This is a genomic window from Paraglaciecola arctica, assembly GCF_018861065.1.
Lineage (GTDB): Bacteria > Pseudomonadota > Gammaproteobacteria > Enterobacterales > Alteromonadaceae > Paraglaciecola > Paraglaciecola arctica_B.
On record NZ_JAHKQO010000023.1, the window covers coordinates 1 to 57,671 of the forward strand.

49 protein-coding genes (1 of these 49 running past the window's edge) are annotated in these 57,671 nt (G+C 40.6%); 28 read left to right on the plus strand and 21 right to left on the minus strand.

The window, feature by feature from the left end:
• The first annotated feature begins 564 nt into the window (after positions 1-564).
• From KO534_RS09260 to KO534_RS09295, 8 genes are all read left to right on the plus strand, one after another.
• Positions 565-1,059, plus strand: coding sequence for a copper chaperone PCu(A)C (locus tag KO534_RS09260; RefSeq protein WP_215929371.1), 495 nt, complete (start codon positions 565-567; stop codon positions 1,057-1,059).
• Positions 1,060-1,083: 24 nt separating this feature from the next.
• A complete protein-coding gene (locus tag KO534_RS09265; RefSeq protein ID WP_215929372.1) occupies positions 1,084-2,052 on the plus strand; it encodes an MbnP family copper-binding protein in 969 nt (322 codons plus the stop codon).
• Between the two features lie 53 nt (positions 2,053-2,105).
• Positions 2,106-3,269: an MbnH family di-heme enzyme gene (locus tag KO534_RS09270; RefSeq protein WP_215929373.1), complete on the plus strand. Its 1,164-nt coding sequence runs from the start codon at positions 2,106-2,108 to the stop codon at positions 3,267-3,269.
• Between the two features lie 2 nt (positions 3,270-3,271).
• Entirely contained in the window at positions 3,272-4,450 is a 1,179-nt protein-coding gene (locus tag KO534_RS09275) for a hypothetical protein (RefSeq protein WP_215929374.1), read from the plus strand.
• 37 nt (positions 4,451-4,487) lie between these two features.
• Entirely contained in the window at positions 4,488-5,720 is a 1,233-nt protein-coding gene (locus KO534_RS09280) for an ATP-binding protein (protein ID WP_215929375.1), read from the plus strand.
• The gene (locus KO534_RS09285; RefSeq protein ID WP_215929376.1) at positions 5,717-6,241 is read left to right on the plus strand and encodes a response regulator transcription factor; all 525 of its coding nucleotides are present in this window, start codon (positions 5,717-5,719) and stop codon (positions 6,239-6,241) included. The genes KO534_RS09280 and KO534_RS09285 overlap by 4 nt, the downstream gene beginning before the upstream one ends.
• A 92-nt stretch (positions 6,242-6,333) precedes the next feature.
• Positions 6,334-6,720, plus strand: coding sequence for an MmcQ/YjbR family DNA-binding protein (locus tag KO534_RS09290; protein ID WP_215929377.1), 387 nt, complete (start codon positions 6,334-6,336; stop codon positions 6,718-6,720).
• Between the two features lie 40 nt (positions 6,721-6,760).
• Positions 6,761-7,501 carry an NUDIX domain-containing protein gene (locus KO534_RS09295; protein WP_215929378.1) on the plus strand — a complete coding sequence of 247 codons (741 nt, stop codon included), beginning with the start codon at positions 6,761-6,763 and terminating at the stop codon, positions 7,499-7,501.
• A gap of 75 nt (positions 7,502-7,576) precedes the next feature.
• Here KO534_RS09295 and KO534_RS09300 read toward each other — a convergent pair whose 3' ends face one another.
• From KO534_RS09300 to KO534_RS09310, 3 genes are all read right to left on the minus strand, one after another.
• On the minus strand, positions 7,577-8,770 hold the full coding sequence (locus KO534_RS09300; protein ID WP_215929379.1) for an MFS transporter: 1,194 nt from the start codon (positions 8,768-8,770) through the stop codon (positions 7,577-7,579).
• A 335-nt stretch (positions 8,771-9,105) separates the two neighbouring features.
• On the minus strand, positions 9,106-10,563 hold the full coding sequence (locus KO534_RS09305; protein WP_215929380.1) for a flavin-containing monooxygenase: 1,458 nt from the start codon (positions 10,561-10,563) through the stop codon (positions 9,106-9,108).
• Positions 10,564-10,595: 32 nt separating this feature from the next.
• Entirely contained in the window at positions 10,596-11,414 is an 819-nt protein-coding gene (locus tag KO534_RS09310; protein ID WP_215929381.1) for an HAD family hydrolase, read from the minus strand.
• 206 nt (positions 11,415-11,620) lie between these two features.
• Between KO534_RS09310 and modF the strand changes: the two genes are divergently transcribed.
• Positions 11,621-13,066 (plus strand): molybdate ABC transporter ATP-binding protein ModF, encoded by a 1,446-nt coding sequence (gene modF / locus KO534_RS09315; protein WP_215929382.1) that lies wholly within the window; start codon positions 11,621-11,623, stop codon positions 13,064-13,066.
• A gap of 160 nt (positions 13,067-13,226) precedes the next feature.
• Here the strand turns inward: modF and KO534_RS09320 are convergent, their stop codons facing one another.
• Positions 13,227-14,051, minus strand: a complete 825-nt coding sequence (locus tag KO534_RS09320; RefSeq protein WP_215929383.1) for a hypothetical protein — start codon at positions 14,049-14,051, stop codon at positions 13,227-13,229.
• Between the two features lie 278 nt (positions 14,052-14,329).
• On the opposite strand from KO534_RS09320, the gene KO534_RS09325 reads away from it, so the two are divergent.
• Together KO534_RS09325 and KO534_RS09330 are read left to right on the plus strand one after the other, a co-directional pair.
• Complete coding sequence (locus tag KO534_RS09325) at positions 14,330-15,079, plus strand: flagellar basal body L-ring protein FlgH (RefSeq protein ID WP_215929384.1); 750 nt, start codon at positions 14,330-14,332, stop codon at positions 15,077-15,079.
• Positions 15,079-16,263, plus strand: coding sequence for a flagellar assembly protein T N-terminal domain-containing protein (locus KO534_RS09330; RefSeq protein ID WP_215929385.1), 1,185 nt, complete (start codon positions 15,079-15,081; stop codon positions 16,261-16,263). Before KO534_RS09325 ends, KO534_RS09330 begins: the two co-directional genes overlap by 1 nt.
• A gap of 104 nt (positions 16,264-16,367) precedes the next feature.
• Here KO534_RS09330 and KO534_RS09335 read toward each other — a convergent pair whose 3' ends face one another.
• Positions 16,368-16,943 carry an XRE family transcriptional regulator gene (locus tag KO534_RS09335; RefSeq protein ID WP_215929386.1) on the minus strand — a complete coding sequence of 192 codons (576 nt, stop codon included), beginning with the start codon at positions 16,941-16,943 and terminating at the stop codon, positions 16,368-16,370.
• A gap of 127 nt (positions 16,944-17,070) precedes the next feature.
• Between KO534_RS09335 and KO534_RS09340 the strand changes: the two genes are divergently transcribed.
• Entirely contained in the window at positions 17,071-17,817 is a 747-nt protein-coding gene (locus KO534_RS09340) for an SDR family NAD(P)-dependent oxidoreductase (protein ID WP_252732048.1), read from the plus strand.
• A 174-nt stretch (positions 17,818-17,991) separates the two neighbouring features.
• Here KO534_RS09340 and KO534_RS09345 read toward each other — a convergent pair whose 3' ends face one another.
• Positions 17,992-19,569, minus strand: a complete 1,578-nt coding sequence (locus KO534_RS09345; protein WP_215929387.1) for a serine hydrolase domain-containing protein — start codon at positions 19,567-19,569, stop codon at positions 17,992-17,994.
• Positions 19,570-19,972: 403 nt separating this feature from the next.
• On the opposite strand from KO534_RS09345, the gene KO534_RS09350 reads away from it, so the two are divergent.
• Both KO534_RS09350 and KO534_RS09355 read left to right on the plus strand, forming a co-directional pair.
• Positions 19,973-21,658 (plus strand): SufS family cysteine desulfurase, encoded by a 1,686-nt coding sequence (locus KO534_RS09350; RefSeq protein ID WP_215929388.1) that lies wholly within the window; start codon positions 19,973-19,975, stop codon positions 21,656-21,658.
• A gap of 70 nt (positions 21,659-21,728) precedes the next feature.
• Positions 21,729-22,733, plus strand: coding sequence for a purine-nucleoside phosphorylase (locus KO534_RS09355; RefSeq protein ID WP_215929389.1), 1,005 nt, complete (start codon positions 21,729-21,731; stop codon positions 22,731-22,733).
• A gap of 8 nt (positions 22,734-22,741) precedes the next feature.
• Here KO534_RS09355 and KO534_RS09360 read toward each other — a convergent pair whose 3' ends face one another.
• Genes KO534_RS09360 through KO534_RS09370 form a run of 3 tightly spaced genes read right to left on the minus strand, consistent with a single transcriptional unit; the run spans position 22,742 to position 25,829 of the window.
• Positions 22,742-23,233: a hypothetical protein gene (locus KO534_RS09360; protein ID WP_215929390.1), complete on the minus strand. Its 492-nt coding sequence runs from the start codon at positions 23,231-23,233 to the stop codon at positions 22,742-22,744.
• A 30-nt stretch (positions 23,234-23,263) separates the two neighbouring features.
• Positions 23,264-24,556 (minus strand): glycosyltransferase family 4 protein, encoded by a 1,293-nt coding sequence (locus KO534_RS09365; RefSeq protein ID WP_215929391.1) that lies wholly within the window; start codon positions 24,554-24,556, stop codon positions 23,264-23,266.
• Positions 24,557-24,566: 10 nt separating this feature from the next.
• Positions 24,567-25,829 carry a GGDEF domain-containing protein gene (locus KO534_RS09370; RefSeq protein ID WP_252732049.1) on the minus strand — a complete coding sequence of 421 codons (1,263 nt, stop codon included), beginning with the start codon at positions 25,827-25,829 and terminating at the stop codon, positions 24,567-24,569.
• A 140-nt stretch (positions 25,830-25,969) separates the two neighbouring features.
• Between KO534_RS09370 and KO534_RS09375 the strand changes: the two genes are divergently transcribed.
• Both KO534_RS09375 and KO534_RS09380 read left to right on the plus strand, forming a co-directional pair.
• A complete protein-coding gene (locus tag KO534_RS09375; protein ID WP_215929393.1) occupies positions 25,970-27,034 on the plus strand; it encodes a 2-dehydropantoate 2-reductase in 1,065 nt (354 codons plus the stop codon).
• Positions 27,031-27,543: a hypothetical protein gene (locus tag KO534_RS09380; protein WP_215929394.1), complete on the plus strand. Its 513-nt coding sequence runs from the start codon at positions 27,031-27,033 to the stop codon at positions 27,541-27,543. Before KO534_RS09375 ends, KO534_RS09380 begins: the two co-directional genes overlap by 4 nt.
• 171 nt (positions 27,544-27,714) lie before the next feature.
• Here KO534_RS09380 and KO534_RS09385 read toward each other — a convergent pair whose 3' ends face one another.
• Together KO534_RS09385 and cysZ are read right to left on the minus strand one after the other, a co-directional pair.
• Entirely contained in the window at positions 27,715-29,046 is a 1,332-nt protein-coding gene (locus KO534_RS09385) for a diguanylate cyclase (RefSeq protein ID WP_215929395.1), read from the minus strand.
• A gap of 142 nt (positions 29,047-29,188) precedes the next feature.
• Positions 29,189-29,911 carry a sulfate transporter CysZ gene (gene cysZ, locus KO534_RS09390; protein ID WP_215929396.1) on the minus strand — a complete coding sequence of 241 codons (723 nt, stop codon included), beginning with the start codon at positions 29,909-29,911 and terminating at the stop codon, positions 29,189-29,191.
• Between the two features lie 196 nt (positions 29,912-30,107).
• On the opposite strand from cysZ, the gene smc reads away from it, so the two are divergent.
• From smc to KO534_RS09415, 5 genes are all read left to right on the plus strand, one after another.
• Positions 30,108-33,596, plus strand: coding sequence for a chromosome segregation protein SMC (gene smc / locus KO534_RS09395; protein WP_215929397.1), 3,489 nt, complete (start codon positions 30,108-30,110; stop codon positions 33,594-33,596).
• Between the two features lie 54 nt (positions 33,597-33,650).
• Positions 33,651-35,090 (plus strand): cell division protein ZipA, encoded by a 1,440-nt coding sequence (zipA, locus tag KO534_RS09400; RefSeq protein WP_215929398.1) that lies wholly within the window; start codon positions 33,651-33,653, stop codon positions 35,088-35,090.
• 92 nt (positions 35,091-35,182) lie between these two features.
• Positions 35,183-37,222 (plus strand): NAD-dependent DNA ligase LigA, encoded by a 2,040-nt coding sequence (gene ligA / locus KO534_RS09405; RefSeq protein WP_215929399.1) that lies wholly within the window; start codon positions 35,183-35,185, stop codon positions 37,220-37,222.
• Entirely contained in the window at positions 37,223-37,555 is a 333-nt protein-coding gene (locus KO534_RS09410; RefSeq protein WP_215929400.1) for a DUF3392 domain-containing protein, read from the plus strand.
• Positions 37,556-37,795: 240 nt separating this feature from the next.
• Complete coding sequence (locus tag KO534_RS09415) at positions 37,796-38,518, plus strand: helix-turn-helix domain-containing protein (protein WP_215929401.1); 723 nt, start codon at positions 37,796-37,798, stop codon at positions 38,516-38,518.
• Here the strand turns inward: KO534_RS09415 and KO534_RS09420 are convergent.
• Together KO534_RS09420 and KO534_RS09425 are read right to left on the minus strand one after the other, a co-directional pair.
• Positions 38,511-39,260 (minus strand): RES family NAD+ phosphorylase, encoded by a 750-nt coding sequence (locus KO534_RS09420; protein WP_215929402.1) that lies wholly within the window; start codon positions 39,258-39,260, stop codon positions 38,511-38,513. The two genes, KO534_RS09415 and KO534_RS09420, sit on opposite strands and share 8 nt — an antisense overlap.
• On the minus strand, positions 39,257-39,622 hold the full coding sequence (locus KO534_RS09425; protein WP_215929403.1) for an MbcA/ParS/Xre antitoxin family protein: 366 nt from the start codon (positions 39,620-39,622) through the stop codon (positions 39,257-39,259). The genes KO534_RS09420 and KO534_RS09425 overlap by 4 nt, the downstream gene beginning before the upstream one ends.
• Before the next feature lie 301 nt (positions 39,623-39,923).
• On the opposite strand from KO534_RS09425, the gene KO534_RS09430 reads away from it, so the two are divergent.
• The 4 genes from KO534_RS09430 to KO534_RS09445 all read left to right on the plus strand — a co-directional run bounded on the left by KO534_RS09430 (position 39,924) and on the right by KO534_RS09445 (position 45,293).
• A complete protein-coding gene (locus tag KO534_RS09430; protein WP_215929404.1) occupies positions 39,924-40,352 on the plus strand; it encodes a GntR family transcriptional regulator in 429 nt (142 codons plus the stop codon).
• Positions 40,345-41,247 (plus strand): ABC transporter ATP-binding protein, encoded by a 903-nt coding sequence (locus KO534_RS09435; protein WP_215929405.1) that lies wholly within the window; start codon positions 40,345-40,347, stop codon positions 41,245-41,247. Before KO534_RS09430 ends, KO534_RS09435 begins: the two co-directional genes overlap by 8 nt.
• A 36-nt stretch (positions 41,248-41,283) precedes the next feature.
• Complete coding sequence (locus KO534_RS09440; protein WP_215929406.1) at positions 41,284-43,152, plus strand: hypothetical protein; 1,869 nt, start codon at positions 41,284-41,286, stop codon at positions 43,150-43,152.
• 77 nt (positions 43,153-43,229) lie between these two features.
• Positions 43,230-45,293: a S9 family peptidase gene (locus tag KO534_RS09445; protein ID WP_215929407.1), complete on the plus strand. Its 2,064-nt coding sequence runs from the start codon at positions 43,230-43,232 to the stop codon at positions 45,291-45,293.
• An 8-nt stretch (positions 45,294-45,301) separates the two neighbouring features.
• On the opposite strand, the gene glpT is transcribed toward KO534_RS09445, so the two are convergent.
• Entirely contained in the window at positions 45,302-46,651 is a 1,350-nt protein-coding gene (gene glpT, locus KO534_RS09450; RefSeq protein WP_215929408.1) for a glycerol-3-phosphate transporter, read from the minus strand.
• 301 nt (positions 46,652-46,952) lie between these two features.
• Here glpT and KO534_RS09455 point away from each other — a divergent pair, with 301 nt between their 5' ends.
• Complete coding sequence (locus tag KO534_RS09455) at positions 46,953-47,783, plus strand: methionyl-tRNA formyltransferase (protein WP_215929409.1); 831 nt, start codon at positions 46,953-46,955, stop codon at positions 47,781-47,783.
• On the opposite strand, the gene KO534_RS09460 is transcribed toward KO534_RS09455, so the two are convergent.
• The 7 genes from KO534_RS09460 to xdhA are packed head-to-tail and all read right to left on the minus strand — an operon-like array spanning position 47,769 to position 55,860.
• A complete protein-coding gene (locus KO534_RS09460; protein ID WP_215929410.1) occupies positions 47,769-48,983 on the minus strand; it encodes a urate hydroxylase PuuD in 1,215 nt (404 codons plus the stop codon). The two genes, KO534_RS09455 and KO534_RS09460, sit on opposite strands and share 15 nt — an antisense overlap.
• Positions 48,983-50,302: a guanine deaminase gene (gene guaD / locus KO534_RS09465; RefSeq protein ID WP_215929411.1), complete on the minus strand. Its 1,320-nt coding sequence runs from the start codon at positions 50,300-50,302 to the stop codon at positions 48,983-48,985. Before guaD ends, KO534_RS09460 begins: the two co-directional genes overlap by 1 nt.
• Before the next feature lie 13 nt (positions 50,303-50,315).
• Positions 50,316-50,642: a hydroxyisourate hydrolase gene (gene uraH, locus KO534_RS09470; RefSeq protein ID WP_215929412.1), complete on the minus strand. Its 327-nt coding sequence runs from the start codon at positions 50,640-50,642 to the stop codon at positions 50,316-50,318.
• Positions 50,639-51,178, minus strand: coding sequence for a 2-oxo-4-hydroxy-4-carboxy-5-ureidoimidazoline decarboxylase (uraD, locus tag KO534_RS09475; protein ID WP_215929413.1), 540 nt, complete (start codon positions 51,176-51,178; stop codon positions 50,639-50,641). The genes uraH and uraD overlap by 4 nt, the downstream gene beginning before the upstream one ends.
• On the minus strand, positions 51,175-52,050 hold the full coding sequence (gene xdhC / locus KO534_RS09480; protein ID WP_215929414.1) for a xanthine dehydrogenase accessory protein XdhC: 876 nt from the start codon (positions 52,048-52,050) through the stop codon (positions 51,175-51,177). Before xdhC ends, uraD begins: the two co-directional genes overlap by 4 nt.
• Positions 52,047-54,389, minus strand: a complete 2,343-nt coding sequence (xdhB, locus tag KO534_RS09485; RefSeq protein ID WP_215929415.1) for a xanthine dehydrogenase molybdopterin binding subunit — start codon at positions 54,387-54,389, stop codon at positions 52,047-52,049. Before xdhB ends, xdhC begins: the two co-directional genes overlap by 4 nt.
• Positions 54,382-55,860 (minus strand): xanthine dehydrogenase small subunit, encoded by a 1,479-nt coding sequence (xdhA, locus tag KO534_RS09490; protein WP_215929416.1) that lies wholly within the window; start codon positions 55,858-55,860, stop codon positions 54,382-54,384. Before xdhA ends, xdhB begins: the two co-directional genes overlap by 8 nt.
• Before the next feature lie 312 nt (positions 55,861-56,172).
• Between xdhA and KO534_RS09495 the strand changes: the two genes are divergently transcribed.
• Both KO534_RS09495 and puuE read left to right on the plus strand, forming a co-directional pair.
• Complete coding sequence (locus tag KO534_RS09495; protein ID WP_215929417.1) at positions 56,173-56,817, plus strand: TetR/AcrR family transcriptional regulator; 645 nt, start codon at positions 56,173-56,175, stop codon at positions 56,815-56,817.
• An 8-nt stretch (positions 56,818-56,825) separates the two neighbouring features.
• Positions 56,826-57,671, plus strand: partial view of an allantoinase PuuE gene (puuE, locus tag KO534_RS09500; RefSeq protein ID WP_215929418.1) — the 5' portion only. The gene runs 57 nt beyond the window's last position; the window shows 846 of its 903 coding nt (coding positions 1-846); it begins with the start codon at positions 56,826-56,828; its stop codon lies off the right edge, out of view.

Sequence of the window (57,671 nt, forward strand, 5' to 3'; positions counted from 1 at the left end):
CTGTTCACTTAAGGTGAACAGCAGATTTTTTTGATGGAACGCCAGCCAGTCTATTTAACATTGGATTCCCGATAAAAGCATTCGGGAATGACAAGGGGGATTACCGTCATGGCTCATTACGAAGCCGTTAGAAAGCGGGTGGGTCCATACCATTATTCCGGCGCCCTCATCTTCTTCTTTACGGCGGCCTTTACTGCCATCCCTCATCTTCGTCTTTACGGCAGTCTTTACTGCCATTCCTCACCATCGTCTTTCCGGCAGTCTTTTGGCCGGAATCCACTTTTATTGTTTTTATACCAATAATTTATCAATCGAGTATTAAACGTTTTCTTAACTGAATCGGCATTAGACAGGTAACTGTCTTTTTTTATGTGTGTTGTTTTAGCCTAGCAAGGTTCATTTTACTTTCGGTCAACGGACATTAACGTTTCAGGTTAATGTTAATTCACAGTTAAATTTTGTCACGAGTAATTTACATTGGTGCGACAATATGTCGCATTGTCCCACCCTAATAAGTTTCTATAATGGCTCAAAAAAACGAGTTAATTTATTTTGCAAGTCGTTATGAATTCCATATTAAAGCCATTTGGTGCGTTATTTTTAGTTTCAGCTTTTTCTTTAAGCACTTTTGCTCATGATTTTAGCGCCGGAAAAATTGAAGTTAATCATCCTTGGGCGAGGCCAACAGCTCCGGTTGTAAAAACTGCAGCTGTTTATTTGGTTATCAACAATTCTAGCCAGAAAACAGAGCGTTTGTTGTCGGTTGAAGTACCTCCCACTATAGCGCAGCAAGCTCAAATACATCACACCCAGTACTTAGAAGATATGGCTAAAATGCGTGAAGTATTCGACGGTTTGTTGATCTCATCCAAAAACAAAATCGAATTTACGCCAGGGGGAACCCACATCATGTTATTGGGATTAAAAGCACCTTTAACCAAAGGTGACAAGTTTCCGCTGTTATTGCGCTTCGAACACAGCGGTGAGATTACGGTTGAAGTTTGGGTAGAAGACAAACCATTCTCTGATGCCACTCAATCTCATCACTCCCATCATTAAAATAGAACTAAAAGAGAAATGAATATGCAATTAAATATGAATTTTAAACCCTCTCGTATAGCCGGCCTTTTAGCTGCGGCCTTTTTAACGGCTTGCGGAAGTAGCGATTCTAGTAATGATCCCACTGGTGGTGATGACCAAAATAATCCAGTTGCAAGTGCTTTTAGTCTTAGTTTTAAAGCGATGAGTGGGGTAGAAGAAGTTAACTGCGATACTATGTATACAGGTTTTGGTAATGACCAAAGTTACAGTGTGGGTGTCAGTGACTTACGTTTCTACGTCAGCAATATTAAGTTCTACGATCAATATGATGTGGAAATCGAAGCTACTTTAGACGAAAACGAATTTCAATACCAAAATGAGCAAGGTTTTGTAGCCTTGATAGATTTGACCTCAAGTGACTCAGGCTCTTGTGCATTAGATTCGTTATCTGGCACATCTCGCGTTAATAGTGTGATTTCGGGTAGTTATCTTGATACTGGCGTAGCTAAAGTGACATTTGATGTGGGACTGCCCCAAGCTATGATGAAGGAGGTGATTAATAGCACTTCGGCTGAAGATGCGCCTTCTCCGTTAAATGAAATGTATTGGTCATGGGCCAGTGGGTACCGTCATTTTCTAATGAACTTTGCCATAGAAGATACCAATGGTATTGCCGGTGATGGTTTTTTACATATAGGCAGTAAAAACTGTACGGGTGATGGCTTGCTGGCACTTGAAACGCAAGACGAGTGCGAATTCATTAATACACCTAAAGTTGAGTTGAGTAACTTTGATCCTGCTGTTAACACAGTAACCATTGATATCCAAAATGTGCTAGCTGGCCTAGCATTTGCGCCAACCGCCGAAGGATCTGACGCACCTGCGGTACGTTGTCACTCTGCTCCTGTTGCCATGCAAGCCGATTGTGGTCCCGTGTTTTCAAATTTTGGTATCTCAACTGAAACCGGTGCTACAGTCGCCGCAGACAATGCTACCATCACAGTAGAATAATAAAATGGGGTTAACTTTGGATGAGTTAGCCCCTTTATTGTAAAAGAGACTATATGAAGTTTATTGTTGTAAGTTGTTGTCTGGCTTTATTGATGGGATGTAATCAATCCTCTGTGACGACAGTTGAAGAAAGTTCAGAACAAAAAAACATCAGAGATTTACTTGAGTTACCCGCACATATCTCAACACCTGCAATACCCGAGTATAATCCGTTAACTGAACAAAAAATTAAGCTAGGCAGATTCTTATTTTATGAAAAAGACTTATCTGCCAATCAAACTCAATCGTGTTCGTCTTGTCACTTCCAAGAGCTTGCCTTTAGTGATGGGGTAGCTACTCCCTTTGGTTCTACAGGCCACCAACTTACCCGAAATAGCCAGGGGCTGGCTAACGTGGTGTATCATTCAACGTTCACTTGGAGTAACAATGGGTTCTTAGAATTAGAAGACCAGCTGAATGTTCCAATTCGAGCCGACAACCCAATAGAATTAGGAGTCACTGATTCCAATATAGAGGAAGTATTGGCTAGGTTTGATAACGATCCTGATTATGTAGCAATGTTCGCAGAGGCTTTCCCTGATAGTGATTCGGGTGCAAGTATTAATAAAATTATATTTTCCTTGGCCAGTTTTTTGCGCACTATGATCAGCGCCAATAGTGCTTATGATCAGTATTTGTTAGGTGATACTGCGGCGTTAACCGAACAACAAAAATTGGGCTTTAGTTTGTTTAATGGCGAGAAATTTGAATGTTTCCACTGCCATACGGGTAATAATTTTTCGGTGTCCTATCGTGATTCAAATACTACTGAGGATACGATTCAATACCCATTTTTTAACAATGGATTGTATAACGTAGATGGGCAGGGTAGTTATCCATCAGAAGACCAAGGGTTATACGATTTAACTTTAGACCCGGCTGACCGCGGCATGTTTCGCCCGCAAAGTTTACGAAATATAGAATTGACCGCACCTTATATGCATGACGGCAGCATTGCGACCTTACGTGAAGTCATTGAGCACTACGCTCGAGGAGGGCGCTTGATTGAAAATGGCCCTAATGCCGGAGATGGCAATTTAAGTCCTTTGAAGTCTGGGCTTATCTTGCCTTTTGAAACGACCGACGAAGAAATTGATGCTGTTATCGCGTTTCTTGAATCCCTTACCGATTACGAGTTTATCAATAACCCTAAATTTTCTGATCCTTTTGAAGAATAATAATGAAACAGTACTTATTACCTATTTTGTGTAGTGTATTTTCTTGGTCAGTTGTTGCTCATGACAATCCAACTAATAATATTCAGCCCGATTCATTGGAGGTTAAAACAACGATTACGTTTCGCAGTGATGAATCCTTTCCTGTCGATCAAGTGTGGCAAATTCCAGGTTTATTAATGGGGGGAGAAGCCCTACCAGTTGAAAAGGGAACGAGTTTAGATGATGTTCAGTTATTGGGGCATTTAAATGTTGGTGACAACTATTTTGTTAATTCAAAATTAGGGGCACATAGCCACGATGGTTCAACAGAAGTCGAGTTAGAAAACCTCTGGTTTGGTGCCAATACCCAATTGGGAGGGCAAGTAATAATGTTTGAAGCGGGAAAAATGGCGACACAAGTAACACCTACTGCAAATTTTCATGCTTCTAGCGGTGCTTTCAGTGAATCTCCTTTGTTAGCAGATATATTCTTAGGTGGTCATTTTGTTGATATAGGTGCCAGAGCCAGTAGTCGTTTATACGGTATTAATTTAGGCCTTGAAGTCTGGAATGGCGATAACTGGCCCTCTACTTCTGGTGAGGGAGCAGCGGCATTATACATTCATTACCCTTATCAGAACGCAGGCTTTAACGCTCAATTAGGCTCTTGGATAATGTCCAGTCGTGCAGAAACTCGTAAAGACCAACGTTATGAAGGGGGGCATAGTCACGGTAACGAGCAACTGAGTGCATCTGATTTAGAGTTTAGTGGTGATACTTTAACCATGGGAATATTTGCAAGTTTACAATGGCAACTTAACCCCATCGTTGTTAATGGTGAATTTGAATGGATCCGCGCTGATATTGATGCGCAACTAGTCGATACTACCCAAAGTGCTGACTTATTGGCTACTCACGATGGCTATAAGATTCAATTTGGTTTGTCGTTAGACGAGCACCGCTTACAAGTTAAATACGAGCGGTTGGTGATAGACAATAGTTTTACCAAGACCTCGCAACTATTCATTCAATCTAGCGGTTTATATAATATGGGGTTTGAACCCGAAAAATTAGCGGTTTCTTGGACATGGAACTTTTACCAAAACTTTAAGTTTCGTAGCGAATGGTATCAAGACGATACTCAAGAGCAAGGCAGAAGTCGTTGGTCTTTAGGTTTAGTTTGGCAGTATAAACTGTTATAAATGCTGGCAGTCTTTGTTATTACTATCTAGCAGTCGTATGTCAACTTCACACATGCAAACTAATCGTCAATTATTGCAATTAGTCAAGCTGCGCAATGGCTTTATTGCGTTGCAGCTAATGGTGGTTTTATTGGCCGAATTTTGGTTTGAATATTCTCTGCCTTATACTTCGCTAAAACTAATTATTGCAGCAGAATTAGTGATTAACCTAGGTCTGTTTTATTACTATAGGGGTAATAGAAACGCACAATCTATCGAATTTTTATTGCAAGTTTCCCTTGATATATTAACTCTTACGTTGTTACTTTATTTTGCTAATGGCGCGACTAATCCTTTTGTTTCTTTGTTGTTATTACCAGTTGCTATTGCGGCTGTAACCTTACCTAAACCTTGGTTATTGTTCGTTACTTTTATGGCCCTTGCTGCCTATTCGACTTTGTTATTTACTCTCGACCACCATCAGATGCATGTAGTTGATATGCAACAGCATTTTATTGGAATGTGGTTGACATTTGTACTGTCGGCTTTAGTGGTTGTACTGATAGTGGCGTCACTTGCGCAAGCCATGCGTCAGCAAGAGCGTTTAGTCAGTCAATTACGAGAGGAACAATTACGTCAAGAACAATTGGTTGCGCTGGGTACTACAGCAGCACAATTTGCCCATCAAATGGCAACACCATTGGCGACAGCGAACCTGTTAACTGAAGAGTTAGAATTGGAATACAAGGGTACATACTTAACTCAATTGCAAGAACAACTAGGGTTATGTAATAAACGTTTGCAAGATTTTCGTGTGATGTCTGAGGAGCTTAAACAAAATAGTAAACGACAGATCCCCTTGAACCAGCTATTTTCGCAGATTCAACAAGAGATCCAATTAAATTTTGCCGATGTACAGGTCGGTTATCACCTGGACGCTAGTGAGCAACTCGCCGTCTATTCCGACACCACTTTGTTTCCAGCATTGTTAAATTTAGTGCAAAACGCGGTACAAGCTTCTAAGCAAAATAACAGTCAAAAGATTGAAGTATCGAGTCAAATAGAAAAACAGCAACTAACTCTCACAATAAGAGATTTCGGTAGTGGTTTATCTGAGCAAACGCTGCTTGATTTGGGATCTACGGTGGTTAAAAGTGAGCAAGGCTTTGGTATGGGAGTATTACTCAGTCATGCAACACTAGAAAGGTTAGGCGCACAATTTCGCTTATACAATCATTCTGAAGTTGGGGCAGTAGTTGAAGTGATTATGAAATTGGTGAAGCTCACTTGAAGACTTTATTACTGATTGAAGACGAGCAAAGTTTTGCGGATATATTACTTAGGCGTTTGTCCCACTATGGTTATCGATGTTTACACGGCATGAGCAATGAACAAGGCTTAGCCCTCGCCCAAGAACACCAACCAACTCACATGATTTTGGATTTGAAAGTTGGAAGCGAAAATAGCTTAGTTATCTTACCGCAACTTAGAGCTCTACTACCCCAATCGAGAATTATTCTACTTACTGGTTATGCCAGTATCGCCACTGCCGTAGAAGCCATTAAATTGGGTGCCGATGATTACTTATCAAAACCGGTTGATACAAAAACCTTGCTGGCAATGTTAGTCGGTGAAACTAAAGATATGGAAGTAAGCGACACCAATATTATGTCTCCCTCTCGACTTGAATGGGAGCATATTCAGCAAGTGTTAAAATCAAATGATGGCAACATATCAGTTACTGCTAGGCAACTAGGTATGCATCGTAGAACGTTACAACGGAAATTATTAAAAAAACCCACCAGTGAGTGATACTTCAATATTTCATTAAAAAATGTCAACAAAGTTATCGATAAGATTATAATTACCCAAGGACCTTTATTTAAGTATTTAAGGAAAATGGAATGAATCAACAACAAGCTCGAGACTATTTAGTCAATAAACCTTTTGCGGTGGAAACTTTCCCTTTTGGTGCAGACGTTGCGGTGTTTAAAGTTAAGCATAAGATGTTTGCGACATTATCTAGAGGAAAATTGGGTAAGGGCGATGGTGAAGATCACGATGTGTTTTGGATGAATCTTAAATGCGATCCTCAAGAAGCCGTTATGCTCAGAGATATGTTTCCGTCTGTTATTCCTGGTTACCATATGAGTAAAGTCCATTGGAATACTATCAAACTTGATGGCACGATCCCGCAAGGTGAAATAGAACGAATGATAGACAATTCTTTTGACTTGGTTGTTGCTAATATGGTGAAAAAAGATCAGCAAGCAATTAAGCTGCATCTATAAAGACGAGCCTTTCAGTATTAATCTAGATAAGTGGTAGATTTTGTTAGCATTTGAGTACAATAAATTTAACGGTATTATTATCGACAACAGCGCCATTCCAACTGACGAAACGCTGTTTTTACAACAATTGAGTGCCTTATTAGAGCATGCCAGAATACAAAATAAATCGGTGATTTGGTTAACGTTATCTATTGATTTAGCGCATTTAATCAAGATTGCCACTGAACAGGGTTTTACCTTTCATAATTGTTTGCCTACTGAAATTACCCTGACGTTTAAATCTTTGGAAGAAGACTATGTTCCTTTTGTACCCACTCATTCATTGGGTGGTGGAGGATTCGTGCAAAACTCCTTGGGTGAATTATTGGTGATCCGAGAGCGGGGAGCTTCGACTTATAAATTACCCGGTGGCCATATAGAGTTAGGAGAAAAAATAGAAGATGCAGTATACAGAGAAGTATTAGAAGAAACTGGGATTGCCACTAGTTTTGATTCTGTATTAGGAATGGCCAGTACCCACCCTTATCGTTTCGGAAAATCAAACATTTATATAGTCTGTAAATTAACTCCATTGTCGACCCAGATTGATATTCAAGATACCCATGAAATTGCAGATGCGAAATGGATATTACCCCAAGACTTTTTAGCGGACAGCAATAATAGCCCTTTTAATAAGTACCTTGTGAAATCCCTCGTTAATGCAACAGGCTTGGGCAAGTCGACTTTAGACTTGAGTCAATTTTCGAATCTCAAACATGAAGTTTTTTTAGCCAATGACTAACCTAAAATGGGGTTAGAAATAAGGTCAAAAGTAATGTAAAAAGTGAAGCTGAGATTAGGCTTTCAAAGAATGAATTTAGCGTTTTTTATCACTAAATTTAAGTGTGAAGAAAAACAATAACAAATAACTACCAAAAGCAAACCAGTAGGGAAGGGCTCCGTTTATTGAGTATAAATAGGTGCCCAACAGCGGACCAACCGTAAAACCTAACGGTCCGCAGGCAACGGCTACACCTGCCACTGCACCTTGTTCTTCAGAGGAAACAGCCACTGAGGCGCCTGCCATAAACCCGGGGCCGGCAAGTCCCATTCCTAGTCCTAATATACACATTGACGCAACATACATACTCTCGGTTTGACTCAAGGCCATAATGGCAAAGGCCAACATCATGATGGGCATGGATATTCTCAGTAATACAAATGGCCTGACATGTAATCTAGGAATAACCAATAATTGCACCAACAGTGCTGAGGCTGCTGAAAACATCAGACTCACACCTACAATTTTGGCCGTTTGAGTGCCATCTAGTCCTAATACGTCTTGAAACCTAAATGCGATAGTTTGTTGCACAATCGCAAAACCCATAAACAAAAATACGCCAGCAATCACCAAAGGAAAGATCCTAGGATCGGTGTACTTAAGTCGTTGAGGTTTTTCAATGACTTCTGGTTTGGGTAATTCTGGCAACGCATAAAATGTTAATGCCGCCGCCGCTAGGGTTAAAAATACCGAAAAATACAGGGGCGTAAGTAAACTAATAGTGGCAAGTAAGCCTCCTACTGCAGGGCCGAGAATAGAGCCAATATTTCCGGCGGCGCCAATGGCTCCCATGCCTTTTATTCTATCTTTTACAGTTGTGATGTCAGCCATGTAAGCGTTAGCCGAAGGTGCAACCGCTGCCATCACAGTAGCGTTGGCTACTCGAGTCACAATTAATAGTATTAAGGCTGTTACAGGAATTAGATACCCCAATAACGCAGCCTGAAATACACTAGCAAAGAGTATGGTTCCGAAGGAGTAACCAAACAAACCAATCAATAATATTTTTCTTCTACCCCATATGTCGCTGGCACGCCCCCATAAAGGACTAACCAGAAATAGGGTTAATGAAGAGGATGAGATAATTGCACCAATTTGCACTTCCACTAATCCCACTTCTCTACCTAGCGGTGCTAATATGGCAAATAACACGGTTTGTGCAAATCCCATCGCTCCCGCAGCTAACAATAGGGTGCGTTTGGCTAATGCATTGGTTTGTGGATGGTTCATGATGCGGGAAAATACCATAATGGCCGAGTAGCCAATCTAGTGTTCAGAGCGTAATTATTGGTCTCTTCATAATTAGTCAGAACGTTAGCCTTAGTCACATAATCCTCGATGCGTAAACCTGAAAGGGCGATTTAAGTTGTCAGTTGATTTAGAACGAAATCATTAACTCACGTGGATGTTAACGATAACTGCTAATTTAACCAATAGTATTTATCAATACACCCATCTTATTTACAGTTATTTGATAGCCGAGCTAGATTTGAAACCGTGACTGAGTTCCACTGTTGGGTCACTAACCTTTGTACTGAAGCAGTGAGACAGTGTTCAAAACTCCATCATGAAAAATTCATGCTGTTATCAACCACTGATGAATAATTTAGACTTAGCCTATCAAGAATATAATTTTGATTCAGTCTCCATGGTTTTTCGCGACCTTGCTTAGGCATTTCATGTAATGCTCTAATGATGTACCCAGAGGTAAAGTCTATGATGGGCTCTTCTTCAATGTCGTCAGCGGGCAACAGTGGCACACAATATTTGTGATGGTGTTTGTCCATATGATTCAGTAAGCGACAAACATATTGACTCACCAAATCTGATTTAAGGGTCCAAGAAGCATTGGTATATCCCATTGAAAAAGCAAAGTTGGGCAAGCCGCTTAACATCATGCCTTTGTAACAATAACTCTCGGCTACATTGAACACCTTGTGATCAATACTTATTTGGTATGAACTGAGTATGTCTAATTTAAGTCCGGTGGCGGTGACAATAATATCTGCAGCTAATTCATCACCGTTTTTTAATTGAATTCCGGTTGCTGTGAAAGTGTCTATGTGTTCGGTTACTACACTGGCTGAACCACTTTTAATTGCTTTAAAAAAGTCCCCGTCTGGTACTAAACAGGCTCGTTGATCCCAAGGTTGATAGTGAGGTTTAAAGTGTTTATCGACCGGGTAATCCTCTCCCAACTCGTCAATAATGGCTTTTCGTATGAGTTTTTTGACTTTCTCTGGTCGCCTTCTTGCAAGGGAATACATAAACATTCCCAGCAGTATTTTTCGCCAGCGACTTAAACTGTAGGCGAGTTTTGCAGGTAAAAGTCGGCGCATTAGGTTGGCAAATATATCCTGCTCAGGTAGCGAAGCAATATAGGTCGGAGAGCGCTGCAACATAGTGACATGACTTGCCGATTTCGCCAACGCTGGAACCAGCGTTATAGCCGTAGCGCCACTTCCAATTACCACGATTTTTTTACCTGAGTAATCGAGATTTTGTGGCCAATGTTGTGGGTGAATGATTCTCCCTGAAAATAGCTCTGTTCCTTTAAAATCGGGAGTGTAACCCTTCTCGTAATTATAGTAGCCGGCACCTGAAAAAAAGAAACGACTGATGTATTGGCAATATTCTCCCGTTTGCAGATTTTGTACTTTGGTATGCCACCTAGACTGCGAGCTATCCCAGTTTGTTGATATCACTTTGTGTTGAAAAACAATGTGTGGATGAATCGCATTTTCCGTTGCAGCCTCGGCAATATATTTTTTGATATCTGCACCGGGAGAGATAGCTTTAGGTGAGCGCCAAGGCTTAAAATTAAAGCCGAATGTAAACATGTCAGAATCGGACCGGACTCCTGGATAACGAAATAAATCCCAAGTGCCACCTAAAGCACTGCGGGTTTCGATAATGGCATATGACTTATCAGGGCATTGGTTTTGAAGGTGGTACGCACTGCCAATGCCTGATATTCCTGCGCCAACAATTAATACGTCTACTTGTTTGGTTTGGGTGTTCACCTAACGGGTACTCCTATTTTATACCGAGGCGGTTACAGCGAAAAACGTTCCCGCAAAAATCGAGCAATGCCATCTTCATGGTTATGCCCAATTACCGCTGTCGCTGACTCTTTAATAGCAACTTTGGCATTCTCAGGTGCATAACTTTCATCAGCAAGGGCGAACATACTCAGATCATTGTCACCATCGCCAAAACAAATTACATTGCTGGCCCCAAGTTGTTTTTTCAAACTGGTGACGGCTGCCCCTTTACTGGCTTGACGATGATGAACGTCCAACCACCAATAGTCATCACCTTCTAGCGCCATGCCTGAATAAGCCACTAAACTTTTGTGGGAATTCAACTCGCGCCACATTGGATGAATGGCTTCAGCCTTACCAATCATACTAATATTAGTGATTTGGCTATTTGAAGGCAGAGCTTCGATATCAAATAGTTTGGCTTTGGTGTGAGAAAAATGTGAATTGATGAGTTCTTTTTCTATTTCATGCTGAGGTGGTGCATGAAAAATATGCTGGTGGTTGTTTTCAATGACGTTAACAAATGGGGTGATCCCTTGTTTAATCGCCACATCAAAGATAACGGCAATTTCTGATTGGCTAAGCAGATTTTCAAGAGTCAGTAGTTGAGTTTGTGGATCCCAAATAGTCACGCCATTATTGAATATTTGCGGCAAATGAAAATCATGCCCCTCTACAACACTCTGCGCCGAATGCATTGTGCGGCCCGTTGCGAGGGTATAGGCTATTTTTTTCTTACTCAACAAATTAAGAGTTTGTTTGGTAAAAGGTGAAATTTCAGAGGCGTCGTTTAATAGGGTGCCATCTAAATCAAAAAAGATTAAATCCATAAATAATTTTACAACTCATGCTCATGGGCTAGGAGACTAGCGCAAATAGTAAAGTAAATGTTAACGAATTTAAGTACTCGAAGCACCCTGTTTTGGATTGATGGATGTATCAATTAGTTTTCGAGGATTTTTACAAAGAGCTATCAAAACGATGAACCGTTGCCATTTTCTGATAGGATACGCAAAATTCTTTTGCATTTTGATTTATGTCCTTAGTCACACTACAACACTGTCACGCGGTATTCGACGAACATTACAATTTACACATTAGCTCTCTAATAATTAAACCTTTACAACACACAGTTGTACTAGGGGCAAACGGTAGTGGAAAGTCTGCACTGGCTGCGTTAGTTGCTGGTAACGGAGAGTGCCTAACTGGGCAACGCCAAGTTACCGCGGATGTCGCTTGGGTGTCGGTCGAGCAACAACAAGCATTAATTGAAGCTGAAAAACAAAAGGATTGTGCTGATATTCTTGACGTTATAGCTGTGCCTACAACAGTACAAGAGATTTTGTTTGAGGGGGTGATACAAAGAGAGATTGACCCGCAGTTACAAGCCCGCGTTATTCAAATTTTTGGATTAGCGGCTATGTTACAACGACCATTTCGTGCCTTGTCCACCGGAGAAACGAGGAAGTTACTTTTAGCAAAGGCATTATTGGGTCAAGCACAACTGTTGATATTGGATGAACCTTGGGACGGATTGGACGCGCAGGCTTGCGCTGACTTTAATGAATTACTGCTTGAAATATCCACCCACACCACCTTGATGTTGGTGCTTAATCGTTTGAGCGAGGTGCCAAGTTTTTGCAAGCAATTAGTGTTAATGGAATCGGCTAGGGATCATTGGCAAACTACTGTAGATAATGACTTGTCAGCGCAGTTGACTCATATCAAACAACTACAACATATGCAGCAGCGAAGTTTGATACTACCCGCAAAAGACAGCGACAGTTTTGCGCCGCATCCACTTGACGCAGAAGCACCTTTGGTGAGATTGACCAATGCGAAAGTGAAGTACGCTGAAAATATTGTCTTTAGTGGCCTTAACTGGACCATTCATGGGCAACAGCATTGGCAAGTTACGGGGCCAAATGGCTCTGGGAAAACCTGTTTATTGAATTTGATCACAGGCGATCATCCACAGTGTTATGTGAATGATATTTTTGTGTTTGGGTTTCAACGAGGTAGTGGTGAAAGCATATGGCAAATTAAACAATACATTGGTTATTTGTCTAACGCGTTTCATCTCGACTACCGAGTAAATTGTTCGTTATTACAGGTTGTACTATCAGGTTTTTACGACAGTATTGGCATGTATCAACAAGCCACTAAAAACCAAATAACCTTGGCAAAACAGTGGCTAGCTATTATGTCGCTAGATGATCATGCAGCCACTCCCTTTCAAGAACTGTCTTTTGGTGATCAACGTTTAGTGTTGCTAGCACGTGCAATGGTCAAACACCCAACACTTTTGATTTTGGATGAGCCTTGCAATGGCTTAGACGATATTAATCGCTTAAAAGTATTAGCGCTTATCGATTTACTTGCCAGAGAGGGTAGCACTACTTTACTTTATGTTAATCACCATAAAGAAGACGCCATCCCTAGTATTCAGAATCATTTGTTGATGACGGATTATAATGATTAACCCGCTGTCGTTTAATTGTGACAAAGGTAAGGTTGCTGGGTTTTTTAGTAAATAGTGGATAGTAGATAGCAGATAGCTGGAGATTAGCATTCAGTAAAAACTGAGTGCTTTTCCGTTTATAATTATGTTCATCAGGCATTGTGACGCAGTCATAGCTAGTCTAAAACGAGCGTTTTACAAACTGGTATGCATTGCTGTTTTGGTTGACGTTTTCAACAAACGTATTGGTTGTTGATGCAATTGAAGCTTGTTGTTCGTCATCGAAAAATACTTCTACTAAGTTACCGTAAATGGATTTTCCGGTGATATTTTCAACCGCCATATTGGCTACTGAATATCCTAAACCTAATGCGCCGCCATACATAAAACTACCAACCACTTCTGCCACTGGAGCCACATCAGTTGCCATGGTCTCTTGGTATAGATCGGCAACAATAGGAATATGGTTGAGAACGTTGACTGTATCAAACACTTGATTTAGCCCCAGTTCGCCGTTACCTAAAAAGGCATTAGACAAATTTTCAATGCTTCCCAAAAAGTCACTAGTAGCGGTTACATCAGTAATTGCCTCAGTACTTTGTGCTGTGGCGTCAGTATTATTGTCTGCGGCGCTAAATAAGTTAGCTTGTAAACTCACTAAAAACGCATTTTGCAAACTTGCGATAGACTCATCAGACGTCAACTCGTCCAAAGAACTTACGCCAAAACTATTCTGAGCCACAGCAGCCATAAGACCTTGTTGTATGCTCTCAATAGGGTCTGTATAGGTTAGCGAACTATCTGCAGACTCATCAAAGGAAGTACTGGCATTACCGTTAGCGCTGCTCTCACTGGAGTCATTGGGTAACATAAATGACAGAAAACTGTCGAATACTTCACCTAGTGAACTGGTATCGGTTTCGGTCGCAGAACTATCACTAGTTAAGGAGCTGTCAACTAAATTTCCTAGACCTAGACTGTTAGTAAAGGTGTCAAATATTGTCATGTGTTGTCCGGTATTATTAGCTTGTTTATGCAACTGTCCCCACGGTTGCTGTACTACCTGTGTTAAACAGGCGCCAATACCTCGTTTACCTCATAATCACTTTAACTTTAGATCTTAAGAGTTGCAAAGCTCAAAAGTGCAAACAATGTGCAAACGACTCAAGCCCTGTATTAGGGATAGTTTTTTTACATTAGTATCCTTTCGAGAGTTAGGTATATGAGAGGCCGTTCTTAACGTTGTTACTACACGTGAATAGTATTTTAGGAGGTCTTTTTTTTATGAAACTCAAGTATCTACAGTGTTTTTATCCCTGCATAGTCGTATTGTGCGCATGCAGCCAAACCCCCACTATTGAACAACAGGTCATTGAGGATGCGCCTAGCAATCCTTTAGTGAACCAAAGAGCTGTGGTTACTAAAAATGATCAGGTGATGCCAAATGATCCTAACTACAAGCCAATTCATATGGAAAATATAGAAATTGTGCATGTGCCTAATGGTTCGTTGTTTAATGAAGTTAACGCCGGAAGTTTGTATCAACTACATAAGAATTATGCTGTGGGTGATATGATTTTGGTGAAATTGGACGAATCTACCTCGTCCAAAAAATCTCTTAATTATACGTCTGATAAAAGTAGTAATTTTACATTGGGACCAGTAAGCGTGAACGCGGGACCAATCCAAGTTGCTGAAGGGGACTTTAATATAGAGCATAGTCAAGAAAATGACCTTGATAGTTCCTCAAATACCGATCAATCAAACTCTCTAAACGGTGATATTACGGTATATATCCTTGAAATATTGCCCAACAACAATTTGATTGTGGCCGGTGAAAAATGGATCAAACTTAACACTGGTCAAGAGTACGTGCGTTTTTCAGGTGAGGTTCGTATTGCTGATATTGATGCTTCGAATACTATTATCTCCTCTAAAGTGGGTAATTCTCGTATCGAATATAGCGGTAAAGGCAAGCTGCATGATAATCAACAAGATTCAGTGCTAGACAAACTTTTTGCGATATTTAAGTAATGCAATATATCAGTTATTTACGTTTGTTTACCGTGGTGGCTTTTATTGGTTTGTATGGTTTTGCGTTCAATACATGGGCGGTTTGGCAGCAAGGGCAGGCGACTGTTGTCTTAGATGGAGCCGATATAGAAAGTGCTAGAGTACAAGCGATCAAAAATGCGGTAGCAAATGCGTCGTTTCAACACGGAAGTTTCGTGGCTGCTGAAGACATAGTGCTAGACGGATTGTTAGTCAGCAGTAAATCAGTTATTACCACTCAAGGTAGCATTCAACGAGTTGAGATTATTAGCGAAACCGTTGATGATGACACCTTAAGTGTTGTAGTAAGAGTCGACATCGAACCCTTGTTTAACTGTAGTAGCGACCAGTACGCTAGGTCGGTTTTGATAACCCAATTTCAATTATTGCGCCCAAAACAAGCGAGTCATGGTGGTTTGTTTGACTTAGGTAAACAAATTACCAAACGATTTGAACGTCAGTTAAGCTCAGAACAGAATGCACCTAAAGTCTCAATGATTGATAAAGCCTTTACCAATGTACGTTATCAACAAGAGATTGACCTTCGTGAAATAACCAACAAATCAAATTATTTGGCTAGGGCCTATGGCCAGCAATTTATTGTGTTTGGGTTTATTAGAGACATTAGCCTATTTGAACAAGTAAAAGAGGAATTGTTATCCGACGATGTCACACTCAGACGAAATTTCACTATCCAAGTTTATGTACTTGACGCTTATCGTCACAATATTTTATTTCAAGAGTCTTATCATAGTGAAGCAACGTGGGAGTTTAGTGACCAATATAATGTAGATACCAATAATAGTTTGTTTTGGCGCAGTGATTACGGTCGAGTGGTGTTGAATACGGTTAACGGCGCGGTATTAGAAGTTGCCAGTTTGTTACAATGCGAAAAAAGTTTTGCGCAAATTATTCATAACGATCAGCAAAAACTGACCATCAATATGGGGTTAGAAAACGGCATAAAAGTGGGAGACAAGTTTGTGCTTCATAAAAAGCAATTAATTCCTACTAGCAACGGACTCAGCACGCCTATATTACAATCCGATCCAGAATATTTATTAAAGGTTATTCAAGTCAATAGTGTCACTTCACTGTTAACCAGCGATGCTATCGATGCGCCTTACAATGCTGACATTTTAGATTTGGTCAGCCCTGTGTTGTAATTGCTGAGAATTATCTCAAGCAAAACGATTGTTAATTACGAAAATTCTAGTTGTTTTAACTGGGTATACCGACTTTGAGAGAAATAGACGATTGATGATTACCGTTAATAAACGACAAAGAATAGGCCTCTTGCAAGCTTTTGGGTCGCGCTATCAAATCGGTGAGGAATAGAAGCATTAAACGTAGTTAATGTCTGTTCAGGAATTAAAATACGTTTATTAGCGATATAAACCGTTAGCGTTCCTTCTTCTAGCCAAAGATGTTTTTGGGAGCCTGGTTTATTAGCCGCAAATGATGTCTTGCCTGGCGCGGTAAAATAAAATCGGTATACTTTTGTGCAGAAGTGTCTTTGCTCATTTGCGAGTAAATGGCAGACGAAAACGCTATTCTTTTTGCTAACGACGTTATTGTCATCAGGTCTAGTTGAATGCAAATTTAACGAATGTTCTGGTGGTTGCACTAAATCTCTTAGACTAATCTCCATAGCCTGAGCTAGTTTAGCCAAGACAGAAATAGTTGGGCTTGTTTTCCCGGATTCTATTTGTGCGATCATGGATTTACTTACGCCAGATCGTTGCGCTAGTACCTGTAAACTTTCGCCTTTAGCGCTACGAAAACTTCGTATAAAGGTTCCAAGGTAGTCTAAGTTCAGGTCATTTTTGTTGTCTGTAAAAGGCATTTTTACGCTTTTTTCGTCCGTTATATTGGAATGATTCCCTTTTAGTGTAGTCGGTTTCCACTCAAGGTGCGATACTTTTGTTTGTGATATTTGCAAATAACTGGACTTAAACAACGGAGTAAGCACCTTGAATATAATCTCAAAGCACATTGCAATAACGGGGGGAAACACTGGAATAGGATTTGCCATCGCTGAAAACTATTTGCAGCATGGTCATCGGGTTTCCATACTGAGTCGCCAATTCCAAACCCCTAATCCTCTGCAACAACGATATTCCAAAAACTACCTTAGTGTTGAAGGAAGTGTTGCTTGCGTCAGAGATATCGAAAAGTTTTATCGAGATAGCACTCGCAGATTTGGGAAGCTCGATGTGATAGTGGCTAACGCAGGGGTAGCTGTAGCTGAACCGATTATCGAAGTAACAGAAGAGAGTTTTCAAAATACCTTTGACATTAACGTTAAAGGGGTATTTTTTACAGTTCAAAAGTCGTTGCCATACTTAAATAGTAACGCAGCAATAACACTCATTTCGTCGGTGCAATCAAATCGAGGTGCAGGCGTGTGGGCGGCGTATGGGGCAACTAAAGCTGCAGTTCGATCTCTAACTCGGTCATTTGCTGCGCAGTTAGGTAATCAAAATATTCGCGTTAACTGCATATCTCCCGGTGTGACTGATACACCGATTTTGCAAAAGTTTGGGTTTGATAATACGACGTTGGCCAATATTTTGGCCCGAGTTAAAAAGGAGACTCCACTTGAAAGGCTAGGAAAACCAGAAGAAATCGCACGAGCTGTAGTATATATTAACTCTGATGATGCAAGCTTCATCACGGGGGCTGACTTGCACGTAGACGGAGGTCTGACACAGATCTAGTAGCACGAAGTTGGGGTCAATGGGGGGTATTAAGAGATGATTGTATAAAGGTTCATCACAGATTAGGATTACCTCGAACCATTGAAAAGTCGTAAATTAGCAGTTTGAGTTGTATTTCTAATTGTGTCTCGCGGTCAATAATTGCTTCTAGATTTAACTCGTTGCTTAAAATTCTTATATCTTTTTACCAAAGAGTTTATTCCCGTTGATATTGAGCATCAATCCAGATACACCATCCGTTTGCTTGCTAACAAATGTTACTTTTGCCTCCACGGCCTTTAGTGTAAATGTAGTTTGAGTCTCTGCAAAAATAGGGAGCCTAGATTCCCCCGTAGCGGTGATAAATAGGGCATTAGCTTCTCGCGTCACTACAATCGAAAAGTCTGCTAACTGGTAGGTGCCTATAAAATTATCTAACAAGTCACTATTCAAAATGATTTTAGAATGAAGTTGATTGTTAAGGCTAAATACCTTTTGGGCACTGTCGTACTTCAAGTGTTTAACAAGTAAATTTCCGAAATGATTCAAATCATTGGCATCGAATGTAAACCTATGCTCCTTTTGAAGTTTTTGTGCGATAGATAATGGGTTGCGGTAATTTTGTTGCTGTAATTCTCGTTTTAATAGTTTCACGTCATCAGACAAACCAAAATCTTCAATATAAAACTCTACTACTTCGTCCATTAAATTTTCCGGTTTCGCACCAGCTAGATTACTCAAGATAACAATTGAAATATTTAAGTCAGGGTATACCGCTATAGCTGATTGGCCACCACCAGCGGTCACTATTTTTAAACCTTTAGGAGATTCTACGACATACCAACCCAAGGCATAGGGATGCATTGATGGGTTTTCCTTAGCCCAATGATCGTTAATTAACGCTGTCGCTTTCCACAAGGTATTGAGTGAATCACTAGATTTAAAAAACGCACCGTTTTGAAGTTGTAACGTCCAATAGGCTAACTCAGTTGCACTTGAACTCATGCCGGCTCCAGCACGAATTATTGCTGGGAAATAAGTAAGGACATTAGTGAGTTCGTTCTGGCTATTAAGTCTGTAGTCTCTAGCTTGGTGAGAATTAACACTTAGAAAATGCGAGAAGCCAGCGGTTCGTGTTAATACCAAATTTTTATTGTTAAGCTGAAACTCTTCGATCAATTGCGCATAACTCTTACCGGTAATTTGCTCTATTATTTTTCCAACAATCAAATAATTAGTTTGGTTATAGTGAAATGCGGTGTCTGGCTCAAAATACAAATCTTGTTGTTTTACTTTTAACCATGATTGCTGTTCGCCTTCACTATCAATTAGTTGAAAATTTCGATTCATAATATCGGGTAAACCAGAGGTGTGAGACAAGACTTGCTGTAAGGTTACTTTTTGCCAACTTTTGGGTAAATCAGACAAATACGTTGAGATAGGTAATGATAAAGCTAGATCACCTTTCTCAACGAGTTGCATAACGGCTACTGACGTAAACGCTTTAGTTATCGACGCCAGATTAAACACTGTTGTATTGTCTACCTTGACCTCATCTTGAACATTGGCCAGCCCGTAACTAGTCACTTTGATGATTTTGTTATTTTTGATAACCACAACCTGTAATCCGGGAATGCGATTTTCACTCATTTTAAGGCGTAGAAAGTCATCAACAGGATCGGCTATTGCATGACTAAAAAATATGGGCAGGGCAACTAAAACATATATCGTGCGGGTGACTAGCGTCGAAATTTTTTGAACAGATTTGGACACTGAACTATACCTTTTTATTTGGTTTAACCTTACAACGCAAAAAATAACAGAATCAATCGAAGAAGCAACTAAACCTCTCGCGAGAGCCTATCAAATTGTGGTTCCACAGGAGCGATATTTTCCCTAGAAAAATCATACGGCTAGGTACCATATGCCTACCCAGCTAATTCATAATGTTCATCGCTCATCGATTAATCCTCTTTATTAACTTCAAGTATTGAAATGAAAATGCTGCTAGTTCAAAGCAACTTAAGTTGAGGGGATTGACTTATTTGATAGGAAAAACCGAAACTATTTACCTTGCTAACAGGCTAATGCGTGGTGTTAACTTGTTTAAATGCCTTGCTAATCAGATCACTATTGACAACAATAAGCGCATGATTATTAGCGCTTTGTCGATTTAATGCCAACCAAGTTATCCGAAAGTTTACGCCAACATTTCCCTTTTTTTTCGAGTACTCAATCCGAGCAATGTGTTTATTTAGACAACGCAGCGACGAGTCAAAAGTTGCAAAGGGTGATTGACGTCACACAACAGTATTACCAAGAGCGTTCAGTTAACGTGCATCGTTCAAGTCACCAGTTAGCGGCCTGTGTTACCGAGCAGTTTGAGCAGTCACGCAAAACTATACAGCGATTTATTGGGGCTAAGAGCCATAAGGAAATTGTCTGGACTAAAGGGGCAACCGAAAGCATTAACCTTGTGGCAAGTGGATTAGCCAAAAGTTATATTAAGCCAGGCGACAGCATCTTAGTTTCAGCGTTAGAACATCACGCCAATATCGTACCTTGGCAGCAAATCGCCCAAACTCATAATTTGCAGCTTAAAGTCATGCCCGTAGATAGTTTAGGTGTGTTAAAACTGCAGGCGTCCCTTGAGTTGATAGACGAAAACACCGCTTTGGTGGCGATTGGTCATGTGTCTAATGCTTTAGGTAATATTAATCCGATTGCCGACATCATTAATAAAGCGAAACAGCTTGGGGCGTTAACCTTAATCGATGGTACCCAAGCGGTGAGTCATTTGGCCGTGAATGTACAGCAACTAAATTGCGATTTTTATGTGTTTAGTGGTCACAAAATGTTTGGGCCAACTGGGATTGGGGTTTTATACGGCAAGTATCATTTGCTCGAGCAATTACCAGCTTATCAATTAGGTGGGGAAATGATCAAAAAGGTGAGTTTTACTGATACCACCTTTCAACCCCCTCCACTTAAATTTGAAGCGGGCACACCCAATATTGCAGGGGTCTTAGGTTTGTCTGTGGCATGTGAGTTTATACAACAACATAGAGACACATTTTTACAGCTAGAAGATCACTTGTATCAACAGTTATTGGCTACGCTAGCTGAAATTCCACAAGTTAAGTTATGGGGCGATAAGATTAACAGTATTTGTATACAGTCTTTTACTGTTGAAGGAGTCAGTCACTATGATTTGGCTGTGTTATTAGACAAACGCAATATAGCGGTAAGAGCAGGGCATCACTGCGCTATGCCTTTGATGCATGAACTTAGTATTGACGGCACGATAAGAGTGTCTTTGGCTGCGTATAATAGCAGTCAAGACATAATCACTTTTGGCGCTGCGTTGAAGGAGTGTATCGGTTTTTTGTCGGACTCAAACGTAAATTCAGCAGAACAGGCTATTGCCACTTTGGCCACCAATGCGCAGCTTAATCAACCTATGCCAATTGCGGAATCTATTCAAAAAGCTAAAAGTTGGGATCAAACCTACAGGCAATTAATGTTGGCAGGAAAGAGTTTAATTAGATTAGATCCACAATATAAAACTGAAGGATCCGCAGTGCATGGTTGTGAAAGCCAGGTGTGGTTAAGATGTCGTTTAGAGCACGGTAAACTGGTACTTGAAGGTGATTCTCCTAGTAAAATCGTTCGTGGTTTGCTGGCCGTAATATTCGAAACTTTATCAGGTAAAACAACCAATCAGATTTTAGAATTTAACTTAGCTGAGTATTTAGTTGACCTAAATTTAGGTAAACATCTAAGCGAATCAAGGGGTAATGGATTATCCGCGGTGGTTAATAAAATTGTGGCATATTGCCAACTACATAACTCAGAACAATAGATTTACACTTTGATTAAAACACTGAAATTGTGTGAGTTAGTGATATAAAGTTTAGTAACAGGAGATAGGCGTGACATTTCATCGATTATTGGTAGGGTTGTTAATTCTCTCAGGTACGTTTTCTCGCGAAGTTGTAGCTACTTCTCCGCCGATTCAGGTCAAAGTGTTTATCGCAGCCATGTTTGAAATTGGCGAAAATTCAGGTGATAAGGCCGGTGAGTTTCAGCATTGGTATTTACGTTATTTTAAAAACAGTCAACCTATTACTGTAAAGGGAGCGTTGAAACCTGTTTATTGTAATAAAGACGGAGTGTGTGGCGGCGTCTTAGGCATGGGTAAAGTGGCCTCGTCTTCTTCTATGCAGGCAATTTTACTCAATCATCAGTTTGATTTCTCCCAGGCCTATTTTATTTTGAGTGGAGTGGGTGGCACACCTCCTTCAAAAGGGACTATTGGTGATGTGACTTGGGGCAGTTGGTTAATTGATTATGATTTAGGTCATCGCTGGGCCCCAGAAGAGGCTAAACGAGACACACCTGCGTTTATGCCGCGTAAGGGTTATGAAAGTATTCGTCGCTATCAGCTCAACCCATTATTGCTAAGTTGGAGTTTGAAGTTATCTAAAGATGTAACACTTAAAGATTCACCTCAAGCTCAGGCGTATCGAAAGCGTTACCCGCAGCAATCCGCCAGACGGTTACCCACAGTGTTTGCGGGAACACATATGACAGGAGATACGTTTTTTCATGGGCCAGGATTGTCACAAGAAGCGCAATATATCAGTGAGTTATATGCTGCAGATGATTACGTGGCAACCGAAATGGAAGCGGCTGCTATTACTCAAGTTATCTCTCGCAGTTTGGGTACCCAAAAAATTCTTAGCTTACGTGGTTCAGTTAATTTTGATCAAGGTAACCCTAACGAAACCACTCTGCAGCACTTAGATCCCGCACCGGGAGAAACCGCTGGAGGTTTTGCTGAAACAGTAGAAAATATTGTTCTAGTTGGCGCTACAGTAACTGATTACATTGTTAGCAACTGGCAAGTATGGAAACAAGGTGTGCCAGCTATTTAATGGCGTGACTAACTAGCATATTTCTCTACAAAGGCCTGACAATCACCATTGTAAGTCACGTCGATTAGATAGTGGATTTTCCAATTGCCATTAATTTGTACCATCTGAAAACTGTTGGTTCCACAGTGGCTCAATTTATCATTAAGATAAAAGGCAAAAGGGGTCCACACGCTAGCTAGATGATCTTGTTGATGCATAGTTACCGCCAATATGTGCTCATCTAACTTGGCGGTGTTTTCACTGATGCTCAATGCAAACTTTTTCACATCAGTATCGATGAGTTCACCGCTATTCGAAATACGTTGTAGTAATGCTGTATCAGTAAATTGCCCTAAAATCTTGTGTTGATCGTGTGCGCGCATGGCATCGAAAAGGCGGTAAATTGGCGCAACAACGGCGTTGTCAGTTGATGCAGGTTGCTGAAGTTGATGCCCTTGAACAATCAACGGAAGGCAGCTAAGTATGGCAAGTGTCAATGTTCGCGAAAGCAAGGTTTTCATTGTTATTTTACATCCTTTGGTTGTTAACATTTAGCGACTGTTTTTAGCTTCTATCCACTGGGCCATGTATTGTGTACTTTTAAGTAGATGGTGCTGCAACATTTGCCCTATAAAATTATTACAACGATGCTGATGCAGATTTTGTTGTATATCAAGTATCCGCTGCATTAATCTAGTTTGGATCGTATCTTTATCAAAATGTTTTTTAATAAGCGAATAACCCGCTTTTTGTTTTTGTATCCATAATTGTTCATCTTGATAGATTTGTACTGCGTTTGTCGCCAAGTCTTTCGCCCAGACTAAGTGCTGGTCGCTTTGTGTTATTTCGGAACTTGAATTGTATGTAAGTTCAGATGTTAGGCCAGGCCACTCTACACCCATACTCATGCCTTCAGTACCAATATTAGTGGTTATATTTGGTGTGCCGCAAAGCATCGCTTCGGCTAACTTGCCTTTTATACCCGCGCCAAAACGTAATGGCGCTAAACATACCCTAGCTTGTTGCATCACTTGTTTGGCGTCTTGTGCCCAACCTTTAACCAAAAAGCCTTGTTTGGAGTTATGTAACTGAGTCGCTTTAGGTGGTGGATACGCTCCGAAAATATGTAGCTCAGCTTTAGGCAATTGTTGACGTATTAAAGGCCAAATATATTGTTTTAGGAATAGTACTGCATCCCAGTTGGGCTCATGACGAAAATTCCCAATACTCACAAAATGTTGCCTATCTTGGAAACTAAGCTTTGACTCAACAAAATTTTCTATGTCTACCATAAAGGGGCAGTGCCACAAAATATGCTCTGGTACAGCATAATGATTTTTAAGTAAGGCCAATTCAAAGTCTGAAATGATCAAACTTAAATCACAGCGAAAAATGGCTGCTATTTCACGTTTAGCTAAGTCACTATTTAAGTGCTGATTGGTTATTTCTGTGTGTTGTTTTAGTGCTTGGTGTCGAGCATGACGCAACGAGTGTAAATCCTCGGTATCTAAAACTCGTATCGCATTAGGGCAATGTTTAGCCACTCGCCAAGCAAACTGTTCTTCTAGCATAAAACGGTCGAATAACACTATATTAGGGTTGAGCTCAGCAATGAAACTGTCAAAGCTACTGCAATTAATAGCGACGGCTTGTTCAGTTATTCCTAATTCAGTTAAATCGGCTTTGTGCTCGCCTTGTTGTGCAGGGCTAGCAAAAGTCACCTGATAACCTTGTTCTAAAAACATCTTAAGCAAACTCAACATATGGCTGCCAGCTGCCGATGAATTAGGCTCTGGCCACACGTACCCCAAAACTAATAGGGTGTGAGTATCATTAAGCGTCATATATTAAAGCTCATTGTTTGGCAATCCTTACGCAGTTTCGGCCACCTTTTTTGGCTGCATACAAAGCAATATCTGCTTGTTTCATAATATCCGCAAACTCAGGGTGTTGTTTGGTGCGTTGGGCGATTCCAAAGCTGCTAGTGACTTTTACTATTTTTGCCGTGTTGGGTTTCTTGGGAGCCGTTTTATTCGGTTTGGGTGGTCGAGGTTTAGTTCTCAATGCAATATCATAGTCGGCAATAGTTTGGCGCACCATTTCGACAAAGGGCGACACTTCTGTAGCGGTTTTACGGGGGAAAATAATGATAAATTCTTCACCACCAAATCGAAACGTTTTACCACCGCCTGATACTTTATTGAGTTTGCTTGCCACGAGTTTTAACACTTCATCACCTACATCATGGCCATAAGTGTCGTTGAATTTTTTGAAGTGATCGATATCAGACATCACAACGGTATATTTACGACCGAGGGTCTGTACAAACTGCATCAGAGCACGCCTTGATGGAATACCTGTTAGTTCGTCTTTAAAGGCCATAGTGAAGCTATCTTTGAGTACAGAGTAACCAAACAAAGCGGCTAAACTCACCAAAGTAATCAACCCCAAGTCAGTATTGTTTTCAGCGGCGCTTGCGGTGTTGCCGTAAAAATGCATAAAAGCACTCAAAGCCAATCCAAAATACAAAGCATTATGGGTATTATCGGTTTTCACCATTAGCCGAACTAAACCGAGTAATAAGCTCACAAGGAGCAATGCACTATTAAATGGTGACACTAAAGCGCGTAACTCAGGAGAGAGTTCGAATATCAAACTATCTAAAGAGGTTAACCAAGGTTGCGCATAATCTTGCAATAGTGGAATGCTTAACCAACTTAAAACAAAAATTGTCGCAAAAATGAGTAAACTGAAAAGAACGTTAAGCCCTGAGAAGCCTTTATCCCTGCTAAACATTAAAAATACAAAGCTGAATAGGATACCGCTGAATTTTACTTCTAGCAATTCTGGGGGGAATGCCAGCTTTGTTTTCACTGCAATTAATAACAACAATAAACAAGCGTACACTAAACGACTTCGACCGAACTGCCAGGCGATAATGGCTGCTATTGCTAAACTGGCATAGCTAAGCCACCAAAGGTTTTGTAACCATGCTTTAATCAGTTCTGTGTTGTAACTATAAAAGCCGTATAAGGCACCAAAAAAAAGCAATGTGGGGAAGAACAACCAACAAAAATCAGTCAATCGAGACAACAAGGGCGACAATTTAGTAGTCAAAGACAACGCTCACTTCGATTAAAATGGATAAAAAACTCGGCCAGCTATTGTAAGTGAATTTACCCATTGGCAAAAGGTCAACAGGCCCTTTGCTTTGTGATAAAGTGTTTTAATCTCTATTTAGAATATGCAGTTCTTCAATGACAGATTTTTTCTCTTGGGAGCAACATACTGTTTTTGGTGCGGGCCTGATTGGTAGTTATTTAGGTGGTGCACTGAGTGCTCAGGGATTTCAAACCACATTAATTTGCCGTGCAAAGGCAAAATCAAAACTCACATTAGGTTTAAAACTCACTGATTACCAAGGCCATGAGGCTATCATAGCTAAAATTGATGTGCTCGATGATATACAGCTATCGACGCCCAAATTTAAGATTAAAAAAGCTAGGTTTTTATGGCTAACCGTTAAATGTACTGGCATTAAACAAGCGGTTATCGATATAGCGCCATTAGTAGATGAGAATACTATTATTCTCTGTTGTCAAAATGGTTTGGGCTCAGACGCGGCTGTGAAACAAGCCTATCCTGAAAATCTGGTTTTAAGAGTCATGGTGCCTTTTAATGTAGTTGAACTATCCCCTGGTCATTATCACCGTGGTTCAGAAGGTAAGCTGACAATTGAACAGACACCCCAGTCTAAAGTTGGCATCAGTACAGTCGCTATGGCAATACATTCAGAACTGCTACCCGTCACTACCACAGCAGAAATGGACGCGCTATTGTGGGCAAAGTTACAATTAAATTTGGGTAACAGTGTTAATGCGTTAGCTGATATTCCGGTTAAAGCTATGTTAGAGCAGCGTAGTTATCGCAAGGTCATTGCTTTACTCATGGGGGAGTTATTGCAAGTAGCGGATGCGTTAGCAATAACACTTCCCAAAGTGACGGCCATCTCTGCTCACAAAATCCCTATGGTATTGCGGCTACCCAATTTTATTTTTAGCCGCGTGGCCAACAAAATGTTAGCCATAGATCCTAATGTACGTTCCTCTATGTGGTGGGATGTGTCGCAGGGCAAATCAACTGAAATTGAGCATATAAACGGTGCCATTTTAAAACATGCTAAGGCGTTACACATTCACTGTCCTGCAAATGAAAAGATAATCAGTTTGATTAGGGCGTTAACCAACGATAAAGCACTAGATACAGATCACAAACCGCCTATTGCCGCAGAAACGCTTTTGAGATTGGTAACCCATAAGTGAACTATCTAGTTTGCATTTTCTTGCTGTTTACTGGACTCAGTGGCTGTGCTTTAAATGAACAAAATGGTCTCTTCACACAAAGTAGTGTGCAAACTGTTGATATGGGTAAATTTAATGGTTTAAGAATAATCGAAATAGCTGCTTTTACATATCCAGAAACATCCACGCAAACACAAACCACCCAGGTGTTTACCGACAAGGATAAGAATAATTTTAGTGATTCTTTACTTCAATCTCTAAAAAGGTCAGATGTCCGTGTTTTGCCTTCAGCACAAACCAAGATACATATCGATATTACCCAGCTTGTTATACTCGAAGAACGAAAAGGCACAATAATAACAATGACTGCCAATCTAGCTATAAGTAGAAATGGCATTGTCACCAGAAAAACAATTGAAATTACAAGTAAGCCTAAGTTCACTATTAGCGCAACAAAAGACAATGGCGTGAAGATGTTTATACAAGAACTGGGTGAATTGCTTAGAGAGCAATCGTCGTTTAAAAGTTAGCTTAGATATTATAGCGCTCTATAAATATCCTAAAACTAGTAAACCAGATTGAATTCCACTAGATAAATCGCGAATAAATTCAACCTAGGAATCATAAAAATGGATAATTCTGATCGTATCCAGTTTCTATAGGTTGATAGGTTATATATACATTTCAATGTCTCAAATATTTTAATTATTTGTACTAATAATACGATTTCTTCCTTGCTGTTTAGCTTGATATAGATTGATATCTGCTAATTCTAATAAGGAATTTGCAGAACTATTACTATTTGGGATAGTGCTAGCGATACCAATACTCAAGCTGACATGATTTGCTACTAGAGATTTTGCATGAGGAATATTTTTAGCTTTTAATTTTTCTATAAATAGCGTTAATTCATCAACACATTGAGCGGCCATAGTTTCGGGAAGTATCATGGCAAATTCTTCTCCACCTATTCGAGCTGCTAAGTCCGCTGGACGAGTAAAACACTTCCCCCAAAGATCGGCTATAGCTTTAATACAATCATCACCTTTTTGGTGGCCATAATGGTCGTTAAATTGTTTAAAAAAATCTATATCACCTATAACTAATGTTAAAGGTTTTTTACTGCGTTCACAGCGCTTCCACTCTATATTAAGGGAGTGGTCGAATTTCCTTCTATTAGCTAGTGAAGTCATTGAATCATGAGTGGACTGTTGTAATAATTCTAAATTCTTTCGACGTAATTTTTGGTCCTGCATTTCATAACGTTGTAGTTCTTCAAGAAGCTTTTTTCTTGGTGCTGGTAACAAACTTTGCAGCTGTATAGGTGATTTTATAAATCTCACTAAATGACGTTTAAATACCCAATAAAAAATTAACATAGGAAAGCTATAACTAAGAGCTAAAATAAACTTCCCAGTGACATTATTCATTAATGTATGGCCAAAATTTTCGTTGTACTCAATGGCAAATAACGGAAATAACAAACCGTCCAAACATAAAATAAGAATAAATGCGCAAGTATAAATAATCGAAAGAAAAGAAATATTGAAAACGAATTTACGAAGTTGAATAAACAAAAACAGTAGTAATAATAACTCTACAAATATTAATCCTCCGCCAATAATTAATACGGATAAAGAAGTCTGGAATATATTAATGGAAATATTAAGGTGATTCATGACTAGGCTTGAATCAAATAGCCAACTGTAAAGTATAAAACTCAGATAAGTAAGAGTATTAACCAGTAAAACAAGTTTCATTATATTAATTAATATACTGGCGTTACGTTCAATAATGAGCAGCATAGTAATACTCATCATAAAAGCGCCAAAAGCGATACTTCCACCAGAAATAATAATGTTGTCGGTTAACTTAAATGAATAAATACTACCAAGCAGGCTACCTAAAACTAATACAACACTGATGTATATATAAAAGGCGGTTGCTCTTGATTTTGGTTTTACTGTGGTTAAGTACAGAGGGAAAACCGAATATAAAGCAGTATTTAGTAAAAATGCACTTAACACACTCATAGTTTATATACTTATTTGTGTTGGTTTTTATAATGTTTGAAAGATACAGCACAATACTAGTGCTTTGTATAAATTAAGTGAGAGCCTATAAATAAAGGCTCATCAGAGAATAAATATTTTTCGAGCCTGTGACTTTGTCTATTTACACCCGCTCTTTTAACTTATCGACCCACAGTGCGGTTGCACCGCATACCGCCACTGGCATCACTAAAAAATTCACTATGGGAATAAGTGAAAATACACTGACGGTGATCCCAAAACTAAAACTTTCAGAACGGTGGGCGTGCAATATTCGTTTCATATCCGCAAATGACACTTTATGATTGTCACAGGGGTAATCACAATATTGGATGGCCATCATCCAAGCTGAAAATAAAAACCATAAAACTTGCCCGATTAAAGGCAGTATAAAAAACAGCAATAAGAAACCCACTGCTCGGGGAAGATAATAGGCTAGTTTTGCTAATTCTCGACCTAAAGTTCGTGGAATATCTTTAAACACATCCATTAAGCCGGTATCGTCCATAGGTTGACCAGTTAAATGTTGTTCTACTTTTTCGGCCAATAACCCATTGAATGGTGCCGCTATCCAGTTGGCTAAGGTGCCAAATATGAGTGCAAATATGAGCAGTATGGTGATCACGGCTATTGGCCAAATAATGTAGCTTAAGCCATCTTTTAGCCAACTTAGCCATTCCCAATCAGGAATGAGATCTGTTAACCACACTATACTGGCGCTAATTTCACCGAATAAGTAATAAAAGGCTGCAGAAAACAAAATAAGGTTAATCGCCAATGGGAAAAACACAAAGCGCTTTAGCCCCTTGGTTTTAATTAAACTAAAGCCTTGGAAAAAATACTCCATAATACACCTGTACTGACCGCTGTTTTGTGTATCCTAACAGAATGAAAAACAGCGTTTTTCCTAAAAGTAATGGCCGTTATTATACGTATCTCTTGCACAGGGGCAAAACGTCAATTGTTACACTTGATGACTTTTGATACATTCAATCACTGAAATATAAAAATAATACTAATTTTCGGAACAACTCCATCTTTTTATGCGCCTAAAAAAAATTAAGTTGGCTGGGTTTAAGTCATTTGTTGACCCAACCACTATCCCTTTTCCAGATGATATGACTGCGGTTGTCGGGCCTAACGGCTGTGGCAAATCGAATGTGATTGATGCTGTGCGCTGGGTGTTAGGAGAAAGTTCCGCTAAAAATTTACGCGGCGATTCTATGACCGACGTAATTTTTAACGGTTCAACCGCTCGTAAACCGGTTTCTCAGTGTAGTGTCGAATTGGTGTTCGATAACTCGTCCGGGCGAATTCAAGGCGAATATGCAGGTTATAACGAGCTCTCTGTCAAACGTATCGTCACTAAAGAAGCGCAATCCAGTTATTTACTCAATAATTCTAAATGTCGCCGTCGTGATGTGACTGACTTATTTTTAGGAACAGGCTTAGGGCCGCGCAGTTACGCAATTATCGAACAAGGGATGATTTCTAGGTTAATAGAATCTAAACCACAGGAATTAAGAGTTTTTATAGAAGAAGCCGCGGGAGTATCAAAGTACAAAGAGCGTCGACGAGAAACCGAAACCCGGATCCGCCATACTAACGAAAATCTAGAACGCCTAGAAGATGTGCGAGGTGAATTGGGGCAACAATTAGAAAAGTTGCAACGTCAGGCCACAGCAGCTAAGCGTTATAAAGAACTCAAACAAAATGAGCGCCGCTATAAGGCTGAATTGGCCGCTATACGTTGGCGGCAGCACAGTAAAAAAATAGACACCTTAGAATCAGACATTGCTAAAAAAAATGCTGACATAGAAGCCTTTGTGGCCACTCAGCGCAATGAAGAAAAAGACATCACCGAATTTAAGCAACAGCAACAAGATTGTAAACAACAGCTGAGCGATATCCAGCAGCAAGTATTTCGAGTGAGTACAGATATCACTCGGATTGAACAGAATCAAATTCATACGAAACAAAGACGTCAACAAATAGAGCAAGAATCGGCGGCCTTGCAAGAAGCTATCACCGAGAACGAAATTCATCACCAGCAAAACCTCGAGAAAATCACCGATCTGGAACAGCAACTGGAATTAGCAGAGCCAGAAAAGCTATTGCTTGAAGAGCAACTAGAGCAAGCAGAAATAAGCTTAATTGAAGCGGAAGAACAGTTCAGCCAGCAACAGAATCAATGGCGTAATCAAGAGTTGGAATTCAATCAACGCAAGCAACAAGCCCAAAGTTGTCATAGCAAAATCCAATCTTTAATGTCGATGCAAATGCGCACTCAACAGCGTATCGGGGAACTAAAAGATGAATTAAACGAAGTGTCAGATGATGAATTGGCAATTCAAATTGAAGCAAATGAGCAAGAAACTTTAATACTTGAAGAGCAAACAGAACAAAGCGCTGAAGCGTCACAACAGTCTTTGAGTATTGAGCAAAGCGTGCAACTCAATCTAAAACAGCTGACACAAGATCAAATTGCCTTAAGGGGCGAAGTACAAAGCATCGAAGCTCAACTGGCAGCGTTGAATGCCCTGCAGCAAAGTAGTGATCTAGACAACCAATCGCTACAATTTATTGAAAACCTTCAGTTGAATCACCAATCTTGGTGGCAAACTCTAGAGATTAAAGCAGATTGGGAAAATGCGTTCGAAACCATTACTCAGCATTGGCAGAATGCTCTATTACTTCCACAGAGCACTAAACACAGTGAGTTAACTGAATTGCCCGGTTCGGTTTGGTTGTTCGAAAATGACTACATTGACAATCACTCAAGTATTATTGCTGAAAATAGTATTGCCGGTAAACTCAATAACAAGGCGGTGCCTAGTTGGTTATCACACATTATGTGTGCGACTAGCCTTGAAACAGGATTGGCAATACTACCTAAACTGACGAACTATCAAAGTGTTGTGACTCAAGATGGTTATTGGTTGGGGCAGGGTTGGATGATCGTTGGAAGCGCCGAGCAGCAAAGTGGATTATTAAAACGGGCTAACCAGATCAAACAGCTTGACGTTCAACTGGAATCCGCACAAGACAGGTTGTTACACGCTGACTTGGCTGTGAATGACGAAGAAGACAAGTTAGTCATTGTCAAACGTAATGCGGAAACCGGCAAGCAACAATTTGAACATCTAAAGCTTAATTTGCAGCAAACTAAAAACCAAACACAATTGTTGGTGCAACAACAGCAACAAAATATAGGCCGCAATACTCGTCTCTCTCAAGAATTAGTGCGTCAGCAAGACACCTCAGAGCAAGAGCAGTTGCAACTTGAAGAGTTGTCATTGCAGGCTGAAGAATTAGAACAAGCAGTAGAAAATTTGCAAGAACAACAACGAGAGTTTGAACTAAACCGCGAACAACAACAGCAAAAAGTACTTGATAACAGAACTCAACTAGAAACCACCAAAAATAAATTGCACCAATTGGCTTTGCATTTACAAACGATTCGAAGTCAATATCAAGGATTAACTGAAAGTCAGCAGCGTGAAGTAACATTGCTAAATAATATGCAGCAAAAATTACAGCTATTAAAAACAGAGTTTGCCGAGTTGGCTATGCCTCTGGAAGACCAGCAAGAGTCGTTGCAACAACTTTTAGAGCAAAAATCTGTGTTAGATATTCAGCAACAAGAGTTGAATGATAAGTTAGCGGAGATTCAAGAAAAACTGTCTGTAGCAGAAAAAGGGCAGCAAGGCGTAACAGATAAAATTCAAGTCATGCTCAGCGAACTACAGAGCATTAAGTTAGAGTGTGAAGGTTATCGCGTTCGAGCAAATGGCGTGTTAGAACAATTGCAGGAGATGCAACAAAACCTTAGGTCAGTGTTGGATAGCTTACCCGAAGACGCGAATGAAAAAACTTGGCAAAATCATTTGGATAAAACTACCGCCTCTGTGACTCGATTGGGCGCGGTTAATTTAGCCGCTGTTGAAGAATATGATATTCAAGCAGAGCGCAAACAACACCTTGATGACCAAAATGATGATTTGGTGGCAGCGCTAGATATTTTAGAACAAGCCATCCGCAAGATAGACAAAGAGACCCGCTCGCGTTTTAAAGAAACTTTTGACCAAGTCAATGATGATCTAAAACAGTTATTTCCTAAAGTATTTGGCGGTGGCATGGCGTACCTTGAACTAACTGGTGATGATTTACTCGAAACGGGTGTCACTATTATGGCTAGACCGCCGGGTAAGAAAAATAGCACGATTCATTTACTTTCTGGTGGTGAAAAAGCGTTGACCGCTTTATCATTGGTGTTTGCCATTTTTAGATTGAATCCAGCACCATTTTGTTTGTTAGATGAAGTTGACGCGCCTCTTGATGATGCTAATGTAGTTCGGTTTTGTAAGTTAGTGTCTGAAATGTCAAAAACAGTGCAGTTTATTTTTATCACGCACAATAAAATTGCCATGGAAATGGCGACACATTTAACCGGTGTGACTATGGCGGAACCAGGTGTATCGCGTATGGTAGCTGTTGATGTTGATGAAGCAGTGGCTATTGCACAAGCCTAGCCATAAATACATTAGCCTTTTTAATATAATAATAATGAAGTACGAGTAAGTTAAATGGAAGCAGATGTTTTACGTTGGTCGTTGTTAATAATTGGTAGTTTGGTAATAGTGGGTCTTGCCGTACACGGTATTTGGCTCTCTAGGAAAAATGGCGAACAAAAAAGTAACGCCAACAAACGCAAAAATGACCAAGAATATCAGCCTTCAGGGTGGCAGTCGGATACTGACATGTTTGATGAAGTCAAAGATGAAAGCAGTGATTTTCAAGAAGACCCCGTAGATGATGAAAATTTAAAGTTTGATTTAGATAACGATGTACCTATTGTTGCCGATTCTGAGGTGAAAATGGGGGAGTTCGATGATCTAGGGTTAGGTGCTGTGCGAGTTGTGTCGAGAGAACAAAAGGTTGCAACTGAACCCAAGGATTCGCCAGTTGAAGCGTCTCATACAGAACCAGAGCTTGAACCTGAAACAGAAAAAAAACCTGAACCTGATACACAAATTAAGTTAGAGCCAGAACCAGCACCAACAACAAGCAAGATTTATGCGTCGGTGGTTACCCAACCTAAACCTGAATATGCCGAAAAATATACGTCTTTGGCGGCGGAAACCGTTGCTATTTCACAACAAGAGCGTGCATCTTCAAATAATAACGATTCAGTAAAAGTACGTACTCAGCAATTTTCAACTAGCAATACTGGCAGCAACTCTCAGGATAATTACCAAGCGCCAGAACCCCCTCCTTTTTTATTAAAAAAAGATAGGCCTGAGATAGACGATGCAGCCAGTGCCAATAAAACCACAGAATCACCAGTTAAAGCGAATCCTGTCGTTGAAGTAAAACCTGAAGCTCCACTACCCAAAACGGATGCCTCTTTGGCGGAAAAATTGAGCTTATCAGAGCAAGCCCGTAACTTAGTTAAGCGTAAAAAAAGCGAAACCGTTAAAAAGCGCCGCGAGCCTAAGATGGCCGAAGACCAAATGCGTATTGATTTCGATGATGAGCCCGTGGCCGCGCCAGAACCACAAAAGCAAGCCAAAGCTAAACCTGTTGAGCCACAGCAACCTCAAGAGGTGTTAGTGCTCAATGTGAAATCGGCAGATGATAACCCCATATTAGGCTCAGCTTTGTTACCCATGTTGCTTACATTAGGTTTTAAGTTTGGCGACCAAGATATCTTTCACCGACATGTCAATTCTAATGGAAAAGGACCGGTATTGTTTAGCTTGGCTAATATGTTTAAACCAGGAAATTTTGATATTGATAATCTTGAAAACTTTACGACTCAAGGCATTTCGTTATTTATGATTTTGCCGATTGAAGGCGACCCGCATCAAGTGTTTAATATGATGCACAATGCTGCTCGCAAAATTGCAGAAGAATTTTCGGCGCAAATTTATGATGCTAAACGCACCTTATTAAGTAAGCAAAGCTTGCAGCAGTACGTTGAAAAAATTCGTGAATTTGAACGTCAGCGTTTATTAAGAGGCTAACTGACAGCCTAAAGGTCATAACCCCAAAATATATTGCCCTAGAGTAAACGTTTAGGGCAAAGATCCACTCTCTTTTTTATTGGAATGCTTTTATGGCAGCCTCGCAAGACATTATTGAACAACTCGCTTTAATTAAAACCGCAATTGTAGAATATAATTATCAATATTATGTATTAGACAACCCTAGCGTACCTGATGCTGAATACGACCGACAGATGCAAGCTTTACTGGCTATTGAACGGGATTTTCCAGAATTATTGACTGATGATTCACCTAGTCAAAAAGTAGGTGATGTGCCTTTGCCGGAGTTTAAACAGGTCGAACACGAAGTGCCGATGTTGTCCTTGGACAATGCCTTTGATAGAGAGTCATTCTTGGCTTTCGAAAAACGTATGCAAGATAGGATCAAAAATACCGATGAAATTGATTATAGCTGTGAACCTAAACTGGATGGGTTGGCGGTTAGTTTATTGTATGAAAACGGTAAGTTAGTACGTGGTGCGACCCGAGGTGATGGCAGAGTCGGTGAAAACATTACCGCTAACGTTCGGACCATTAAAAACATTCCTTTGGTGCTTAGAGGTAAAGACTATCCACAACGCTTGGAAGTACGTGGTGAAGTGATAATGACCCGAGACGGTTTTATCAAGCTTAATAATACTCAACTAGAACAAGATAAAAAGGTGTTTGCGAATCCGAGAAATGCTGCCGCTGGCAGTTTACGGCAATTGGATTCACGAATTACCGCTAAGCGCCCGTTATTGTTTTTTACTTATTCTCTGGGATTAGTTGAAAATGAACAGTTTCCATTGGCCGATACGCATTCTGGGCGTTTAAAGCAGTTAAGTGACTGGGGATTACCACTGAGCAAGGAGTCGCAGGTGGCTAAAGGGGCGGAAGCTTGCTTGGATTATTATCAGCATATTGGGGATATTCGCGATTCGCTCAATTACGACATTGACGGCGTGGTATTCAAAGCAGATAACATTGAATTACAACAACAACTTGGCTTTGTGGCCCGCGCTCCTCGTTGGGCAATTGCTCATAAATTCCCTGCACAAGAAGAAATGACTAAAGTGCAGGATGTAGAGTTTCAAGTAGGCAGAACCGGGGCGATTACTCCTGTAGCTAGGCTAGAGCCGGTATTTGTAGGTGGCGTGACTGTATCTAATGCAACATTGCATAATCAAGATGAAATTCAGCGCCTTGGACTTAAAATTGGTGACACGGTAATTATTAGACGAGCAGGGGATGTGATTCCCCAAGTCGTATCGGTAATAACTGAAAAACGCCCTGATGATGCTAGGGCGATAGCGTTCCCAGAACACTGTCCTATATGTGGCTCGGCTATCGAAAAACTTGAAGACGAAGCGGTAGCGAGATGCACTGGAGGCTTGTATTGTGGCGCGCAACTCAAAGAATCAATGAAACACTTTGCTTCACGAAAGGCCTTTGATATTGATGGTTTAGGCGACAAAATTATCGAACAATTAGTCGACCAAAAATTAGTTAAGACACCAGCAGACTTTTTTGAACTTGAATTGGTACAAATCGCTAATCTAGAGCGTATGGGTGAAAAGTCCGCCGCCAATTTGATTCAATCCCTTGAAAATAGTAAGCACACCACACTGGCGAAGTTTATATACTCCCTAGGTATTCGTGAAGTAGGTGAAGCCACAGCGGCTAATCTTGCGGCTCATTACTGTGAGTTAGATGCCATTAAACAAGCAGATTTGGACAGTCTCCAAGAAGTCAGTGACGTGGGTGGGATTGTGGCTCAGCACTTAGTCAATTTTTTTGCAGAAGAGCACAACGTTCAAGTGATCGAGGAGTTGATCGCGGCAGGTATCACTTGGCCAAAAATTGAGAAAGTAGAAATTGAGTCTTTACCTCTAGCAGGGCAAACCTTTGTATTAACTGGCACCTTAGAACAAATGGATAGGAATACCGCTAAAGCAACACTACAAGGGTTAGGTGCCAAAGTAGCGGGCAGTGTATCTGCAAAAACCAGTTGTGTGGTGGCAGGTGAAAAAGCAGGCTCTAAGCTTGCCAAAGCAGAAACACTGGGTATTAAAGTCATGAACGAACAACAAATGTTGGATCTGTTTATCGAACTAGGAGCGTTAAGTTAAATGGAGTGGATACAATCAGTTTTGAAGCAACTGACTCAATGGATGCAACCCTATTACAGTGAAATTGCCTTAACTATCTTGGCCACCATTCTAGTGGTGTATGGTGACGTGATAAATAAACATATCAAACGTATGATCAGCCCTTACCATTTTGTAATTCGCACCACTGTATTTGTGCTTATCTGTGCATTTGGTTATGGCATGTTACTCATTTTTGCTACGCCTTTTGTAAAACAGTTTATATTATGGATACCCTATTTATACCGCGGAGTAGCCGTTGGTATGGTTTTCTTACTTCTAGGGTACTTGGCCGAGCATAGACGTTATATTTAGAGACAAAACTGAGTTTAGGGACAATTAAGTATGTTTGGCTTTTTATTTGTAACTGGCCCCCCTTAAGCAAAATTCACCCAACTAGCGTCTGTTAATTTGGCAATTGTGGTGGAGTTTATGTTCAATATTTAAATATTCATCGATAGTAGCTAATATTCATCTTTTTAGTCCAACAGGAATAACCAAGACTATGCCCACCTCATCAGTGTTTGATGAGTATTTAAAACAAAGGAGTCGGTTATGACCTTGGGTAAAAAATTAAAAATATTGCGAGCAGAACATAATTTGAGCCAACCTGAGTTGGCTGAAAAAATAGGTATAGAACAGTCCTATTTGTCTAAGTTAGAAAATGATAAATCTATTCCATCAAATGATATTTTCAATAATATTCTTCGAGCGTTCAGCATAACCTTAGAAGAATTTGTGAGTGGGTTTAGTCAAGGTGTTGAGTTAGAGCGCATAAAACAAATTCCTGATGTCGAACGTTATTTTTCAAACCAGCAAAAACAAAATCACAATAATCAACGTAGATTTTTAACTCTCTCTAGCTTATTAATAGTGCTTGCCACTACTTTATTTTATGTGGGATATAGCAAGCAGTTGTTTTCAGAATTACAGTTTCAATATCACTCTGAAGGAATTATTTTAGAAAACGAACCCGTAGACGTTTTCAAAATGTGGCGACATTTACTGCCGCCAGAACTAGAGCGTGATTATGAGTTTATTGCGATGAAAAGGTTGGAAATGGCAAAGAGAGTTGATGAAAAGGTAATTAATGTATTTGAATACGCTGGTCCTTTCATTCGAGTTGATTCTAAAGAAGGCTATCGTCAATATCGATTCACGGGCACAAAGGAGGTAAAGCGCGCCATTAACGCATGGCTTCAAGTGTTAGGAGTTTTCTTGTTTAGTGCTGGTATTATGGGGTTTGTGCTTGAAAGAAGGCTGTTTAAACTTAACTAAGTAAGGGCAAAGTCCCCTCAACCAAAAACTGCTCCCTAGTAAACATGACTGGAAAAGTCCTTGGTTGCGAAAATCTTAAAATGCCAGTTTGTGGGTCAAGCTGGCAGATGTATTCTACTTTGTCTTCGGGTTTTTCAGATTGAATAACTGTATGGTTATCAATGGCGACATTGATACCTTGCTCTTGGCTTCGCGCTGAAAAGTAGCGCAGCAGATCGGCACCACCTTTTCGAGAATGATTCCCAAGCTGTTGAGTCAACGAATAAGATTGGGGATCGGTTAAACGCTTTTGTACTTCTGTATCTGAAATTTTTGTCAGATCCACAGTGTTGTTACTTAATACCTTTACAAAAAATAAAGAATGCTGTGACTGGATCACTTTGGGAAAAGGAGTTTCAGTGCCGTCAATCAAGTAAAAGCGATAAAAGGCCGCTTCAGTTAAACAAGTGTGAATTGATTCGCTGGCATAAAAATAACTAGGCTCGGTTATTGCGCCAAAACGAGATCCGTATTTTAATGGAGGATAACGAAAAGGAGTGGAAATAAGATAATGTAAGTCTTGAGTATCATCGATATATTGGGGTTTAAAGTCATCTAGGATTTGCTCTAAAATGGCTTGCTCTTCGAGATCGTCCACCAACGAAGTGGTTGCCGCGTATTCTTGTGTTTCCACCATTCGACAGACTGAGTTATCGTACCGGGTTAAGCCGCCCGCGGCGGTGATTATATCCTTTGGACTCAAGCTTTACCTCTAAGGGCATCTAAGTAAGCGTTGATATTCACTAGCCCTGTCACTGTAAAACATAACTCTCTAGGGATCCCGCGAATGTGTGTATTTTTGTGTTCGAACCAATGCTTCATTGAAGTGACATCTCCGCCAAATAAAGCGAATAACGAGCGATAAAGCCTGATGAACAATATTTGTAATTCATTTTGTTTGGAGTCTTTTTCAAAAGCGGATTTGCGCAACAGAGTAGACCTAGCAACACCAATGAGTTTTGCCGCTTGGGTATCGGTTATGCCTAAAACTTTGTAGGCATTCATATACGCCTTCATTACAATTTGTTGTTGCTCTTTAGGCGCTTTCATTTTTATATCTTGCATCTACTTGCCCCGAATTCAATTGACACATCTAGAGTATAACATGTGTGTGTTATTTGGATCATATTTTTAAGTTTTGTTTCAAATGAAACTGCTGCTGAATTAGTGCTAGCTACACATGCTTGCCTAAGCTCTGAGTTTGAACGATTTAAACTATTAAAAATAAACATAAATAACAAAGGGTTAGATCTAAATGTGGATTTCCAACTAAATTTCACTTGACCCCTAAGTTAAGTGTATCTACTGTATTACTACAGATAGTACAGTTGCTGTGTGAATACCATAAATCAACTTAAAGGCACTTATGTCAGATGTTAAAGCGGTCAATATTAATATTGCTCCAGGCGACACTCGACCTATCTTCAAGCAAATTGTAGATGGCATCCGTATGCAGATCGCATGCGGTAACTTACCTGTGGGTGCAAAATTACCTAGTGTCAGAGGCTTGGCTATGCAATTGACAATTAACGCCAATACGGTGGCGAAAGCCTACACCGAACTGACTAACCAAGGTTTAGTAGAAGCGAGGCAGGGCCTAGGTTTATTTGTCAGTCAACCACGGCAACAGCTAAATATTGAAGAGCAACGAAAGCGCTTGGGTGACGCTGTGCAAGCGTTTGTAAATGATGTTGCCTATTTAGATTTTAGTGCCGAGCAAATTACAGAAAAAGTATCGGTGGCACTCAATCAGTTGGCCACAAATAAAGAAAATGAGACAAGAAATCATGACTAAACATTGTATTGAAACTTTTCAGTTAACCAAGACTTATGGAAATAAGACCGCGGTTAACCAATTAGATTTAGCCATTAAAACGGGTGGCATACATGCCTTTGTGGGCAGTAATGGTGCCGGTAAATCAACTTTGTTTCGATTATTACTCGGAGTGGCGAGTCCTACCTCGGGCTCGGCAGCGCTATTAGGCCAAGATTGCCGAAACTTGAACACCGAGATTAGAGGGAAAGTGGGTTACGTAAATGAAGAACACACTCTGCCTACTTGGATGTTAGTTGAGAAAGTGGTGGCGATGCAAAAACACTTTTATCAAAACTGGGATCAAAATATTTACGAAAGGGTGATTGGCTATTTTGATGTGGATCCTAAACAAAAAGTAGCCGGGTTATCTCGCGGCGAAAGGGCCGGCTTTAATCTCTCAATGGCATTGGCGCAAAGTCCAGAGATCTTAATTTTAGATGAACCTACCTTGGGGTTAGATGTGGTGGCTAAGCAGTCATTTTTAGAAGCCTTAATGTTCACAGAAATCGAAAAGGATTCCACTATCATTTATTGCTCTCATCAAATGGAAGAGGTTGAACGAGTCGCAGACAACTTAGTTATCTTGGAGAAAGGGCGCTTAGTGAATAACAGTGCGCCTGATGAGTTTGTGGAGCGAATAAGGAGTTGGGTGGTAGATTTTGACGCTAAGCCTCTCGACAAACGTGCCATAGATGGCTTACTCAGTGCCAAATTAATTGATGGTCAACATCATATTGTCACCCTAGACCAAACCGATGCTTCATTTAGGCAGAAGCTTGAGAAACTAGGCGCTAAGGAAGTGCAACCTATGGGTGTTACGTTAAATAGTGCGGTGAATGCGTTCTTATCCAAAAATCACAATGTGCCAGCCTAACGCAGCCATACAATATTGAATTATTAGGAAATTATCATGTTTGAATTAGCTAGAAGCGAATTTATTCGTTATCAAAAATGGGCGTTTGCAGTTGCTGTTTTGTTACTCGCGATCTTCGGTTTCGTGAGTAAAATTAAGCCTTTACTGGAAAACAGCGATGCGCAGTCTGCTTTAGTGAATCTTAGCTTCTTTGGCGCCAGTTTACTGTTTGGCGTGCTACAAATGGCTTTGTACAAGCGCACTAATCATTGGACGTATTTAATCCATCGCCCCATTAGCCCTGCCAAAATCTATTTTGCTCTTTGTGGTGCTGGCGTGTTATTGCTCTTTATTGCGTTCGGCTTACCTTGGTTGATCGCTATGCTAGGGTTAGATATTTTTACCGAAACGTTAGTAGAAACTCGTCATTATCTACATGTGGCATTTTTACTGTTTAACGCTATTTTGGTGTTTCTAATTGGTAATTTAATAGTACTCAATGCTAGTTACGCAATTGTAGGCTTGCTTATTTTATTGGTTATAATTTATGTGCCAATATCCCCTAGTATTCAGATGCAGTTCTTACCTGTGATATCGATGATTCTAGGCCTGTTGTATCTTAACATGAAGAGCTTTCAACCCGACCTAAGTCGTTATTTGAAACAACCCTTTAGTGTGGTTTTATTAAGCATTCCGTTGAGTTTTGCGCTGTGGTTTTTATTGCTGATGATCTCTACCACTAGTCTTTATCACTTGCCGAAATTTATAGCGGGTACTCATCCCGACAATAATCCAATCGAAAATACTTATCGATATATATGGCAATACGATGAGTCTGAGTTACCAGAGTATATTTTGCAGAATGCGAATACTCCACTTGCCAACAACATGATCCAGCAAGCGAAACTAGCCAAAGTTGACTACATCAGTACAGACTTTTGGCCTTTCCCTAGAAAAAATCAACTTTATGTTGAAGACTTACAATACGCCTTAACTCATAAGAAAACCCATTCTACGTGGCAATTTAGTCATAAAGACATGGTGTTAGTGGGGGTTAGCAAAAGCACTGGAAAAAGAGTCGGCGTTTTGGGTCAACAAGGGTTTGTGAGTAGTCTAGAAAAGGTAACTGAGCAAGACCGTTTCAGCGCAGTGCCGTTTTTGTTGGGTGAGAGCCACTTTATGACGCGCACTAACATTTATCAGGTCAACTTTAACGAAAAATCTCTGAGCAACAAATTTAGCTTAACCCAAGGTGAGTTTTTTATTGGGATCCCCAAAATACATGATAACTATATTGCAGTGGCGACTAATCAACATATTTTGTTATTTGATCCATCCAGCTACCGCGATGAATACCAACAAATTCAGCCAGATTACCGTGTACCACATCCTGTGGCTTATAAAACGCTGAGTAATATTACCACTTACAAATTGGCTGACGGATATTTGTTTCACTATTTCGGTACTAAACACTTTGGTTTTGATCGACCTGGCGCCCAAATGTTTTATGTGAAATTGTCAGGGGAAACTTTGTATGTAGGTGGACGAGAATTTACTTCATTCTCTCATCCAGCGTGGATACGACACGGCTTGTTTGTGTTTTCGCCAGTACTTTGGGGAACGCAAAACCTAATGTTTGATTATTTAGATCCTGAGAATGGTTGGGCTCTATCTTATGCAGAAATACGAGAGGTTAATTTTCCACAACAGGCAATCACTGCGGCCATTATTTTACATCTAGTAAGTCTGATTGGTGCCATCATAATGTGCCGCCGTCACCGAATGGCTTCTGCACAGGTAGCGACTTGGATTTCACTCTGTTTATTTCTAAGTTTACCTGGGTTATTAACTTGTATTTTGCTGAACCCTTTGCGAGATGAGAGAAAGCCAAAAACACTCAATGCTGAGTCTTTACCTGTCACTTAATGTCACTTTAAGTTCGCTACTCGATGGTTGGGTAGCGAATTTTGTATTCATTTATCACTTTTAAAGAAGTCCTAATTATGCTTTTTCCTTGTCCTCGTCAATCATGGGCTATACGCCTGACTGTTTCCTTGAGCTTATTTTTGCCTTTAAATAGCTTTGCTGACTCAATAACTGGAGCGATACAATATAGCGAATCACAGCCTGTAGCGCCTTTAATACCGCGAAGTCAGTTTGCGGGTTCAGCGTCTATCAAAAATGAAACCCTGTCACCCAATGGCCAGTTTTTGTCCTATATACGAAAAAAGTCCAGTTATAGTGAACTCTGGATTGTGGATCTTGCTAAGGGTCAACATCGATTGCTGCTAGCCGCCAAGACAATGGAGCAGGCATTCTGGTCAACCGACAGTTCGTTTGTTTTTGTACAAAACAACGACGGCATATCGGGTATAGACGTTACTCCTAATGCCTTTGCTCACTTGATAACAGAGATTGACGAGTCCAAAGATCAATATTTTTACGGTGTGGACAGTAGTCACAACCAAGCGATTATCATTTCTGAGAAAAATCTAAAAACTCAACAACATCAACTTCTGCGGGTCACAGTCGATGGTGCCAAAGAAGTACTGTATGCCGATAAAAAGCGAGTGTTAGATTATTTGTTGGATGACTCAGGTCAGCTTATATTTATTAAGCAAATAGGTGAAAAAGGTGCGGACCTTTACGACTTCAGATCTAAAAGTGCAAAGTTACTGAAGCATTGCGATTGGTACGACAATTGTTCTCTGCAAAGTTTTGACGGCTTAAAAAATACACTATTAGTCAAAGCTAGATTTACCCAAGATTTAACTTCGCTGTTTGCCATCAATACTATTACTCAAAAAACTCAATTGGTTCATCAAGATCCTAAGCAGCGATTTGATTTAACTAAGGTTTATTACGACAAGGATGATGAAGCGCGGTTAGCCTTATATCAAGACGAGTTCATTTCCCAGTATGGATTAGATTCTGTTGCTGAAAAGCAGCTGCGCAAATTTCAGCAACAGTTAGATCCTTTTACTGAGGCACACACGGTGTGGGTATTTAAACCTAGCGCCAATTTTAAAGTGTGGCTGGCGCTAGATATTAGCTCTAATAAATCCCAGCGCAGACTCTTTGTTTTTAACCACTCTAAAAACAGCCTTAGTCAGCCTTTATCGCCTATTTATGCCGAGATGAAGGATGAAAAAAACTATATTCAGTCGCAGCACTTGGCCTCAAAAGTAGCAGTGAATTACACAACCAGTGACGGCATGCAACAATTTGGTTACTTGACCTTACCTTTGGGGCGAAAGATCAGCGAAGTGCCTTTAGTGGTTAAACCCCATGGTGGACCTTGGTCTCGGGTAACTGGAAATTACGATCCTTTAACACAACTAATAGCGAACCGAGGATATGCGGTTTTTGAACCTAATTTTCGGGCTTCCACTGGAATGGGACGACACTATGTAATCTCTGCCAAACAAGATTTCGGGAAGGGAAGAGTGCAACAAGATATTCTTGATGGTTTACATTACCTATTATCCCAAGGAGTAGGCGATAAAACCCAGTTAGCAATACACGGGCATTCGTTTGGAGGATTTTCTACGCTAACAGCCCTAACATTTACTCCTGATCTATTTAAAGTTGGGATTGCTGGGGCGCCACCGTCAGATATGGCGCAGTCGGTGAAACTAATAAGCCAACAACCGCAGAATGACAGTGATTTGATTGGAAAATACAGCATTCAGCAGTTGTCCCTTAATCCTGACGATAAAAATGCCATGTTGCGCTTCTATCACAAGTCGCCAGATGCTCATTGGCAAAATATTAAACAACCTTTGTATATCATTGCAGGAGGTCGCGATCCAAAAGTGGCAGTGGCTAGAGTCAAAGATTTTAGTATTCGATTACAACAAGCGCAGAAACCAATTAGTTTATTGGTGGATAACCTTGAAGGACATAGCCCTGAACGAGATATTGCTCGCGAGGGCTATATGTATGTATTAGAAAAAGCCTTAGCCACACACCTTAATGGTGTGTACGAAGAGCGCCTAAGCCCTAAACTAATTACCTATTTGCAGCGTAATCTGATTATTGACATTAATGCTATTAAGCCAAAGTAATCAAATGCCTAAACCGGTGCTTGATTACTTTCATGGGCAACTTCATGCTTTAAGGTCATGGCTATAAGGATAATTGAACAAATACAACCACCGACTAATAGTACAAAACCGCCGTCCCAACCAAAGTGATCTACGGTATAGCCAAGGGCAATATTAGCCACTACAGCGCCTCCTAGGTAGCCAAACAATCCAGTTAAGCCGGCCGCGGTGCCAGCGGCCTTTTTAGGCACCAACTCTAGGGCAAACAAACCGATTAACATCACCGGGCCGTAAATTAAAAAGCCAATTGCCATTAGGGCTGCGATATCCACTGTAGGATTACCTGCTGGATTAAACCAATAGATTAATACTGCAACTAGCACCAGTACCATATATAAGATGGCGGCAGGTGCACGACGACCTTTAAACCAAGCATCACTGATATATCCGCACAATAACGTGCCAGGGATCCCAGCCCATTCGTATAAAAAATATGCCCAAGAGCTTTTGTTGAATGAAAAATCTTTGACTTCATACAGGTAGGTCGGAGCCCAATCTAACACACCATAACGAATCAAATACACGAAGGCATTCGCGACGGCAATAAACCAAAGTAGTTTGTTGTTTAGTACATAAGTGAGAAATATTTCTTTGGCGCTAAATTCTTGCTCATGTGATTTATCATAATCTTTAGGGTAATCGTTACGGTGCGCTTCAATTGGAGGTAAACCACAAGACTGGGGGGTATCACGCAAGGTAAAAAATATAAAAACCGCTATTACGGAAGCTGCGAAAGCGGGTACGTAAAAAATGCTATGCCACTCGTTGAACCAAGCCATGCCTAAAATAGCCAGAGGTCCAATTAGGCCTCCACCAATATTATGGGCAATGTTCCATACCGAGACTATTTTGCCTCTTTCATTACCTGAAAACCAATGCACCATAGTGCGGCCGCAAGCTGGCCATCCCATGCCTTGGGCCCAACCATTTAAAAATAACAATATAAATATTGCCCCGATACTTTGGGTAGCCCAAGACGTAAAGCCAAATATAAACATCACACCGGCAGAGATCAGTAATCCACACATTAGGAAATACCGCGGGTTACTGCGATCGGATACACTACCCATTATAAATTTACTGAGCCCGTAAGCGATTGAAACTGCTGAAAGTGCAATACCTAGCTCACCTTTACTGAAACCTTGCTCTTCAATTAAGAATGGCATGGCCAAGGAGAAGTTTTTACGTACTAAGTAGTAGCCGGCATAACCTACAAAGATCCCAATAAAAACCTGCCAACGAAGGCGTTTATAGTCGTTATCTACTTGTTCTTGGGGCTTTGATGAGAGGTGCGGAGCAGGCTTAAAAATACCAAACATATCAATCTAATCTAAATGGGTTTTAACAATTAAAACAGATTATTATCAGCATATGTATCAATAATTTAACTTTAATTGATTAGCTGAATAACACTCGGCTAACTAGCAATTTGTTTACTAGTTTGACACTTAGGTGTTTTCTTATATCGGGTATGAGTACAATAAAGCGAACAGTTGAATGCATATGGTGTTGCATGGTTGCCGATTTTTGCCAAGGTTTGCATTTTTGAGATCGCGTGGTCTGAGATTGCATAATTAACTGCACTGAATTTATTGAAACCAATTGAATTGAATGGGTAATATGAAAATCGCATATTTTGGATATGATCCGCTAAGTTGTTGCCTAGAAGTATTTTTGAAAAAAGGTTACCAATTTGCAGCTATTTATTGTGGTGAAAGTGGACCGTTTACAGAAAAAATCATTGCATTTGCTACTAAACACCAAATTAAACTTTGTTTTGATAAACCCACTCCAAAACAAATGCGCGACTTAATAACACAAGGTGTAGAGCTATTCTTCAGCGCTGAATATCCATGGAAGATCCCGATCCCATCTGAGTTAAAATACGCCATTAATGTCCATCCTACCTTATTGCCAGAAGGGCGCGGCATGACACCTTTACCCCATCTGATTCTAAATCAGTCAAAACACGCTGGGATCACCTTACATAAGCTTACACAGAGTTTTGATTCTGGTGACATTTTGATTCAGCAAGGCATAGCAATCGATCCTGAAGAAAGTTTTGATACGCTAAGCGCAAAGATATTTCAACAAACGCCAAAGTTATTAGCGACGTTATTGGAAGATTTACAAGGTTTTTATCTAAGTAGCCAAAAACAAGGAGAGGGGAGTTATTGGCCTGCTATTACTCAAGCGCAGCAAACCCTTGATTGGCAGCAACACACGGCTCAACTTTTATTAAGATTGCGAGCCTTTGGTAGTTTAGGTACATATGCCAATATAGATGGAAAAGCCTGTGTCATCACTTCTGCACAGGCCAAACAATACCAGCACAATTATCGTGCTGGTGAGGTTCTAGAAGAAAACCAAGATTACCTTACTATCGCTACAATAGACGGCGAACTGTGTATCCCCAAAACGGGGAAGGCCGGCCTCTTATTTTGCGTTTAAATCCTCAAACCAAGTAGCGATAACTTGACGTTCTTGCTCTGTCATTTTGGTTTTGTTCATCATTGGCATATCTCTAGTGACAGCGGCGCGCCTATGGATCACCGCCGCTCTTTGCTCGATTTGCTGCCATGTATCAAACATTAACCCAAGGGGGGCGATGACAAATATATCATCGGTCGGTTTGGCAGAGTGACAGTTGGCACAATGAGTTTGCATAACATCAAATACTGCTTGTTGCTGGATATCTAGGGGGGCAGCAATGGTTGCTTCAGTAGTCGTTTTTGAAGTTTCCTCTACTGAAACTTTAGGAGAAGACACCCAACCAGCAATGATAATCATGCCGATTGCACCCGTTATTAAAATTGAAGGGCGAGAAATACCAATATGTTTTAAATTAAAATAATGACGTATCCAAGCTGAAACTAGGCCAATTGCCATCAACACTAACCATGCATTTTGATGTTGATAGGTCATAGGGTAATGGTTACTGATCATTATAAATAACAAGGGTAGGGTCAGGTAGTTATTGTGAACTGAACGTAATTTAGCTCCCAGCCCCCAACTCGGATCAATCTCTGTTTTATTGGTTACCGCATCGACCATGAGTCTTTGGGCAGGCATTATTTTAAAGAACACGTTACCTGCCATAATAGTGCCGATTAAGGCGCCCACATGAATAAACGCTCCGCGTCCACTAAACCAATGGGTCGCTAAATAACTCGCTGCTGCAATCAGAATTAAAAACATCACAGCAAATACTCGTGGATATCTTGCCAAGGGACTGCGACAGGCGGCTTCATAAATAAATAGTCCGCCAAAAATAAGCCCTAAACCTCGCGCTATTGCCTCTCCTGGAGTCAATTCCATTACCGAGTTATCAATTAAATAAATCGCTGCACCATGGTAATACACTAATCCGAGGAGCAAAAAACCGCTAATCCAAGTGGTGTAGGCTTCCCACTTAAACCAGTGTAATTTCTCGGGTATAACTTCAGGTCCGTATTCATACTTGGCTACTTCGTAAAAGCCACCACCATGTACCGCCCACAAGTCGCCCTTAATACCTTTTTGTTTTTTCCAATCTGGCGGAGTGCGAAGGTTATTGTCTAACCAAATGAAATAGAAAGATGCGCCAATCCATGCCACACCGGCAATAACATGAAACCAGCGAAGAAATAGTGAAAGCCAATCAAGCAACATTACTGTGCTCCTTTTGTTGTGAATGTATCAGACTGATAAACCGCAGTACCGGCTACGTAAGTAGCGATAATAGCGCGATCATCGGCCATCATGCTCAAAGCAAAGAGCATATCTTGTGGTGTACGATGGTGTTCAAAACGTAGTGCGCTGAGTTCATCAAACTCTGGATCAAGTATGACAAAGTCCGCAGCAGTGCCTGGATTTAAATTACCAATTGAATTCTCTAAGCCTAGGCCCAAAGCGGCACCTTGTGTCATAAGATACAGGCCATGCATAGGATCCATTTGATTACCTTTTAACTGACAAATTTTATAGGCTTCACCCATAGTTTTTAACATGCTAAAACTTGTCCCGCCGCCTACATCTGTTGCCAACATAACTGGCACTTCTTGCTGTTCGGCTTTAGCTAAATCAAATAGACCGCTGCCTAAAAATAGATTTGATGTCGGGCAAAAAGCGATGCTTGCTTGGGTTTCTTGTAGGCGTTGCCATTCGCTTTGCTCTAGATGAATACCATGTCCAAATACCGCTCCTTTTCTGACTAGCCCGTAGTGATCATAGACATCGAGGTAGTTTTTCCGCTCAGGAAATAGCTCTTTTACCCAGGCGATTTCATTATGATTTTCAGACAAATGCGTTTGAATAAAGACGTCAGGATATTGTTGTGCAAGTTCGCCTAAAGCGTGCAATTGCTCGTGGCTACTAGTAGGCGCAAACCTTGGGGTTATTGCATATTTCAGTCGCCCCTTGTTATGCCATTTTTGTATTAGCTCAGCACTGTCTTGTTGGGCACTTTGTGGTGTGTCTTGCAGCCAATCCGGGCTGTTTCTGTCCATACACACTTTGCCAGCAATCAATAACATATTGTGACTGGCTGCTTCTTGGAAAAGCGCATCGGCGGCTTGTTTGTGCACTGACGAATAAACCATGCCTGTTGTGGTGCCGTGGCGGTGTAACTGTCTGACAAATATTTTTGCAATATGGCTAGCATATTGTGGATCGGCAAATTTGCGTTCTACTGGAAAAGTATAGTCAGTTAGCCAATCGAGTAACTGTTCACCAAAACTGGCAATCATTTCTGTTTGTGGAAAATGTAAATGGCTGTCTATAAAACCTGGTAACAGTAATTTTCCTGAGTAGTCATATAGTTTGGCCTCAGGATACTGATTTATATGGTTTTTATATTCACCTATAAATTCAATTTTGTCGTTACGCGTAACTAGTAGGCCATCTTCAATGAACTGATATTGCTGTTTGGGACAGTCACTTTTTTCAGGAAAGTGTAAAATCGAAGCGCGATAAGCTTGTGCTGTATTCAATCTATAATTCTCACTAACTGCCACGGTAACTGCTAAAACCAAAGGGTGAAATTAACAGGGGGACATGGTAATGGCCGCCATTTTCAATTAGCTCAAAGTGCACATCAACAAAAGGATAAAAAGCTTCTTTATGATAACTGAGAAGATATTCTTTAGTATAGAAACGTAAGCAATATTGACCTGCAACAAAATTAAAATCGCTCCAGTTATTACAGCGTCCGTCGTCATCTGTTTGTGCTTCAATTACTTGCCCATCATGGGTGGTTAACTGGAGTTTCATATTGGCTGCGGGTTTACCCAGCGTAGTGTCTAGTACATGACTAGAAAGACTAATGCTCATACTATTTGTGTTCCTTTTTCTATGCCCTTTTCGAGCCTTAACAAGGTGATTTTGATTTGTTCTGCTGCGGCCAATTCAATCTCTTGCTGCGTACTATTGTTTAGTCGCAACATTAAAGCATTTAACATAGTGTCGGCACTAAGGCCCGTGGCGCAAATAATGAAGATAAAACCATGTTTAGCTAAATATTGATGATTAGCTTGAGCTAAAGTTTGTAGTGTTTCTTCGCTCGCTTGTGTTGCTCCTTGTTGTTCGTTGCTGGCAACGTCTTTGGTGGCAGCATATTTAGCCCGCAAACTGTTTACATCGCCAATCATAGGGTGAGCTTCAAACGCAGTGAGTAAGTCTTTTTCACCACATTTAGACCATATCTTTTCTGCCACATCTTTAATTTGCTCAATATCGGTAAATGGTCGCGCTTTTTCCATTCCTTGATACCAACTAGGCGCTGCGCAGCAATGACTAAACCATAGTTGTGCGTCTGATTGAGTTAACTGATTGAGGCTTTCTACTGATATCACTGCTTGGGAGTTCATGATTCGGACTCTGGTTGACGCGTTAAGGATTGAATAAGTTGTTTATTTTCACGCCAAGCTTGTTGTTGCTGCTGTTGTGTTGTTAGGGTTTTATTGTCAAGCAGTTGAATCAGCTGCGCTGCCATAGAAACTGCAACTTCGACGGGGCGTTTACCAGGAATGCTTAATAGGCCAACAGGACTAACTAAACGCTGACTATCTTGGGGAGCAAATCCTTTGTGGGCTAACCGTGTTTTAAAACGTCTTGCTTTAGTATCTGAACCTATCATGCCAACAAAGTCGATATCGCTGCGCTTAATCGCCGCCTCGATAATGTCAAAATCTAGTTGATGGTTATGGGTCATCACCATTACCCAAGATTTGTTGGGTAAGTTCGCAATGGTGGTGGCGGGTTGTTCGCTAAGGCGTAAATTTACGTTATTGGGTTGTTCGGCTAAGTGTTCGAGTATTTCTTGTCGATTGTCAATCCAACTTATTTGCAAGGGCAACTGCGCTAAAATAGGCACTAATGCTTTGGATACGTGGCCAGCGCCGTATATCGCAATATGCTGCGTGTGATCTTGAAATACCTCAAACAAAACGTTGGTAGCGCCACCACAGCACTGTCCTAACTTGCTGGACAGTGGATAATGCTCAATTTTCTGTGTAGTGGTGCTTTGCAGTAACAATTCACGGGCTTGTTTGGTTACTTCAAACTCTAAGTGTCCGCCGCCTATTGTATCGAACGTTGTGTCATCACATACCAGCATTTTACTGCCACCGTTTCTTGGGGTTGAGCCTGCGGTGGCCAACAAAGTGACTAATACATAACTTTTACCTTGTTGTTGGCACTGATTTACCGCGTCGTACCAGGTTTTAATAGGTAAACTCATGATTGCTTCTCAAGCCAAGTTTGCGCTTGTTCGATGGCGTTATAGACTTTTTCAGGCGTAGCGGGGGGATGCAATACGGGATCAATCTGATAATCAGTGATACTGGAAATCGCGTCTTTTAAGGCGCACCAAACAGAATTAGCTAACATAAAAGGCGGTTCACCTACCGCTTTTGAGTGATAGATGCTGTCTTCGTCATTCGCTCTAGGATACAAATCCACATTAAATATTTCTGGCGTATCACCGATAGCCGGTATTTTATATGTGGCCGGATTATTACTCGTCAGTTTACCCGTATCGTCCCATAATAATTCTTCAGTGGTTAACCAACCCATACCTTGAATAAACCCACCTTCAATTTGGCCTATGTCTAAGGCTGGATTCAAACTTTTACCTACATCGTGCAATATATCGACCCTGTCAACTTTGTATTCGCCGGTTAAGGTATCAATGGATACTTCTGAACAGCTGGCGCCGTAGGCAAAATAGAAAAACGGTCTGCCTTTACCTGTATTGCGATCGTAGTGAATTTTTGGAGTTTTATAGAAACCTGTTGCAGAAAGGGATATCCGATTCATATAGGCTTGCTGGATTAACTCAGCAAAAGCAATTTTTGCGTCACCTAGCACAACATTCTGTTCGGTGAAAACAACTTGTTTAGGATCACCTTGTAGCTGCTCTGCATAAAACTCCGCGAGACGGTGTTTTATGGCCAAACAGGCATTTTGAGCCGCCTTACCATTTAAATCAGTACCGCTAGATGCTGCTGTAGGCGAGGTATTAGGCACTTTATCGGTTCGAGTCGCAGTGACTTCTACATGAGACAAAGGAACACCAAACTCATTGGCCACAATTTGCCCAATTTTAGTGTGTAGACCTTGGCCCATTTCGGTACCACCATGATTAATCTGCATGCTGCCATCGGTATAAATATGCAACAATGCACCAGCCTGATTAAGGTGTTTAGCGGTAAATGAAATTCCAAATTTCACAGGTGTTAAGGACAAGCCCTTTTTAATGACAGAGCTGTTTTTGTTGAATTCTGCAATTTGTGTCCGGCGCAGTTGGTAATCACACGAAACTTCTAATTTATCAATCAGATCTGCCAATAGATTGTGTTCTACTTGCATGCCGTATTGGGTGGTGTTTCTGTTGTCTTTTCCATACAAATTAAGTTTACGGACAGCTAAAGGATCTTTACCTAATTTACGAGCAATAGCGTCCATCATGGCTTCAGCTACTATCATGCCTTGGGGCCCACCAAAACCTCTATAGGCAGTGTGAGAGACTTGATTGGTTCTACATCTGTGTCCCTCAATATAAGAATCAGCCAGAAAATAACCATTGTCGGCATGGAACATCGCTCTGTCGACTATTGCGTCGGATAAATCAGGAGAGTGCCCACAGTTGCCGTTGATCTCTACATGAGTGGCTTGGATTAATCCTTGATTATCTGTTGCTACTTTAAAGCGGTTTTCGAAAGGATGGCGTTTTCCAGTCGCCATCATGTCTAACATCCGCGGAAGTCTAAGTTTGACAGCCACTTTATTGCGACTAGCAAATATTGCGGCTATGCACGCCCACTGGGCGGCTTGGGTTTCTTTTCCACCAAAACCACCGCCCATACGGCGCATGTCTACTACTACTTTGTGTAATTTAATATCTAACACTTCAGCAATGAGTTTTTGTACTTCGCTGGGATGTTGGCTAGAAGTGTAAACCAACATGCGGTCTTCTTCTTCAGGGATTGCCATAGACACTTGGCCCTCAAGATACATATGCTCTTGGCCACCAATCAACATTTCACCTTCAATCTGAATTGGACTTTGTTGATAACTCTTTTCAAAATCACCGCTATGCATAAAATGTGGCGGACGTACAAAATTGTCTTGTGTTTTGGCTTGGTCAACACTCAAACAAGCTTGAGTGTCAGCAATATCAACTTTGGCTTTTAACACTGCTTGGCGGGCCAAGGTTACGTTGCTTGCCAAAACCGCAAATATTGGTTGGCTATGGTATAAAACCTCAGTGTTAGCTAACAAAGGATCTCCCGGAAAAACAGGACCTATGTCTTTATGACCTGGAATATCATCGACAGTGATCACATCTATCACGCCAGGGCTGCTTTTGACCTGTGATAAATCGATAGCGGTGATGGTGCCACTGGTGACTGGGCTCACGCCTACAGCTACATGGTGTAGGTTTGCGGCTTCGGGCATGTCGTCAACATAACGGGCTTGACCACTGACTTGACGGGCAGCACTTTCGTGTTTGTGAGATTTACCCGCAGCGCCTTGGTTAGCGGAATCAAAACCTGGTTGTTCAATTAATTTACGCATGTGGCACCTCCTCAGTGACTGAGGGAATATGTACAATTCGCGTTTCAATCTTTTGGGTACTTTGGTTGGTCTCTAACCAAAAACGTTTCCACAAATTACATAACATCGCCACGCGATAGTTTTTGCTAGCTCGCACATCGTCTAATGGTGAAAAGGCCTGCTTAAGAATCTCGTTACCTATTTCAAAACTTTCTTTACTTGACCAAGTTTTGCCAAGTAGTGCGGTGTTTAGCGCCGATACTGTTGCAGGGATCGCCGCAACACCACCAAAACCACTGTTAATACTTTGTACTTTCCCATCAATAATTTGCGCATTAAACACTGCACATACCGCGGAAATGTCATCTTCATACCGTTTAGATACTTTGTAAGCGCGTACAAAATCGTTTGGTGAGGTGTAGGGAATAAAGATTGATTCTATCCATTGTGATGCTTTTAATGCGGTCTTGCGATAGTCCAAAAAGAACTCGTTTGCCGGGATGGTTCTTTTTTGTTGGCCATCGTCAATATGAATAATAGCGTTGAGTGCTAAGAGTGCTGGCGGCATATCTCCGATAGGAGAGGCATTGGCGACATTGCCACCTAAGCTTGCTTGGTTTCGAATAGGTGTGGCGGCAAAACGCCACAACAGTTCTGATAATTGCGGGAAATGTTTAAGCAAACTAGATTCAAGTTTACCTAAGGGCAAGGCTGCGCCAATTAATAAGCCATGCTCGCTCTCAGTCAATTCATTTAATTCTGGTATGGCACCTAATGCAATCAGCTTTTCGAAAGTTTTGAGCTGTTGAGTCACTTGTAATGCTAAGTCTGTACTGCCGGCAAATACATTTGCGTCGGGGTAGGTCGCTTTGGCTGACGCAAGTTCTTCTCTAGAGGTTGGCACCAACAAGTTCGACGTGCTGATATTCTGCTTGTTTATGTCTTTTAGTTGCTTGATGGTTTCGGGTTCAACTTTTTGAAACTTATCCGTTATTTTGTTTTCACAGACTTTTAACGTGGCGTCGATTATAGGTCGATATCCAGTGCATCGACATAAATTTCCTGACAGTGCTTGAATCACGCCTTCGCGATCAGGTTGTGTAGGACTTTGGTACAAAGCAAACATCGACATGATAAAGCCAGGTGTACAAAAACCACACTGGGAACCATGATGTTCAACTAGACTTTGTTGCACTGGATGTAATTTTTTCTGTTCGGATAAATGTTCAACGCTGATTAATTGTTTGCCATGCAATGCAGATAAAAAAGTCACACAACTGTTAATTGCTCGATATTCAAGGCTATCGTTTGTATTCTTGCCATGATTCACCACCTCAGCCAATACTACTGTACAAGCTCCACAATCTCCCGAAGCACAGCCTTCTTTGGTGCCCGTGAGTTTTTGTTGATCGCGCAAATATTCAAGTAAAGTTAAGTCAGCTTTAGTTTGATCTATGTGAGTGATTTCATTGTTAAGCAAAAAGCTGATCATGTAGCGCTCCAAAAACGGAATTGAGTAGGCATTTTATCCGACTAGTGGTGTCAATTACAATAAAAACTAGACTATTTGGTCAGGTTTATTGTGATTATGGAAAACAATTCTTGTATGATTGACTTAAACCAGAATTTGTCTTTGATTTATGGTTTAGTTTTTATTAGTGAAAGCAATTAAAATGCCGAACGTTATAACAATTGTAATTTTGTTTTGCTTTCATGATTCTAGCAATCCCTAAGATTGGGTGATATTTTTGTGTCTACAGATAGAGTTTGTAAATATTTTACTTAAAGGGAAATCAATTAATAAATGTCTGCCAGTATGAATTACAAAGAACTAAGCATTGGTGAGCTTAACCGCAACAAAATACTCAATGCCGCTGAAAAGGAGTTTGCATTGCACGGTTTTAAAGGCGCACGTGTTCAGGCAATAGCTGACAGAGCACAATTACCTAAAACCAATGTGCTTTATTATTTTAAATCTAAGGAATCGTTATACTTAGCGCTGTTGGAGGATATACTGCGATTGTGGAATAGTCGCTTTGATGAAGCTACTGTGGGAGATGATCCCGCTGAAGTATTGGCACATTACATCGCGGATAAAATGGAAATATCCCGTTGTCGCCCTGATGCATCCAAAATGTTTGCACTAGAAATTATCAATGGTGCACCGAATTTAAACGAATTTTTCAAAGATCAACATGCCTCTTGGATGGCTGGACGAGTAGATGTGATTAAACAATGGATTGATCAGGGCAAGTTAGCCGCAACCGATCCTCATTATTTGTTATTCAATATTTGGGCAACCTCACAACATTATGCTGATTTTTCTGTGCAAATTAATGAACTAAGAGGCAAACCCATGACTCAAAGCGACTTTGCCGAAGCAACAAATAATTTGATTAAGCTAATATTGACTGGTTGCGGACTAACGGTTCCATCTAAATTTGAATAAGGTGCTCAATGAGACACGCGTATCCTAGGGATTTAAGCGGTTACGGCCAATTTCCTCCTCATCCTAAATGGCCTAATCAGGCTAAAATAGCTGTGCAATTTGTACTTAACTACGAAGAAGGTGGTGAAAACTGTGTATTACATGGTGATGATCATTCTGAAACCTTTCTATCTGAAATTATCGGGGCTCAGGCTTTTTCTGATCGACATTTAAGTATGGAGTCTATGTATGAGTATGGCAGTCGTGCAGGATTTTGGCGGCTGTATAACTTGTTTGTACGTTATAACTTACCGATTACAGTATTTGGCGTCACTATGGCATTGCAGCGAAATCCTGAAGCAGTAGCCGCGATGAAAGAGGCAAACTGGGAAATTGCTAGTCACGCTATGCGTTGGATTAGTTTTCAAGATATGCCCGAAGCCCAAGAAAAGAAAATGATTAATGCTGCGGTGCAATTGCATCAAGCAATTACGGGTAGTAAGCCTAAAGGTTGGTACACAGGTAGAACAAGTCCTAACACCCTAAAACTCATAGCTGATCGTAATGATATTTTATATTGCGCTGATTCGTATGCAGATGATCTCCCTTATTATGACACTCAGTATTCGTCACCCTTGTTAATGGTGCCTTACACCTTAGATACTAACGACATGCGTTTTGCCACCCCGCAAGGTTTTAATAGTGGAGAGCAGTTTTATCAGTATCTTAAAGATGCTTTTGACGTGTTGTATGCCGAAGGTGAAACTGCGCCAAAAATGTTGTCGATAGGATTACACTGCCGAATTATTGGGCGTCCAGCACGGATGGCGGCGTTGCAAAGGTTTATTGAATATGTACAGAGTCACGATCAAGTA

Coding starts and splice junctions, on each gene's coding strand:
- KO534_RS09265 (WP_215929372.1), top strand. CDS start 1,084: ATGCAATTAAATATGAATTTTAAACCCTCTCGTATAGCCGGCCTTTTA.
- modF (WP_215929382.1), top strand. CDS start 11,621: ATGTCCTTAGTCACACTACAACACTGTCACGCGGTATTCGACGAACAT.
- KO534_RS09290 (WP_215929377.1), top strand. CDS start 6,334: ATGAATCAACAACAAGCTCGAGACTATTTAGTCAATAAACCTTTTGCG.
- KO534_RS09335 (WP_215929386.1), bottom strand. CDS start 16,943: ATGCCTTTTACAGACAACAAAAATGACCTGAACTTAGACTACCTTGGA.
- KO534_RS09300 (WP_215929379.1), bottom strand. CDS start 8,770: ATGAACCATCCACAAACCAATGCATTAGCCAAACGCACCCTATTGTTA.
- KO534_RS09460 (WP_215929410.1), bottom strand. CDS start 48,983: ATGTTGCTTGATTGGCTTTCACTATTTCTTCGCTGGTTTCATGTTATT.
- KO534_RS09455 (WP_215929409.1), top strand. CDS start 46,953: ATGAAAATCGCATATTTTGGATATGATCCGCTAAGTTGTTGCCTAGAA.
- KO534_RS09310 (WP_215929381.1), bottom strand. CDS start 11,414: ATGGATTTAATCTTTTTTGATTTAGATGGCACCCTATTAAACGACGCC.
- uraH (WP_215929412.1), bottom strand. CDS start 50,642: ATGAGCATTAGTCTTTCTAGTCATGTACTAGACACTACGCTGGGTAAA.
- KO534_RS09435 (WP_215929405.1), top strand. CDS start 40,345: ATGACTAAACATTGTATTGAAACTTTTCAGTTAACCAAGACTTATGGA.
- zipA (WP_215929398.1), top strand. CDS start 33,651: ATGGAAGCAGATGTTTTACGTTGGTCGTTGTTAATAATTGGTAGTTTG.
- xdhA (WP_215929416.1), bottom strand. CDS start 55,860: ATGATCAGCTTTTTGCTTAACAATGAAATCACTCACATAGATCAAACT.
- KO534_RS09425 (WP_215929403.1), bottom strand. CDS start 39,622: ATGCAAGATATAAAAATGAAAGCGCCTAAAGAGCAACAACAAATTGTA.
- uraD (WP_215929413.1), bottom strand. CDS start 51,178: ATGAACTCCCAAGCAGTGATATCAGTAGAAAGCCTCAATCAGTTAACT.
- KO534_RS09275 (WP_215929374.1), top strand. CDS start 3,272: ATGAAACAGTACTTATTACCTATTTTGTGTAGTGTATTTTCTTGGTCA.
- KO534_RS09280 (WP_215929375.1), top strand. CDS start 4,488: ATGTCAACTTCACACATGCAAACTAATCGTCAATTATTGCAATTAGTC.
- KO534_RS09445 (WP_215929407.1), top strand. CDS start 43,230: ATGCTTTTTCCTTGTCCTCGTCAATCATGGGCTATACGCCTGACTGTT.
- ligA (WP_215929399.1), top strand. CDS start 35,183: ATGGCAGCCTCGCAAGACATTATTGAACAACTCGCTTTAATTAAAACC.
- KO534_RS09385 (WP_215929395.1), bottom strand. CDS start 29,046: ATGAGTGTGTTAAGTGCATTTTTACTAAATACTGCTTTATATTCGGTT.
- glpT (WP_215929408.1), bottom strand. CDS start 46,651: ATGTTTGGTATTTTTAAGCCTGCTCCGCACCTCTCATCAAAGCCCCAA.
- xdhC (WP_215929414.1), bottom strand. CDS start 52,050: ATGAGTTTACCTATTAAAACCTGGTACGACGCGGTAAATCAGTGCCAA.
- KO534_RS09260 (WP_215929371.1), top strand. CDS start 565: ATGAATTCCATATTAAAGCCATTTGGTGCGTTATTTTTAGTTTCAGCT.
- KO534_RS09415 (WP_215929401.1), top strand. CDS start 37,796: ATGACCTTGGGTAAAAAATTAAAAATATTGCGAGCAGAACATAATTTG.
- KO534_RS09360 (WP_215929390.1), bottom strand. CDS start 23,233: ATGAAAACCTTGCTTTCGCGAACATTGACACTTGCCATACTTAGCTGC.
- KO534_RS09440 (WP_215929406.1), top strand. CDS start 41,284: ATGTTTGAATTAGCTAGAAGCGAATTTATTCGTTATCAAAAATGGGCG.
- KO534_RS09375 (WP_215929393.1), top strand. CDS start 25,970: ATGACAGATTTTTTCTCTTGGGAGCAACATACTGTTTTTGGTGCGGGC.
- KO534_RS09350 (WP_215929388.1), top strand. CDS start 19,973: ATGCCAACCAAGTTATCCGAAAGTTTACGCCAACATTTCCCTTTTTTT.
- KO534_RS09320 (WP_215929383.1), bottom strand. CDS start 14,051: ATGACAATATTTGACACCTTTACTAACAGTCTAGGTCTAGGAAATTTA.
- cysZ (WP_215929396.1), bottom strand. CDS start 29,911: ATGGAGTATTTTTTCCAAGGCTTTAGTTTAATTAAAACCAAGGGGCTA.
- smc (WP_215929397.1), top strand. CDS start 30,108: ATGCGCCTAAAAAAAATTAAGTTGGCTGGGTTTAAGTCATTTGTTGAC.
- KO534_RS09410 (WP_215929400.1), top strand. CDS start 37,223: ATGGAGTGGATACAATCAGTTTTGAAGCAACTGACTCAATGGATGCAA.
- KO534_RS09330 (WP_215929385.1), top strand. CDS start 15,079: ATGCAATATATCAGTTATTTACGTTTGTTTACCGTGGTGGCTTTTATT.
- KO534_RS09270 (WP_215929373.1), top strand. CDS start 2,106: ATGAAGTTTATTGTTGTAAGTTGTTGTCTGGCTTTATTGATGGGATGT.
- KO534_RS09365 (WP_215929391.1), bottom strand. CDS start 24,556: ATGACGCTTAATGATACTCACACCCTATTAGTTTTGGGGTACGTGTGG.
- xdhB (WP_215929415.1), bottom strand. CDS start 54,389: ATGCGTAAATTAATTGAACAACCAGGTTTTGATTCCGCTAACCAAGGC.
- KO534_RS09325 (WP_215929384.1), top strand. CDS start 14,330: ATGAAACTCAAGTATCTACAGTGTTTTTATCCCTGCATAGTCGTATTG.
- KO534_RS09430 (WP_215929404.1), top strand. CDS start 39,924: ATGTCAGATGTTAAAGCGGTCAATATTAATATTGCTCCAGGCGACACT.
- KO534_RS09495 (WP_215929417.1), top strand. CDS start 56,173: ATGTCTGCCAGTATGAATTACAAAGAACTAAGCATTGGTGAGCTTAAC.